This window comes from Rossellomorea yichunensis (assembly GCF_032337515.1).
Lineage (GTDB): Bacteria > Bacillota > Bacilli > Bacillales > Bacillaceae_B > Rossellomorea > Rossellomorea yichunensis.
Genome location: NZ_JAVYAD010000001.1, coordinates 845,792 through 896,165, shown reverse-complemented (window position 1 = coordinate 896,165; position 50,374 = coordinate 845,792). Strand labels below are relative to the sequence as shown.

Below are 50,374 nucleotides of genomic sequence, written 5' to 3'. Positions count from 1 at the left end.
CAACTCATATTTGATGACTTTATTATAGAACATTCGTTCGTCATACGCAATTATCAACAACATACTTTAACAGAGCCTTTTTTTAAAAAAAATTGAATCTCTTTTCAATTACGGCTTCCCTAAAAAAGAGAGAAATCGCATCCATTCTACGTACCTTCCATCCTCGATTACTATTTCAAATATATCAGCACATTTTACCAATTAGGTTTCTATGAGTGAATGGGGAAAAGAAGTGAATAATAAAAGGCGAAAGCAAAATGAATGGAGGAGTATTAGTGAAAAAGATTGGAATTCTTGTGGTGGGGTTTATGATAACACTTTCTTTCTTACCTGCACTCAGTACTTCAGCAGAAGCTAAGCAGGCTGAATGTGTAAGCGAAGCCAACGTGAAAGCAAAAGAAGACATGAGAATCTTATGGAACGAGCATGTCATCTATACCCGTAATTATATTATAAGTGCCGTTGATGGATTAGAGGATCAGGATGTGGTCCTTGCAAGATTACTTCAAAATCAAAAAGACATCGGGAATGCAATAAAACCTTTTTACGGCGAAGAGGCTGGTAATAAGCTGGCTGATTTGTTGACTGAGCATATTGTATTGGCAGGAAAAATCGTTGATGCCGCAAAAAATGGAAAGCAAGCAGCGGTGGAGAAATTAAACAAAGAATGGTATCGAAATGCAGATGACATTGCAGGATTTTTAGCAAAAGCAAATCCTTACTGGTCTGAAAATGCGCTAAAAGACCTGTTATATATGCACTTGCAATTCGTCAGCGATGAAGCAGTCGCACGTATCAAGAAAGACTGGAAAGGAAACATTACAAGCTTCGATAAAGGGAGAGCCCATATTCTTCACCTGTCTGATGCCCTAACAGCTGGAATTGTAAAGCAGTTTCCGGAGAAGTTTTAATTGTTTCAGAGCTAGGATGATCGAGCCATCCTGGCTTTTAATAATCTTCATTACCAACTCTGTCACTTCTTCTTTCAAGCAGCACCACATCCCGCCAGGCTCCATCCAGTCTTCCAATTCTTTCTCTTATGCCTACCTCACGAAAACCATATTTTTTATGAAGGTGAATACTCGAAAGGTTCTCTGGAAAAACCCCTGACTGTAAGGTCCAAATTCCTTGTTCCTCACTTTGTTCAATTAATGATTTCATGAGGGCGCTCCCAATACCTTTTCTATTATATTTCATACTGACATACACACTGACTTCAGTGACGCCTGCATATACGCATCTACTTGAGATGGGACTCAGGGCGGCCCAACCAACTATTTGCCCATCGATGATTGCTACAATCCGACAATCCTTAAGATGTGTTTCGTCTCAATCTTCCCAAGAAGGTACTACGTTTTGAAAATTCGCGTTTCCTGTATTGATCCCCTCTAAATAAATGTTACTAACTTGTTCCCAAACTGACGGGAGCATGGCTTGTATTTTCATCATTTCACCCTTTTCAAGAAGAAAGTTGACCAATTTTATTTTGAATAGAAGCAAGTAATGCCTCTCAGGTCCAATGAATTACGTAGTTCGTTAAACTGCAACCTTTAAGAAACAACCTTTTGAAAAAGATTACCTCTTATCTTCCAAGTCAATCTCCTTGATGATACGGGCAGGATTTCCACCCACCACTACATTAGACGGGACATTCTTTGTCACAACTGCACCAGAAGCAATAACCACATTATCACCTATCGTCACTCCGGGATTGATAATTGCGCCTCCACCGATCCAGCAGTTGTCTCCGATTTTGACAGGCTTCCCGAATTCCGGTCCTTTGTTTCGTTCAATAGGATTCACTGGGTGAGTCGCTGTGTAAATATGTACTCCAGGTGCGAGCATACAATTTTCACCGAAGCGGACTTCACACACATCCAAAATCACACAGTTAAAATTAGCGAAGAAATGATTGCCGACGTGAATGTTATATCCATAATCACATCTGAAGTCAGGCTCTAAATATACGTTTTCCCCTGTAGATCCGAACAACCTTTTTATGGCATCCACTCTCTTCTCATCATCTTCTTCTGTGGTTTGATTTAGCATACGAGTTAAAAAACGGGCTTGTTTTCTCTCACTCATTAATTGCGGGTCCCATGGTTCGTAAAGATCACCGTCCAGCATTTTCTGTTTTTCAGTTTTCATTTAAGTGCCTCCTTAATATGTAGTAAGTTTACTATTTTTAAATTGAATATACCAGAAGAGTGTCTCTTCTGGCTCGGTTGGGAGTCTGCCAAGGTGATTTAAACTGACAAATATGAATTGATCAGTATTCTGTATGTGGTAAATGGTATTAGGAGTCCAGTAAATTCTTCATGATCAGTTCATTCTTAGAATCTGATGCTCTTCAATGCAGCCCCATTTTCTGACAGATAATGAAGGATCTTATGATGATAATGTTGTTTAATAATGGATACCTCCTTCTTCAATTTGTCAGAATGTTTACTCGTTCCCGACTCAGGGTGTGATCTATACTTCAATAAAACCTCATCTAAATAATATATGACATACCCATTGATTAACATCCTGTTCCACATCTCAAAATCTTGCGTGAATTTAAATTCTGTACTGAAATATCCTATATCCCTGAACACATCTTTATGCACCATGATGGAACACCCATTGACAGGATTGATAGACAAAAAGGTATGATATATTTCTTCTGCATTGGTAAATCTCTTTCCAATGCAGGGGAGCAACACTTCATTTGTTTGGTTAATAACATCATAATTATGGAAGCTTGCCTTAGCCCTCCTTCGTAACATATAATCCAATTGCTTCTCTATTTTCAGATGATCGAAATAGTCATCTGAACTCAACCAAGCGATATAATCTCCACTTGCTCTCTTTATTCCTTCATTTACAGCCGATGCCGTTCCTCCATTTTCTTTTCTGAAGTAGTTAATTTGATTTAAAAAGGGTGTTAGCCTCTCAAGTTCTTTTGTTGATCCATCATCAATTACAACTACTTCAACGTTCGAGTAAGATTGATTCAATGCACTACGAATCGCCTGATCGACATATGAACAATTATAAAAAGGTATAACAATAGACACAGTAGGTTTCAAGAAAACTCCTCCAATGTTGCCTTGAACAAAGACGTAATTACTATAGACTATTCACTCCATTGTTTTATGCTTAGACGAATGAGCTATAAAGTGGCTATCATATTCAAAAAAGAACTAAACCAAAGGCGGTTTAGTTCTTTTTTTTATCATTGATCTATTCTTTAATCAACTCATTCTCAACAAGCCAGTCATGAGCCACAACGGATACACTATTCCCTTCAATATCCACTTTGTAATTTAGCTCCCTCATAATATCACTGTTAAGTTTATCGGCTAATTTAGCGGTGATGTCTTTGATTTCCGGGTATTTTTCATAAACGTTTTTATTTATGCTTACGGCGGCCCGGTACGGTGGAAAGAATTTCTTATCGTCCTTCAACGTCACCAGGTCATAATCTACAATCGTTGCATCTGTCTCAAAGGCAACCGAAACATCGACTTGGCGGTTATTCAGTGCTCTTTGGGTCAGGCCGAGATCCATCTGTTTGATCTGTCCCGAACCGAATTTGAAACCGTACAATTCCTCTACTCCTGGAAGACCGTCCGGACGATTCGCAAATTCTGCATCAGACGCCATTGTTAATTCGCCAGGATTGTTATTGACATAATCAGCCAGATCACTGATTGATACAATATCCAATTCCTTTGCCTGATCCTTATTCATGACTAGTGCGTATGTGTTATTCACATTGGACATATTCATCCAATGAATGTTCCTTTTCGCATCAAGCTCTTTCACTTTTTGAAAGGTCTTTTCGGGGTCTGACATCGGTTCTTGTCCCATATATGTGATAAGGGCCGTTCCCGTGTATTCCCACATCATATCCACCTGCTCGTTTTCCAATGCTTTACGAACAACCGTACTTCCCAGGTTGTTCATTTGCTTTACTTTGAAACCTTCTTCCTTTAATAGAAAAGCGGTCATCTCTGAAAGAAGATATTGCTCCGTAAAGTTCTTTCCACCTACAGAAATTTGTTTACCTCCTATCCCTACGTTCGAACAGGCGCTTAGCATAAGAGTCAGGATGAGAATCCCTATCCACTTTGAATTCCGTATCATGATCGTCACCTCCTGCTTTATGAATTACATTTCTAATGTTTGTTTCGTACCTTTTGGAACGACGATTCTCTCCACCAATCGCAGTAGTAAATCTACCAGTATCGCTAGTATCGTTACAGGTATGGCGCCTGATATTAAGTATCCATTATCGAACAATTGAATACCTGTAAAAATCCATACACCTAATCCTCCACCACCGACGACATAAGCCAGGGCAGCTGTACCGATATTCAATACGACCGCTGTTCGGATTCCAGCCAGGATTGAATATGCTGCATTGGGTAATTCAATACGTAAGAGGATTTGATACGGCTTCATCCCCATTCCTCTGGCAGCATCGATAAGATTTTCATCAATTGAGTCAATTCCAGCAACCGTATTTCTGTAAATCGGTAAAAGGGAATAAATAAACAGTGCAAAAATGGCTGTTTTAAAACCGATTCCTAATATACTGATCATAAGTGCAAGAACCGCTAAGCTAGGAATCGTTTGGCCAAAATTGACTGTATTAGACACGATCCACTCTGCTCGTCTGAACTGCTTTCGTGTAATCAAGATTCCAGCCGGGATCGCGATTATAAGAGCTAATATGGAAGAAACAACTACCAGCTGTAAATGCTGCTTCAATAAAAGGAGAAACGTTTTCGATTGACTGAACATATAATCGAAGTATTGATTTTTAATAGCCCAGGCAAAGAAAAGGATGACCAGTGCATATACGAAATACCGAACGACATTACTGACAACCTTTTTTGTATTCACAGAATCATCCTTTCTGAACCAGGTTCGTTTTTCCTTTGATCTCATAGTGTAGATATTTTTGTACAAGATCAATCGTAATGGCCCCTTGTTTAATACCTGCATCATCCGTCACGATGACCTGGTCAGCTTCCTGATTTAAAAGCATTGACAAGGTATTTCGAAGATCATGACGAATATTGATCGTTTTGGTATCAGGAATGGATTCATCAAAGTCAGCTAAGCCAATGATGTTCTTCAAGTTTTCAATCGTATGTAAACTTAAACTTTTGATGGCACGATCTTTACCAAAGAACTCATATACAAAATCACTTTTTGGACGGACGAGCATTTCTGATGGAGTGTCGTACTGCATGATTTCTCCTCCACGCAATAGAACAATCTTATCTGCCATTTTAATCGCTTCATCGATATCATGACTCACAAAAAGAATCGTTTTCTTCACTTCACGCTGTATCTGCAGAAATTCATCCTGTATTTTTTCACGAATGATTGGATCAAGTGCCCCAAACGGTTCGTCCATCAACATTACTGGAGGATCTGCTGCCAGCGCCCGAATAACACCAATTCTTTGCTGCTGACCTCCGGATAACTCATGTGGATATCTCCTACTGAACTTATCTCCGTTAAGGCCGATCATATCCATCAGCTTATTGAACCGCTCTTTCTTTTTCTTTTTGCTCCAGCCTAGCATGTCAGGAACAATCATAACGTTTTCCTCGATCGTCATATTAGGGAACAGTCCGTTACTTTGAATGACGTACCCGATTTTTCTACGCAATTCAATTTGATTTAAATCCATTGAGTCCTGCCCGTCGATGATGATTTTTCCGTCTGTAATCGATTCCAGCCTGTTCACCATTCGCAATAAGGTGGTTTTCCCACACCCTGATGGACCTAATAATACGACTATGTGACCTTTCTCAACGGTAAAGTCGACACCTTTAACCGCTGTCACATCGCCTTCGTAAGTTTTCGTTGTATGATCAAATGTAATCATCTCTTCACCTCTTCCACTTTATGCAATGCTTTTTGGTGTGTATCGCTTTTGAATCCATAATAGGATTGCATCTGCAATCATAGCCAATATCGCCACTGCTACAGATCCACTAATAATTAAATAATTGTCTCCTCTGGAAATCCCTTGAGTAATAAGGACTCCGAGGCCACCAGCTCCGATATAAGCTGCAATTACACCGATTCCTATGTTTAAGACGACGGCTGTTCTGATCCCCGCCATGATTACAGGGAATGCATTTGGGATCTCTACCCGCAGCAGACGTTGATGAGTCTTCATCCCGACCCCCTTCGCCGCATCACGCATCTCAGGACTTACGTTTCGAATCGCTGTATATGTATTCCGTATAATAGGTAGCTGAGAATAAAGAACCAATGCCACAAAGGCCGGAACAAATCCTATTCCCTGGTTGATGATTGAAAAAATCGGAATCATCACCCCAAACAAGGCAATGCTGGGAATAGTCAGCATAACCGAGGCAATCTGCAGCACGGTCTCCGCCAAATAATCATTGGTTGTTAAATATATCCCTAAAGGTATCCCGATTAAAAGGGCAACGAAAATCGCAAGTCCGACGAGCACTGCATGCTCAATCGTCAAGTCAAGAATTCGAGGTGCATTAACCTCCAGAAACTTCATCCATTTCTCCACAGTTTACACCCTCCTTTATTTTTGTATTTTGGGCAAAACAAAAGCCGTCCAGGATCTAATCTAGTCCTGACGACCCACGGATTTAGTATAACCGTATAATTGCGCCAACATTCTTTTACCCCATTTGTGGAATTTTGAAACATTATGTCGGAAAATAGTGGTGGAAAAGGTTAAGTTTTGGCTGTGAATTTTTGTTGGATCAAGAGGTGTAATGAGAGGTGTGGAGGGTATGCGATACCTATCATTGTTTAGTCTTTTTTGGTTTTTTGGGAATTATATAATAATTTTTTAAAAATTAGAATTTTTTAGTGAAAGAGTTATGAAACGGTCGGTTGGGTCCATTAGGGTTTAATTTTCATGATGATGCATGTGCTGAAAAAGGAGATAACGGCGATATTTTCGTTTTAACGGCGAATCGGTCTCAAACCCATGATTGCAAGCGTACCAACCTTTTCTGCATAATTAATAACACCAAATCCCCCTCTCCCCTCACGTCCAAACAAAAAAACCGACTCTACTATCAGAGTCAGTCATCCAATCACTTCGATTCAACTGTATCCAACAATTCCACTTCTACCTGTTCACCACTATCAAAACGATGAAATTTCTCTAAGTGCCATAAATCTCTACGTCTTGCATATCCATTTATCCCTGCCCATTCATGCATGTCACGATATGCATCTCTAATTCCATGATTCGTCCCTTGATAAAAGGTACTTACATAGGTTTGTGGCGGAATCGTTAAAGACACCATGCCAGGGGGAATAACTTCAATCTTCTCCACTTCCATCCCTACCCAGTATCCATCCAAGTCGCCAGTAGTGTCCTCTGCAATGAACGCACCAAGTTGAATCTGCTTATTTATAAGATGCTGAATCTCATGGACCCTTTCTTTCAATTTAGAAGCAGCTTTTGGAATCTCTATTATGTACTGGTCACCGGGGCATACGACTCGAAAACCTATTAAGTTCAATTCACCATTTTTCTTCACTTTTATGTTACGCGTTATCATAATTATACCTCCTCAATTGATGATTTCTAACACATTTCCATCTGGATCAACAACATAGCCAATAGTATTCACTGATTTTCTCGAGGCACTGTAATACTTGGTTTCTAGTAGTCGATAATATTGAAATAATCGTAATGTATTTGATTCCTTGATAGAGTTTGTTATTTCAAAAAGGAGTTGTTTATCAGAATTTGCATATGGAGCACCCTTCATCAGTCTATTTCTGGCACGGTGAAGAGCGGTCTTGACCGATGTATCGCTGATTCGAAGCATTGAGGCGATTTCTTTAGATGAGTAGCCATACACGTCTTTCAATATGAGAAGCATAGCTTGCTTAAGGGGTAACACTGTAAATAGACATTCCAACAGAGAGTCATATTCGGTAAAGTCATGCGATTCGAAATGATACTCTTCATGAAAATAAACCATATCTTTTCTTCTTCTTCTCCCATCGATAAAAAGGTTTTTGGCGATGGTATAGAGAAAGGACATGGATAAGTTTCGTTCGGGATCTGACTTCATCAATCTGTAAGTTTTCAAAAGGGTATCCTGAACAAGGTCTTCTGCTTCTGGAATAGAACCAGATAGCTTCATACAATACTTATAAAGTTTTAGAATCGTAGTTTCCAGTTCCTCAAAAATCAACATTTTCGTCCTTTCAAAAAAAATTTAAAAACATTTGTAACTTTTATTCTAGTATAATCGTTATACCAATGAATTCCAAATAGAAGGAGTGAGTTTTTTGTTTAAAGTCGGTAGTGTATTTATCCCGGTGACGGACATGGAGAAATCGATGAAATGGTATGAAAAGCATTTAGGTGTGAGAAAGATTGATACCTGGGATGGTGGTGCAGGTTTTTATTTCCCTAATAGTGACACTCAAATAGGATTGGTTCAGGTGGAATCCCCTCAGCCTACTGAATTTGTCATCAGTGGGAAGAGGAAAAATGTGTACTTTAATTTTTTAGTAGACAATATTGAGGCTGTGCATGAGAAGTTAAAGAGTGCAGGTGTTGTCACTACCCCTATTGAGGACTTTGGTGGTATGAAAGGGTTTGATTTCTTTGATCTAGACAACAATCCCTTTAGTGTCGTAAATGAACAAGAAGATTCTCCCTTCCATCGAAAAAACATTAGAAAATCTCAAGAAACAAAAAAAGGAAGTTCAAGTTACTGATTCATCTTTAATCATTCCCCATAAAAAAGAGGTGCTCTCCACTGAAGGGCACCTCTTTTTATTATTAACACATATCCTTTTCTTCTTCTTCCACACGCTTGACATTGGTCCTTGGTGTACAGAAAGTTCCTAAAACTTCAAGAACGACTGGATGAAGTATTTCTATTTCCAGGCATGCGATGAGTTGAAGTTTCACTTGTTCACGAGTGAGGCTTCCCTCTTTCTCACGACACTTGATATCCATAAGAGAGCAGTTCACATTGCTTGCATCCATTCCTTCTGGTAAGCATACGGCTAGTTTTTTATCAAAGAAGATTGGTACTTCCATGGTGCAGAAATCTTCTTCATTAAATAAGGATTGGATGGTCACAAGCAAAAACGCTTGCCCCCGTATCACTACATAACCCGGTGTTCCAGTTTCGAACGAAAGGAGCAAGCATCTCGTCTCGGTATTTGGATTGAGCTGACACTCTACATGTATTCCATCTCCTCTTGCCACGAGTTCATCTACAAACTCCCTGCAATCAGGTGAGAGACTGACGGATTGAGTGGTGTTATGGGTTGCGATGACCCAGTCATACACTTTTTCTACAGAGATGCATTCAGGTCTTATACTTCCTGGTGGCGGAGGTGGGGCTTCTTCTCCTAATTGAACGTTTAACTGTAGGTTTTCGCCTTCTCCAAGTACAATGGAAATCTCTTTGACCGGGTAGCCTGCTGCAGTGAATCGAATCACGTAGGTTCCTGCAGGTAATCCCGTTAGGATATAGAATCCATTTGGATCTGTTAAGGTAGAACGAATCGGAACAATGGAACCTATCGGGAAGATTTGAACAAGAACTTGGGAAATGGGTTCGCCTGTTCGAATGTCAGTGACAATCCCACTTATGCTTGACGGATTATCCTCTAATAAGAAGTTGACTGTCGTCGTGTTACCTCTTGTCACGGTGACATTTTGCATTTGACTTTGATATCCTTGTGCACGCACGACCAGTACGACTGTTCCCCCAGGCAAACCAGAAATGATGTAACTACCATTCATATCTGTAAGGGTAACTCCCAGTAATATTCCATCGAGTGTGAATACTTGGATGATTGCGTTCCCGATCGGATCGAGCGTATTCACGTCACGTACATTTCCCGTAATGGTAGCGGGATTTGGTTCTAAAGCGGCATTGAGGATGGCTGTTTCATTCGGGCTTAATGTGATCTTGAACGTCGACCTGACGTATCCATCAGCTGAGAAGATCACGTTGTAATCACCAGGTGCCAGACCAGTTAATATATAATTTCCTTCTTGGTCCGTCAAGGTGGACGCTACTACGATTCCACTTCCACTGATCACCGTAATGACGCCGGCACTTTGGATAGGCAGTCCTGTTGTCGCATCGGTTACATTACCTGCAATGGTTGCTGGCTGGCGCAGGAGATTCACATTAAGTGTCCGGTCTTCACCATTGGTAAGGAAAATCCTGAAGACTTCACTTGTGTATCCATCAGCTGAAAAGACGACTCGATATTCTCTGGGATCTAACCCCTCAATCACATACTCACCAGAGCCATTGGTAAGGACAGAGGCAATCGGGATCGTTGTACCTATTCTGAAAACTTGTACTAGAGCGGATTGAAGCGGTTGATTGTTCACGTTATCCCGTACAATTCCTCTAAGAGTTGCGGTTTGGTTTGATAAGCTGAAATTCAGTGATTCGGTTTCACCCGGTGATAGCGTAACGATATTAATGCCATCTGCGAAACCGGGTGCACTCGCTATAACAGTGTATTGACCTGCTCCCAAACCGGAAATTGTGTAGAAACCATTATCATCGGTTAAAATGCTTGTAATAAACACGCCGTCAGAGTTAAAAACTCTCACTAACGCACCTTGTATTCCGGCAGCCGATTGAGCATTTAATACCTCGCCGGAAATGGTTGCTGGATTCGGGTCAAGATTCGCATTCACCGTTTCTGTCCCATTTGGAGCAAGGATGACCGGTACAACCTCAGTGGCATAGCCGTCTGCTGATATGACTACATTATAGCTTCCCTGTGGTAAATTACCGATGGAATACGTACCGTCACTGGATGTAATGATGCTCCCAACAACGATGTCGGTATTTGGTATAACCACCTGTACAAGTGCACCGCTAAGTAGATCAAATGTGTCTGCATCTCTAATCGTTCCTTGAACCGTTGCAGGGAATGGAACAAGTTCAACATTCAGCACTTCACTATCACCAGGTGATATAAATACGGTATTCACATTTATGGCGTAATCTTGAAGCTGAGCTTTCACCTCAAAGGTTCCTTGCGGCAGTCCTTCGATTAAATAGTTTCCGTTTTCGTCAGTAAGGACACGTCTCACCAGAATGTCGGTTCCACTTAAATAAACTTCAACAATTACACCGGTTAAAGGGGACTGATCGAATGCATCAACGATGTTCCCACTAAGAGTCGCGGGATTGCCCTGAAGATTAAAGTCTAATAATGTCGTAGAATCAGGCTGAATGTTTGTTTGAACAATTTCGGATTGATAGTCAGGGTTAATGGCGGCTACAGAATAGCTTCCTTGAGCAAGACCTTCGATAAGATATGTTCCGTCAACAGACGTTTGTACGGTCGCTACTACTGTTCCCTGGTTGTCGATGACCCTGATTAATGTGTCTGTCAATGGTTGTAATGTCGCAGCATCTCTAGCAGTTCCGACAAGGGACCCCGGATTTGGCGTAAGAAGAAGCTCAATTTCAGTAACACCTCCACTCATCACTTCTGCCGATACAGCGCTTGTGCCAAAACCAGGACTGCTTCCGACTAATACATATACCCTTGGGGAGAGGGTCGTCGTCTGGAAGAACCCATTCGAATCCGTAATCGTGGTAAAAATGATTGGACCCGATCCTGAAAGCTCCCTGACTTCGACGTTTGCACCTGGAATCGGATTAAGCGTGAGCGAGTCCCGGACAAATCCTTGTACGATACCCGGATTTGCACTTAATGCAAAGCTTAGTAAACTGGTTTGATTTGATTCTACGATGGCACCAGCCGTCTCCGGCCCAAAATCTGTTGCATTGGCAATGACCGTGTACACTCCAGGACTTACTCCCGAGAAGGTATATTCTCCGTTTTGATTAGATAACGTGGTTTGGACGAGAACATTCGTGAAATCGTATAGTTGAATGACGGCGTTAGGGATTGCATTTCCGTTAGTAAGATTTGAAATAAACCCTTGGAGTTGACCAGGATTTTGCGCCAGATTCAGGGATGCAAATAGAATATCCCCCGGGCCACCGATAACAGACTTCGTATCCGTTCCAAACGAAGAAGCATCAGCTGTGATATTCAATGTTCCTGTGGGTAAAGAGAAAAACGTGACAAATCCACTTTCATCTGTGATTCCTGTTGCAATAGGGATGTTATTGGCGTGCCTCACCGTGACCGTTGCTCCTTGGATTGGATTCGCAGTGTTTTCAATCAGGACTTGAACGGTTAACATTACTGGAATTGCAGCTAATACGTTTGTTACAGTACTAGTTTGATTGGATTCTACGATTGCTGAAACGGTTGAGGAAGAAAAGTTCGGTACCGTAGCTGTAATGAAGTACGTACCCGGCGCGAGAGATGGAACAGTGTATGTGCCGTCTGAATTTGCAAAAAATGCAACTACCAGAACATTGTTTTCATTGTACACTGAAATCTGAATATCATTTCCTGTTATTGGATTTCCATTGGTGTCTTCAACATTTCCTTCTAATGCACCTGGATTTTCTCCTAGTGACAAATCGGCTCTCGTATCTGTATCACTAATGACAATGGCTCCAATCTGCTCTGTGGTAAAATTCATTTTAGTTGCTGAGACAATATATGAGCCCGGTGATAAGCCACTAACTGAATAGTTTCCAAATACTGAAGTTGTTGTTGTTGCGACTGGAATTTGAGAACTTCCATCAATGATGATTACAGTTACGCCTGAAATCGGTTCTCCTGTGGTTCGATTAGTGATCTGACCGTTGATGGAGCCCGGGTTCGGTATCAAGGAAATATTTACATCGCTTAAATCTTGACCCACCTCTACGAAAATCCCTGTAATGACCTGCCCGAACCCAGGTGAATTGACAACCACATTGAATGATCCGCTTGGAAGATTTCCGACAATATATTGTCCAGATGAGTCAGTGAATCCTGAACCGATTAAACTATTATTTTGATCAAGGATTTGTACAATGGCGTTTACAAGTGGATTTCCAAGATTATCCGTCACGATCCCTGACACTGTGCCTGGGTTTGGGGTAAGAGTCAGATCCACGGTTGAAGTTTGATTCGCCAGGACGAAAGCTCCAGCCTGGGCAGTTGAATAGTTAGGAGCCGATCCTAAAACGGTGTAGTTTCCCGGCGTTAAATTATTGAATGAAAATGTCCCATCCTGATTTGGCACGACTGAATCGATTAATACGTTGTTAACATTCCGAAGTTGAATAGTTGTATTCGTTAAAAGGGGGCTGATGGTCCCCGTTATCGCTCCTGGATTAGGTTCCAGTGAAACCGAAACCGGCGTTGTCTGCCCTGAATTTACTAGGGCTCCCACTGTCCCGTTTTGGAAGTCGTTTGCAAATACATTCACTGTATAGTTATCAGGTGCGAGTCCTTCAACCATGAATATTCCGTTTGGATCCGTTAATACCGTTGTAATCAGTGTTCCTGAGCTATTCACGATGCTGACACTTGCTCCAGGGATAGGGTTACTCCCAACACTGTCTAAGACTGTCCCCGTTATCTGACCGGGATCAGGTTCAAGTGCGATGCTTCCATCCACTGTTTGATTTGAGGTGACTTGTACAGTAGCGGCATTGGTTTGAAAATCTGATGCTGAAACCAGGACCGTGTAAATACTTGGAGCCAATCCATTTACAACATATTCTCCATTATTATCTGTCAAAACGGTCGCGATGACTGCTCCACTTGAATCAACAATTCTTACCTCCACATTTGCACCAACTATTGGCGTGCCTGTTTGGGCATTTGATACGATTCCAGATATTGAACCTGGATCAGCTGCCAAGTTAAAGTTCACGATAGAGGTCATATTCGAAACAACAGTCACCCCTTGAGTGGCAGCCTGAAAATTTGATGCTGCTGCGACAACGGTGTAATTCCCGGGGGCAAGGCTCTGAACCGTGTAGGATCCGTCAGGTGACGTGACAGTGGTAGCAACAATGATTCCTGCCCCGGTACTGATTTGAACCGTAATACTTCCTCCGGCAATCGGGGCATTATTCGTGTCTCTAACAAACCCCGTCAATGTACCTGGATCTTCGTTTAACGTAATATTTAACGAGGTGGATTGACCATTTACAATCATTGCTGCAACGGTTTCAGTGGTGTAATTGGGTGCACTAGCAACAACCGTATAGCTTCCAGGAGGAAGTCCGGAGACCATGTAGTTACCATTTGAGTCAGTTACTACAGAATTAATCTGAATATTATTTTGGAATATGGTAACCGTTGCACTTGGTATCCCGGCGGCATTGGGATCCAGTATTGTTCCTTGAAGTGCTCCAGCAAGCTTGGATAAAAACGCATTCACAGTTGTAGAAGTGTTTGATGTAACAACCGCACCGAGGTTTATGGTCGCAAACCCGTCAGCTGTAAAGATAAGAGAATACGATCCAGGTAGAAGACTATCAAATGAATATTGTCCACTTCCGTTTGTTGTTGCAGAGGCTACGATGACATTTTGACCGTTCACTGCCTGTACTGAGGCTCCTGAAATGGCCGTCAAGGTATCGCCGTCTACTACCGTGCCTTGAATAGAGCCGGGATTGGGCTCAAGGAAAATGTTGGTTACTGTGGTATTGCCAGCTGTAACCGTTGAAGATACTGTCGTTGTACTATAGTTTGTAGCGAAAGACCTGACTTGATAATTCCCTGGAGCGAAATTATTAAAGGAATATTGACCGCTTCCATCTGCCGTCGTGGTGGCAATGAGTACTCCGTTTGAATCAATCAACTCTAAATTTGCCAGTGGGATGGCTGTATTATTGGAGGAATCACGGACCGTACCTGAAATAGCTCCCGGATTTGCAAAGAGGGTAAAATTGACGACCGCTGCCTGGTTGGGCGCTGTCATGACGGATTTAACTTGAGATTGAAAACCGGCTGCGATAACAGAAACATTATAAATACCCGGAGTTACATTTACGAAAGAATAGTTTCCTGCTCCGTTAGTGGATGTGGTGTCTATTACGGTTCCTGAATTATTGAGAAGCTGGACGGCTGCATTGTTAATGGGACCGCCATTTGATACATTTCCGGAAATCGTACTCGGCTGAGGTACAAGTGCAATATCCGCCGTTGTTGATGTACCACCTACTGCCGTTACGTTAGCTGATCCTGTTACATAGTTCGTTAAAGCAGCCTGTACTGTATAGTTTCCAGGTACTACATTCGTAAATGTATAAAATCCACTTGCGTTTGATTGAGTTGTAGCAATCGTGCTCATTCCTTGAAGAAGAGACACTGTTGTATTCGGGAGTGCCAATCCTGTTGATTGATCGGTAATTATCCCATTGATTGTGGCGGTCTGCTGGACAGTGATATTGACGACAGATGTGTTTGATTGTATTGCATTCCCTGATGAAGTATCAAAACCTGAAGCTTGTACCCTATCTAAATTCCGTGAACCACTAGTCGTGAATGCACCATTTAATGTAAATGTTAATGTTGCAGTGGCACCGGGATTCAGATTCCCCACATTCCAGGTAAGCAATTTAGTCACTGAATTGTACGTTGTTAATCCTTGTGAAGTGGAATTCACGACAAAAGAGTTAACGACATCAGGCCCGATAATATCATCCAGAAAGACAGATGTTGCTTGAGAACGCCCGGAATTGGTGACTGTAATGGAGCCGCTCCAATTTGCTTGCTGGCCAAGAACAACTGTTTGTGGCCCGGTGTTCAATACCTTATTCGTTGTTAATTTTGCTCTTATATCAGCTTGTTCTGGAGTGATGGGGTCTGTCAATGCATTTGCAAATGAAAAACCCTCGCTCGTTCTTAAGGAATCTTTATTAAAGTTATTAGCGTTTGCAGAGGTAAAATACACGGCACGAATAGCTGATGAAGCATTTATGCCTAAGAAAGAGAAGACGGTGCTTGCCGGGAGAAACCAATCAAGAAAGAAATCCTGCTCCCCACCAATGCTGGAATCAGCAGGCGATACCCTGGCAAAATCAAAATTGGTAATCTTCTGGGCGAAATTAGGATTCCCCCCTCCAGTTCCTTCAGCTGGATCATTCCACGAATTCACTAATTTCACTGTATTTTTAATCAAACTCACACGATTATTCAACCCATCTACGTTAAAGAGCCAATCGTACGTCCCTGCCACACCAGTAGTGTTGATCAAAACACCCCATGAGAAATTCCTGAAGCCTGTTAACTGATTGTTACGGGGGTCCCCATTCAGCCTTAACCGGAAATAGACATTGGTACCATCGTACGCGAAGAATCCTGCAGGGAATGTTGAATTTCCTACAATATCCGTCGATACGGGACTCTCGTCTCCCAAAACGTCAAACAATGGTGTTCCCCCTACTAAAACCGGGGTGTATTGTGCATTACTGGGAAATGCCATAAAAAACCCTCCTTTAAATGATTTGGTCTTTATTATGGTATTGAAACAATAGGAGTTTTGCCTTACCAAATGACTAGAAAACTTGTGAAGTGGTGCGATTTTTGGTTCTAATGTAATTCTTTTGCTCATTCTTGATGATATTAAATTTCTAATTCTATCTATTTCTACTATTCAACAAAAAGACTCCTCCCTATTTATCAGGAAGGAGCTGCATCTCTAACTCTTCAGCTTCTATTTTCAATTCCTCTACATCCATCAACAATCGAAATAACCCTTTGATGATCAACTCGTCCGGCTCCGCTTGGCGGCATTCCTCTGAAATCCGATTGGCGATATTCATGTAATACTTGACTTTTTCTACACTCAACCCGCTTATTTTCTCATACAATCCCTTCCAGGCATTCTCCCTTTTTTCAAATGAAATGAAGGCCCCTTCCCGATCCATGCTTACAGAAAATGATTTCATCATCTTATCATTTAATAACGGCTTGCTCTTACCTTCGAGAAAATCTTCAGCAAGAAGGGAAATCTGTCTCACTAAATGTTTCCCGAGAACAGAAGGATCCAAGGTATCGTCGGTAGAAATCAAAAGCATCATATACGATGAATAGATGGATTGGGTCATCCACATGAGGTCCCATATGTAAGGTTTGATCTTACCACCAAATACTTCTAATAGATTATGCTCGAGCCAGCTAAATAACCGTCCTCTCATACGGTGTTCCATTGCAGCCAATTTCTCACTATTCTTCGAGGAATCTCCACGCATGTGCATCTTCATATATGACTTATATTCAAGTATCCCTTCAAATTGTACTTGAAACTGCTTTGCGAACCGTTCAAGAGGTGGTAAGTTACCTTCTAGTCCGACGACAAAAGCCCGTTCGAAGACAAGTTGCTGATAATGTTCATAAATCGATATGATTAAATCTTCTTTTGATTGAAAAAATGAGTATAGGGAGCCCTTTGAAATGCCGACACTTTCGGCGATTTGCTGCATGGATGTTTGATTATATCCGTGTTCTGCAAAGAGCTCTACGGCTGATTCGAGTATTGATTTACGTTTATCCAATTTCTACACCTCTAAATCCAGAGAAAATTCACTCTATCATTTTAACCATACTCTCCCAAAAATAGAAGAGCATTATTTCTTGACTAGAGAAAAAATACATGTAAAATGACTAGTGAGTCAACCGATTAATGACTGTTATATCAGTAAATATTCAAGTTATAAAAAAACATTTGACCCATGAGTCAAAACATTATCAAAGGAGGATAACATTCATGTTGAAAGCTATTTTAAACCGTTCCAAAATCACACTGATTTTTGTCTTGTTGTTTGTGATAATCGGTATTTTTACTTTTTTACAATTACCACAGCGGGAAATACCTGAAACAAGCGTGAACATTGGAACGGTCAGCACCGTTTATCCAGGTGCAACCGTTGACTCTGTTGAGAGGACGGTAACCAATCCCATCGAATCTTCTCTGCAGTCCATCGATGGAATTAAAGAAATCAGCTCCTCCTCTTCAGCCGGTTTCTCTACTATTATTGTAGAGGTTGAAGATGGAGAAAACAAAAAAGAAGTGTTTGGAGATGTGCGACAAGCAGTTTCAGATGCTTCCACCTCTTTTCCTGACGAGGTATTCGATCCGGAAATTAACGAATCCACGGTGAAAATGCCGATTGTTTCCTTCCACCTCACAAGTGATAATAAGGAATCCCTCCTTACTCTTCGTGAAGAAATGAACCGTTGGCAGGAAGAAGTCGAGGAAATCTCGGGTGTTTCCAGTATAACGGTAAAAGGATTACCTGAAGAAGAAATTGTCATAGAATTAAAACAGGATGAACTAAAAGAATCCGGACTCAATCCTTCTACTGTCATGAGTGCGATTAATGATGAATACTATCCTACTCCTCTAGGAAAACAAGAAGTCGATAAGGAAGTCGTTCAATTAACGGTTGATCATTACTCAACTCTTAATGAAATGAACGAGCTTTTTGTTGGCAAGAATCCTGATGGAGAATCGGTCTTTTTACAAGATATAGCAAACGTTGAAATTGCTCCTAAAGAGGTTAAAGATATTGTCACATTTGAAGGCAAGCCTTCCCTCTCCTTTACAGCATTTGTTCAGGCAGGGGAAGATATCCCCTCTGTGGATGAGAAAGTAAGCGACAAAGTGGATGAACTGGCAAAATCTCTTCCTTCTGATGTGAATCTTGAACCTTATTACTCTCAGGCCTCGATTGTAACAGACATCTTTGATGGATTATTTATGTCCCTTGCTATTTCCGTTGTAGCTGTTATCTTGACAACGGCATTGGGACTTACCGTTTCTGGAGCGTTCGTGGTTGCATTAGCCGTTCCGATTTCCGTCCTGATGGGGTTGATTCCACTGCCATTTTCCGGTGTGGATCTTAATCAGATCTCCGTCATCGGTGCCATCATTGCTCTCGGTATCCTTGTGGATGACTCAATTGTTGTGAATGACAATATTCAACGTCGCTACAAGCTTGGTGATCGTGCGCTTATGGGAGCCGTAAATGGTGTCAAAGAGATCTGGGTTTCGATTGTGACCTCTTCTCTTGCCATTGTATTCACGTTCCTTCCTCTTATATTTTTATCAGGCGGAAACGGAGCGTTCATAAGAGCATTGCCGACTGTTCTGATAACGACGATCATCGCATCAACACTTGTTGCACTGATCTTTGTTCCGATCATGAGATACCTGCTTTATAGTAGAACAACGAAAAAAGTACCAGATGCACCCGGTTTACTAGGAAAACCATTGAATAGGCTGGCTGACTTTTATGCTGATACTATTCTAAAGAAGTTTTCAAAACGACCTGTCTTGGTATCTGCCATCGGTCTCATCTTCACAACCGCCATCTTCGGTCTGATTGCTCTTACACCATTTGAATTCTTCCCGTCAGCTGACCGCGAAGAAGTAACGATTGATGTAACGTTACCAATCGGTACCATGATTGATGAAACAGCGAGCACTTTAGAAGACATGGAACAACTATTAAAAACGGATGAGGGTGTCTATGAAACCTCGGCTTTTGCTGGTTCAGGACTACCTAACTTATTTAACAGCTCTCTTTCAAATTCCGGTCAAAATACAGGTCAATTGGTTGCGAGAGTCGATCGTGAAAACCAAACGGCTCAAGGTCTGATTGACGAATGGACTGACAAACTTAGAGAAGAATATCCTGATGCGTTGATCTTCATGGAAACGATCCAGCAAGGTCCTCCGGCAGGGGCTCCTGTCACAGTAACGGTTTCTGGTCCTGAGATGGATCGATTGATTGAACTTCGTGATACGATTTCAACTGAAATTGAAAAACTCGATACTGATCTAGTCGTTGATAATGTTGGGGAAATGGAGCCCACAATTGAATATGTTCCAAACCGTGAGCTTCTCGAGGAAAATGGTATTACAATCAATCAGATCAGCCAACAACTCCGATTGGCTACAGAAGGCATTCCGATGAAAGCCTTTGATAATGGTGTCACGAAACGTGCTATGACACTGGTATTAGAAGGAAATGATGCTGGAATGAATCTGTCTTCTCTAGAGGTTCCCGCTGAAACAGCTAACCCTGCTGGACCACCGAAGCTGATTTCCCTTGGTGAGCTGGTGACTCCTGAAAAGAAAGAAGAACTTCAACTCATCCCTCATAAAGACGGGGAACGTGCAATTACGATTCGTGCTTTTCCTGAGAATGAGGAAAACTATAAAGAAAATGTCCAGGATATAGTGAAAGATGTACGAGAAAACCTAGACGACAACAATTATTCCATTACTTTAGGCGGGGAAAATGAAGCTCAGAATGACTTCTTCGCGGAGATCACAGTACTATTTACAATAGTCATTTTCCTAGTGTATTTAGTCATTGCTCTTCAATTTAATTCATTATCACTTCCGTTCTTAGTTCTTGTCGCTGTTTATCTTGCCATTGCAGGTGCGATTCTCGGGTTATTCGTTACTCAAACCCCGATCAGCTTCCTGGCTGTCATGGGGATGGTGTCTTTAACCGGTATCGTTGTGAGGAACTCTGTCGTGTTAATTGAGTTTATTGAACAGGGATTGAAGAGTGGTATGAGCGTGAAGGAAGCAGTTGTAGAATCAGGGCGTACCCGTATTCGTCCAATTTTACTGACAGCTCTCACGTCGATTGTGGCACTTATTCCTGTTGCAGTCAGCGGCGATGCCCTTTTCACACCACTTGCTGTTACCATTATTTCGGGTATCCTGTTCTCTGCTGTATTAACGTTGATCATAGTTCCGATGATGTATCTTGTCTTCCACCGATTTAGAAGAAATAAGCGCGAAGCATAAGAATATTTTAGAGGTGTGTCCATGTGACACCCCTCTTTTTCTTGATTTAAGGAACAATCCCCTTGAGAAATCATTCAAAATCAAGCATTATAGATAGGTATTTTATTTTTATCTTTAATGGAGGAACAAATATGTCATCAAAAATCAATACAAAAGCGATCCTCATTACTTTTATGATCGGTGCTTTTTTTGCCATATTAAATGAAACGTTGTTAAATATTGCCCTAACTGAGTTAATGGCTGTATTTAACGTCGATGCTCCCACGGTTCAGTGGTTAGCAACAGGATTCATGCTCGTCATGGGTGTGCTGATGCCTATCTCCGCCCTGCTTATCCAATGGTTCACGACTCGTCAAATGTTTATCGGTGTGATGAGTGTGTTTCTTCTCGGCACGGTGATTGCTGCATGTGCCATGAATTTCCCTATGTTGCTTGCTGGTCGGATGATTCAGGCGGTTGGGACCGGTCTACTCATTCCGGTCATCATGAATGCCTTATTATTAATTTACCGGCCGGAAGTCCGTGGTAAAATCATGGGTACGTTCGGACTGGTCATTATGTTTGCACCAGCGATCGGCCCGACACTTTCTGGTGTGATTGTCGACTTGTTAGGGTGGAGATGGTTATTCATTACGGTCATTCCCTTCGCCGTGTTCTCAATTCTATTCGCATTAAAATATTTACAAAATGTCGGCGAAATCACTCGTCCCAGCGTGGATATCTTGTCCATTATCCTTTCTTCAATTGGTATTGGAGGAATTGTTTACGGATTTAGTTCGGCGGGAGAAGAATCTGCCGGGTTTACGTCTCTGAAAATTATCGTGATTATTTCAATTGCGGTTATAAGCTTAGTACTATTCGTCTTACGTCAGTTAAAGCTTGATGAACCACTTCTCGATGTTCGTGTTTTCCGATATAAAAGCTATGCGAGAGGAGTATCGATCTTCGTCATTGTCATCATGGCTATGTTTGCATCCGAAATCGTCATGCCCATGTACTTACAAGGACCTCTCGGATATTCTGCAAAAGCAGCCGGATTATTATTACTTCCTGGGGCTCTCTTGAATGGTCTGATGTCTCCTACGATGGGGTCGCTATTCGATAAGTACGGACCAAGAAAACTGATCATCCCAGGAACCTTAACCTTAGTAGGAGTAATGATTTTCTTTAGCACGATTAATCCATCTACACCGATCTGGTTATTCGTTCTTGTCTATATGCTTCTGATGCTATCCATTTCAGCCATCATGATGCCTGCACAAACGAATGGTTTAAATGAACTGCCAAAGCATCTATATCCACATGGGACCGCCATAGCAAACACACTGCAGCCAGTCGCAGGAGCTCTTGGTGTTTCAATATTTGTCAGCATTATGACACAAAGTCAGGCCGGGTATATTGAAGGGCAATCGGGTGAATTAACAGAAGGACTCTTAAACAATGCCATGACCTACGGTGTACATCATGCTTATTGGTTTGCTCTTGCTTTGGCTGCTGTCGCTTTCCTCATTTCGTTGTTCATCCGGAAAGCTGTTGCTCCTGATTTTGACGGAGAAGTAGAACACGCTGGAAGTGAAAGTTAAGTATATAAATTCCGTAATACCTGAAAAGCTCAGATTCCTGAGCTTTTTTTTTCAAAAGTGCTATTACTGTACGTCCATCTTCCTAAAAGAGTAAAATGGATGTTGAAACCACCCATGAGGAGGAATTTATATGGACAAAGAGATGAAACTAATTGAGGACATCCGTTCTGACCTATTAAATAGTGTGAGTGATTTAACCAATGAGGATTTAAACAGAAGAATTGTAGAAGACCGATGGACAATCATTCAAGTGCTGGACCATCTGTATCTAATGGAAAGATCGTTGACTGAAGCGATTCAAACAACGTTAGCTAAAGGTGAAGAACAGGCAGTGCCATCGAAGCCGATCCACTATACGGTAGATCGAAGGACAAAAGTAGATGCACCTCCATTTGTCGTTCCTACTGAAGAAAATCTTACCATTCAAGAAATGAAGGACAAACTGAAAGCTTCTCGTCAAGATCTTCTCACCTTTCTCCATACAACAAGCAAAGAAGAATTACAGAAAAAAGCGTATCCTCACCCTATATTCGGACTTATCCGATTAGATGAATGGGTACCTTTTATCGGGTATCATGAGAAGAGGCATTTAGAGCAGATTGAAGAACTAAAAGCAAAATTATAAACCTATCAATTTAGGAGCTACTCCTTAGTGGAGAAGCTCCTTTTATCTTTGCAACTATTATTTATCACTAGATTCTTTACTTCTATACATTTAAATCCCGCTTTTCATAAAGAACAAAGGTAGCTACCGCCAGAACCCCTATCAAAACAGCTGAAATCCCAACAAATACAAATTCCAATCCAGCATCCATCACATTCTTCGCTTCAAAATACTTGAATGGTGTGAGGTATTTCAAGCCTTCGATTTTTCCGCTCAGGTCGATGGCAAAGGAAAGGATAAAGGTGACTAAAAGAACGAATGTTGCTAACGTAGCGGCTTTTCCAGGCTTTTTGGTCGAAGCAGCAATCGCTGTACCGATTACTAAAAATAATACTTGTAAAATTAACATTCCAATCATCGAAATCCCGATATCGCTGGTAATGGATTCTCCATCACTATACCTTCCTACCATAAGTATAGAAACTGACCATGTGATGATCGACAGAATCCCAACTTGCGTGAGGGCTGCCAACAATTTAATCCCTATGATTCTCTTCCTTGGCATGGGTTTTACGAACAGAAACTCAACGGTTTTATCCCTTTCTTCCTTTGAGATGATTGTTGCACCAATCATTGCTGCATGAATCGTTGAGAGCAACACTATATACAGAAAGAGCACTCCATAATATCCGCTGGCCGTGGACATATCGAGACTGCCTATCCCTAGAAATGCTTGGAGTGATTTTGGCATTTGAGCCATTAGCTCATTCATGGATTGACCTGAAGCAGTGAATCCTGCAAACTTTCCCATTCCCGAACCAATCAAGGCGATCATCCCTATACACCAAATGATGAGGGATTTGCGGTGAGCCTTCATTTCTCTTATATATACGTTCATCTTGAACACCTCCCCTTATACCGTATGAATATCTTTTTTGTTGTAAATAACGAAGCTTCCAAGCAATGAAAGGACAATCAGGAACATCCCCAAGATCAGGAATGACCATTCATATCCCTCTTGGTTCATGATATAGCTATAGTCAAAGTACTTAAACGGAGATAAATAGCGAGTAGCCTTCTCAGCAGCTGCAACCATACCTACTAGAAAAAAGCCAAACACGACTCCTAGTGATAAGCTGATTACCGATTTCACCTTCGGAAATACAACAGCAATGATGATTCCAACAGCAAACATAATCAATTGAGTGAATAAGAGAGTTAGAGAAATCAGCAAGAATACATACAGGTTGAAATCCTCCACTTTTACCATATTAGCCACAGTGATCGCTGCAATCACATATACGATATTTGTAAACAGCAGCGATGTTAAAGCTGCAAGTATTTTAGAAGAAAGGATCTTTGTACGGGTAACTGGTTTAGTCAACAGAAAATCAGCTGTCTTTTCACGAATTTCTTTCGAGCTAATGGAGATTCCCAGATTCACGGATTGAATCGCACCGCATAATGTGATGTACAAAAATATATACGAATAAAAACCATTTAGAGAGCCTATAGTGTCCACCTGAATACCTAACGCTTTTCTTACTCCCTCTGGGAATCCTTCCAGGAGCTTCTTAAATTCATTAATCTCTTTATAAATGGAAGGAAACATCGACATAAACAGGATCACTAATACAACGAGTGCACCGGTCCACATAATCGTTGACTTTCGATAAGCCTTTAACTCATATAAAAAGATATTCATAGAGGATCAAGCCTCCTTTTCGTAATAGTGCATGAAGATTTCTTCTAAATCCGGTTCCTCGATCCAAAGATTAGCTATTTGGACATCGGCAATCTTCTTCATCACCGTGTTGATATTCCCCCTGAACAGGAAGCTGACATGATTTTGATTCATTTCAAGATTGCTCACGCCATCAAGCTCGAAATATGATTGATCTACACCACTTTTCAATTCAAGTTTGAATTTTTTGTGATTGTTTTCTTTTAATGTACTGATTTTTTCCACTTGAACGATTTTTCCTTCTTTAATGATCGCTACTCGATCACATAGTCGCTGAACTTCACTTAATATATGAGAAGAAAATAGAATGGTGGCTCCCTTCTTATTTTCAGCTTGAAGCAGTTCGAAGAATTTTTGCTGCATTAAAGGATCCAAACCTGATGTTGGTTCATCCAGGATAATGAGCTTCGGTTCATGGAGCAATCCTTGAACGATTCCCACCTTCTTTTTATTTCCAAGTGAGAGATCATCAATTTTCTTCGTTAAATCTAAGTTCAGCACTTCGGCTAATTCTTTAATCCTCTTTGTGCAGTCTTTCTTATAGAAACTGGCAGAATACTTGAGAAGATCCATCACCTTCATATTGTCGTAATAGAACACTTCAGATGGTAGATATCCTACTTCCTTCGCAATCTCTGGAGCGAACTCAACACAATCTTTTCCAAATATTTTCGCATTGCCGCTAGTCGGATGAATCAGCGAGAGGAGAGTTCTAATCGTCGTTGATTTTCCTGCCCCGTTAGGCCCGATAAAGCCAAAGATCTCCCCTTCTTTCACTTGGAAACTGATGTCGATAACCCCTCTGGACTTTCCGTACGTTTTTGTCAGTTCATTAATTTCTATCACATTCATGGATCTCTTCCTCCCTTTTCCTATTTCTTATTTATAAAATGATGCCTTTAATAATTCGATGTAGGAATCAATTTCAGCCAGCACTTCTTCTTGGTTAATTTCTTCTACGGAAAGTGTCTTAGCTTTTTGCTGCTGTTGATTGGCAATTCCTTCAAAGGTCCAATAAATAATTTGAATCGATTTTTTCACATCGACTCCTTCTTTGAATTTTGATGTATCCATATTGGTGAATAATTTTGCAAAGCTGTTCTCCACCATTTTGGCTTTAATCTGTTGGATATCATCTTTTACTTCCGGTGCTTCTTCGATAAATGCACTAGTAAGAAAATTTATCAGATGTGGATAAACGGCAAAAAGCTCAAACTTTATCAATGTTACTGCACGAATCGTAACGAAAATATCACGCTGGTTCCAGTCAATACGCTCATAAATCTTCTCAGTGAATAAGTCGGATAGATGTTCATACAGTGAAACATACAAATCCTTTTTGCTTTTAAAATAATGAAATAAAATTCCCTTTGAGATTTTTGCTTCCTTCACGATCGCGTTTGTTGAGGCATTTTGGTAACCATTCTTCGCAAAAACATGAGTTGCTGCATTTATGATCCTTTCTTCTTTCTCAGGATCTATGTTTAATGTTTTAAACAATATTTTCTCATCCTCCTTCTTAGGGACAGGCGTTTGACCGAGTTGGTCAATTTCATTATAACCACTTTTGACCAGCGTGGTCAATAATATTCTAAAATAATACACGCGTGCCCAGCTTAAGAAAATATGAGAGGTCCCAAAATTTTTGCTGATGAGTTTGTTATAAAGATTTATTCTGTAACTTCCAGTCTTAACTTTATAGAATGTAAATAAATGACCCACACTTGATAAAAAACCTTGCTGATTGAAAATATAAAAGGTGGGGCTTCATTATAGAAGGCCCCACCTTTACAACCCTAAATCTTAAATTGATAATATATTTCTAATCTCATCTTCCGTGATGGAAGAAACGATTTTCTCGTCAGGATCGATCACCTCTTGAATGAGGTGTCTCTTTTTTTCTTGAAGCTCATTCATTTTTTCTTCAATGGTTCCGGGGGAAATGAGCTTGATGACTTGTACTTCATTTTTTTGCCCCATGCGGTGGGCTCGATCCGCTGCTTGCTCTTCGACAGCAGGATTCCACCATGTATCATAGAGGATGACGGTATCAGCGCTTGTTAAGTTGAGTCCCGTACCTCCCGCTTTTAATGAAATAAGAAACAGGTCGCGTTCGCCTTCATTAAATCTGTTGCACATGCCTACCCGCTCTTCAGAAGGTGTTGAGCCATTGAGGTAAAAGAAGGTCTTTCCCTTTGCCGAAAGCTCACTTCCAATGAGCTCAAGCATTTTAGTAAACTGTGAAAAAATCAACACCCTTCTGCCTGAAAGCCTTGATTCTTCCAAAATCTCCATGAGCTGAATGAATTTTGCCGATGTTCCCTGGTAGCCCTCTATAAATAATCCTGGATGACAGCATATTTGTCGAAGTCTGGTTAAACCAGCCAGAATTTTGATTCTGTTTTTCCTCAAAGTATTTTTATCCAGGTGCTTAAGCGTATCGTGACGCAGCTTCGCTAAATAAGCAGCGTACAATTCCTTTTGAGCCGGCAGTAATTCCGCCGATTCCATGATCTCCCGCTTTTCCGGAAGTTCTGATAAAACATCTTCCTTCATCCTGCGCAGGACAAACGGGCGGATTCGTTTAGCGATATCTTTTTTTGTAAGACCACTGTAATCCTTAAGCCCTCGAAATAAACCCGGAAATACGACGTGAAAGATGGACCACAGCTCTTCGAGTGAGTTCTCAACCGGAGTACCGGTTAATGCGAAACGGTGATTGGCTTCGATTTTCTTTACGCTTCTTGCCGTTTGCGTTATTGGATTTTTGAACGCCTGAGCCTCATCATAAAACACCGTGTGAAATTTCTGCTGCTCGTACCACTTGATGTCACTTCGAAGTAAAGGATAGGAAATGATGATCACATCGATATCCTTTAATCCATTCTGCTTCTTCATTCGTTCTGATTTATTTCCATCCAGTATCACTGCTTGAATTTCAGGCGCAAACTTCGTAAATTCACTCTGCCAGTTATACATGAGGGACGAAGGACAAACAATCAGAGCCGGAAGTTTCTGCTTCCGAATCTCATCTAACTCAGAAAAAATAAAAGAAATGCTTTGGATGGTTTTCCCTAATCCCATATCGTCGGCTAAGATCCCGCCCAGACCATAAAAGGCCAGAGTTTTCATCCATCGATAGCCTTCTTTTTGATATTCTCTCAACAGTGTGTTCAAGGTTGGTGATATGGAAAACTCCATACTGCCAGGGTTCATGATATGTTGCAGGAACTCTTTATACGATTTCCCTAATTTGAACGTGTTGCTCGCATCAACTGAATCAAGGAGTTGGAGACTTTGATGCAACGGCAGCTCGAGTCCCTTGATTAAATCATTTTTCTCCGCTTGTGATGTATGAAGAAATCGCTGAATGTCTTGAAATTCATTGGTTTCAAGGGACAGAAGTGATCCGTTTCGCATACGGTAATATTTACGTTTTTCATCCAATGCCTCAAGGATTTCCATGATCTGTCGGTCAGGTATCCCATCCATTTCAAACTTGAATTCCAGCCAGTTCATTCGTTCTTTCTTCACCTTGACCCGGATTCTCGGACCATTATTCCCTTTAAAGACACGGTTTCGCACTGCTGTAGTTGCATAAATTTGGACGAGCTTCTGAATTTTCGTCACACCATAGGTTAAAAACTCATACTCTAAATCCTCATTATGCAAAAAATAACCGCCTTCTGTTTTTCCAAAAGAGAACTCTTCCATTAATTCAAGGATGACATCTTCTTTCTCCACCTCTCTAATTAGTAAGGAACCCGAAGGTGGTTCGCGATTTTCTAATGGGTGAATCACTACATTTTCGTAATGAAATTCAATACCCGCCAGCAAGCGATTCTTCACCCGGTCAAGATACAGCTTTGCAACAAGCGGCGCCATTTCCAGCCTTTTGGAAATTCCGTCCGAGATTGTGACCTTCCCCAATTTCTTTAAACCAATCGCTACTTTCTCTAGAAAGAAGCCTATTTGCGCTTGAGGAATGGGAATCGAGTCTGTACCTGATTTGGTGAGAAGTCGCTTTAATTCAGAAAGACGCTTGCAATCCCTGGTGTTCAATTGGGTCAATGTTCCTTTATGAAGAACGACTTCATATTCATCCAGGACGACCATATTGTTTAACCCGGTTATGTGTAATCGATAGCTTCCGTCCTCATTTTGGCCGAAGTGGAACTTCAATGGAAGCGGGGTCTTCAATAGCTTGATCCCCTCTACGGTGTGCTGACTTTGCTCCACTTTAACCCTTGGGGCTTTTATAAAAAGTGGTAAAAGCCCCTCCCATGGAGAAGGTTGAATGAGCAATTGTTCATTATTGTTCACTTCAGTTGAAGAATATATCTTCTCTTCCTGGGCCACCTTTATAAGCTTTTGGATTACAGTATCGGTATCGATTTCAAAGCAATGAAGTTGTTGATTGAAAATGAATGAATCTGAAAGTTGGAAGGGAACTCCTTCTTTGATGCTCTGGAGAAACTCTCTAACCTGTTGAACCTTGATGGAGTGAATCGTTAATTCAATCCCGATCAATGCTCCACCTGTTTTTACGGGGACAGGCTTAATCAATATTTCACATGGCAGAACTTGTCTGTTTTCAAAATGCCTCTGGTGACCAGTGGAGCGTATGGATTCATCTTGAAACAAGGTGAAAAATTCTTCTGTTACTTCCCTTCCTTGACTATTTTCATTACGCTGCTCATAATGAATGGCGATTAGGACAGCAGCGATATGTTGACAATCTTTATCAAACGATGCTAGTTTGGGACAACTGCAATTTGCATGGAGTTCTCCATTGGCTTCCCCTGTAACGGTTACGTAGAAATCTTCCTCCCCCATAACCGTCGCTTCACAATAATTTGAATAGAACTCGTCCATTTTCACTTTATTGGAACGATAATAGACCTCTCCCCTTTTGAAAGAAACGGTACCGCATCGTTCTTTTATAAGTTTTTGATGTATGACCTTCAAGTGTCTGATTCCTTCCTGGAAATGTTTGTATGTATGTTTCCTAATTGGATTTCTTCAATATTCTTATGATAACAACAATAGGCAAATTTAGAAACAGTACGGCATCTATTACTATATTAATAGAAACGTATATTCACGAGATGATCTACATAGACTATAAGGGAAGCGATCCGGCAGAAAAAAACCGAACTATGAGGCCAGTCATAGTCCGGAAAAAACCTTTAAGGAGCCCTCTACTTTTCAATATGATTCAACAACGAAATGATGAAACTTCCTGCTTGAAACATCAGCATGAAAATAAAGTAGTTCTCCACCACCATCACCTCCTTCTAGAGGATCGCTCGAGTAAAATATTTGTCCCCTGTTGATATGTATGTAGGATAGACTCAATTCATGCGTTTTTTTGTTGTGTGTTGGGTGTAAGGACAGAATAAAGGACTCCCGGTTTATCTTTTATTAAGATATTCCGGGAGTTTCTTCATTAGATAGAGGGTATTTTGATGAATTATCATTTGATGAGTCGTAATCTTGCTGAAATCGACTTCTTTGAAGAGGTTTTGAGAGCAGGATTGGCGTATGAGATAATTTTATCAGCGAAAATTTAAATTTATCAGCGAAATTCAGATTATATAAGCGAAATATTAAATTTATCATCGAAATTTCGATTTTATCAGCGATATACACTTTCCCACCTTAGCTGCATCTAAAATACCACCTATATTTATGAAAGTTATGCTTACATAATATTTTCTATTGCATACTGACACTTTTTTATGTAAATTAGTCAAGTATGTTTAATAGGAGGTATCATCATGAATCAAACACAAAACACTCAGCGTGTTCAAATCGCTACAGCGGATCCATCTGCGCTCGGACTTTTTGGATTAGCTATGGTTACCCTTGTCGCTTCTTCAGCGAAACTTGGATGGACGGATGGAGTTTCTTTTGTATTGCCATGGGCAATTTTCCTTGGAGGAATTGCACAGCTGATTGCATGCTTTGGAGATGCAAAACATAATAATACATTCGGATCCACTGCATTTGGGGCATTCGGTTTATTTTGGCTTGGTGTCGGGACATCCTGGTTAATTTCATTCGGTGTGTTTGGAGAAGCAGCGGCAGCGGCAGTTGATCCACACCAACTAGGGATTGCGTATATCGGCTATCTGATTTTCAGTATTTTCATGACCGTTGGCGCCATGGAAACACATAAGGTCTTATTCATTATTTTTGTACTGATTGATTTCTTATTTATCGGACTTTCCCTGTCTACACTTGGGATCGCTCCTGAAGCTATGCATAAATTAGCGGCCATTTCTGAGTTGTTTATTGCATTATTCAGCTTCTACGGCTCTGCGGCAAGTGTGTTGAACATTCACTTTGGGAAAGAAACACTTCCTGTAGGCAAGCCATTCGGGATATTTAAGTAAGCGAAGAAAGAGATAGATGAAATGCTCATCTATCTCTTTTTTTCATACGGGAATCAAGATGTCAAAATGAGGATCCTTTTAATCACGGTCACTCGGGTATCTCTCACGCTTGATGGGAAGATATCTCGTTATAAGATACTTCTCACTTTAATCCGACTGCTTTGTATGAAGGTATCTCAACAATTTCAAAATCAAATTTCTCCATTTCCTTCTCCTTTCTTAAAGAATTTTTGTCTTTGATGAATATTATTCGATGTTGATTCACCTGAATCTTCTCACAAAGAGCATTTTGCGACTAGGATGCTATGTATACGCCTTTTTCAGAGACACTGCACTATTTTGAGAACCTTGAATTTAACTGCGATTTAATAAAATCAAAATCAAACGGTTTTAGCCGTGCTATCAACACCTCCCTTACCCCATTCCCAACCTTAAACCCACCTCATAAAAAAACCACCCATAAAGGTGGTCACATCATCTAGCTAACCCTCTCTCAAAAGCAGCTAAATGATTCTGTGAAGCATTTCTCAATTGTGTAAAAACAATTCTTACATCTTGAGGAAGATTGTAAGTCAGAAATTTATTATACATAGCTATATTGTCAATTTCACCTTGAACTCCTGCTGCGTATGCACTTTTAATCGAATCCGGAGTTGAAGTATAGGCTTGAGAATTATCTTCAGGTAAGGGCACACCATAGCGTTGAAAAAGGGTTTGCAAAGCTGTAATATGACGTAGCTCGGCTTCTTTTATTCTCGTAAAGGTTTGGACACTTCCGAAATTCTGAATGATTCGATCATATCTGGCTTGAGCCAAGTATTCGTCCTGCATGGCATAAACGAGCATTTGAGGTACAGTGAGTGAAGTTGCATCAAGTGCCCCTTTTGCGCCGTAATTCATTTGCCTCTCCTGTCTCCTGTTTCCACGGTTCTGGATAAAGAAAAACAAAAACCAAACGGCATGATTTTGTTCATCTGCAGCAGCCCGACGGAATGATTCCTTTATATAGGTATCTTGGGCTCTATCTGCAATTTCTAAATAGAAATCAACCGATTCTTGCTCGTCTTTTATGGCAATTTCCAGACCTCTTTTGTATGCATCTGGACAACCTTCTTGCAATTGAGGGGTGGGCGGGACTCCTGTTATATTCGTATAGATATCACTGAAAGCTTTGAAATGGCGCATTTCATCTTTTCGAATTTCTCGAATGTGATTTTTATCTTCTTCGGTTGGGGCCAATTTTGCAAGTTTTTTATAACAAGCGATCGCACTATATTCTCCGTTAATTGCCTTTTGTATATCTTTTATCAGTGATTGATTCTCCTGAACCCGCGAGTAACCATCTAAGTGAAAAGGTTTGAATTGACGATAAAATTGATAAGGATTCATATAGGAAGACACCTCTCTTTTCTTTCTGTCATTAAGTATCTTATGACTTCAGCCTAAAGTGGGTGTCTGAAGATTTGCTCTTTACCTTTTCTTATGTATTATTTCATACGCATCCAAAAGATCCTTCACCAAAATATTATTGATCCTCATTCCCTCCGTCTCACAATCTATTAACCTAACATCATTCAGATTGGAACTTTTAAATTGGCACCCTTTAAGATCACAGCGCTCAAAAATTATAGGTTCACCCTCTTCTCCAAGAGTTGTGTCATGAAAATAAGTGCCCCCGAAAGTCACATGGGCGAATTCACTATGTGAAAGATTCAAATCAGCAATCAGGGATTTTTTGAGATTAATATTCTGAAAGCGGGATTCACTTAGATTGCAATTACTAAATCGAGCTCCTTTTAGGTTACTGTTGCTAAATGTGGAATGACTCCCGTTAATACCATAGAAATCCGTTTCCGTCATGTTGCTCTGCTCCACTTGAAGCCGGGAAAGGTCAAATTGTCTCAAGGTATCACCTTGAATGTGAATCTCCTTCGTCTCAACCTCTTCTGTCGCACCAGGTTGTAACCTTTTCTCATAACAGAATTCATCTTCTGATTCAAAGACTTTCTTGTACCCCAATTTCTCGTAAAAGGCATGATTATTCAGCTGCCTGCTGGATGTCTCAAGCTCCCACGATTTCACCTGAGGAAACTTCTCTTCTACTAATCTTATGGCAGCAGAACCAATTCCTTTTCCCTGGTAATCTGAATCAACAAAGATACGGTCGACTCTTCCATGGCGCTTTCCCTCTAACGTGACAATAACACCTCCAACAAGCACTTCTTGATAAAGGATTTTGAAATAATTCAATTCATGGATCATATACTTCCCCATCTCAATGGAGTCGTAGCCTGGTGGCTGGATATTGTAATCGACTACATCCTCTGCATATGAGAGCCATTTCTCTTTTTCAGCATCAAACACTTTCCTTTTTATATCGGTAAGAGCTTCTGCATCTTGTATTGTTGCTTTTTCTATTGTGATTCTACTCATTTTTGATCTCCTCTTAATCTCTTATTATTTGCTTAGTAGACAACTCATCTGCATTGAAATATTATCAAATAACTGATTGCACACTCCATTTCCTCTCTTCGGATTTCACTATATGGAAAATTATAGCTTAAATAAGTATTTTTTCAAAAAGTTCTCTTGTTAGACATTCATCCCCATTATCTATATAGTTACATTAACTGCATTTTTTTGATTGCTTACATAGTTCTTAGATTTCTAGTTTAGAGGAGGAGGAAAGATTCGTGTCTAATGAGTATAATTTAGCGTCATCCGAATACCATTCATTATTAGCCACCTCTAAAAAGTTGTTCCACAGCATAAGCAAACATTTAAATGTTCAAACGGCTTATGTAACAAGACGAGGCGATGATGCCATGACTGTTTTAAGTTCTTATAACGAAAAAGAAGAGATCATTCCAGAGGGTTACTCTGTAAAATATGGAGATACATATTGTAGGTTGATTATAATGAATGAAAACAATGAGATGCATAAGTTAAACCTTGCAGAGGATGCCATCACCAAAGAGTTGGAAGTTACTTCTCAATTAAAGGTGAAAGGATTTCTCGGGGTTACGCTAAGAGATTTACAAGGGGATGTATTTGGTACATTATGTGTCATGGATAAAGAAGAGAAAAATTTCTGTCAGTCGGATATTGAATACCTTCAATCAATGGCAGATATCCTGTCTTATATCCTGGATTTGGATCAAACCAAATTTAATATGAATTACTTGAGTGTTCCGATTATCCCGATTACAGAAGGAATTGCCTGTCTTAGTATTCAGGGAGTCATCGATGAAATAAGGGCAGATAAAATAATAAACAAAGTTCTCGAATATGGCTCAAGTCACGATACAGAGTACTTTATTATCGACTTATCCGGACTGCTTATTTTAGATGGAATATTTCCATCGGTATTTATTAACTTAGTAAAATCACTGAAGGTAATGGGTATTGAAAGCATCCTCACAGGAATCACACCTGAAATTGCGATTCACGAAAAGGATAACGGACAATTATCTCGACTACCTATTGTTAAGGTACGCAATTTAGAATCTGCGTTAAAGTATATTGGCTTTAATTTAACCGAAGCACCTACCCATTGATTTGAATGAGGATAGTCGCAAACTCACATCCCCTCAAAAAAAAGATGAAGCCCTACGTTAGTAAACGAGGGCTTCATTTTTCATTTTTGACAACATTCTTTTTAGCATTTTCATCTTTAACTTCAACCAACTTCACTTTACAGCAATCCCTCTGTTCTTTCTGACCTATCACACTCTTTAACCATTTCATTTTCTTCACCTCCTTATACAAAGTAAAATAAGAATCCTGACATAGTAGACATAATGAGGACAGAGCCAATAAATGCGAGTACAAGCTTCTTCTTAAAAATGCTATGGAGTAACGTCACCTCAGGGAGACTTGCTCCTGCTGATGCAATCATAAGAGCCATTACTGGTCCCAGTGCCATTCCTTTAGCAACGAGAATTTGGGAAATGGGAATCATTGTAGAAAGTCGGATGTATAATGGAATTCCGATAATCGCAGCTATCGGAACCAGCCACCAATTCTCTCCTCCTAAATAGGTTGTAATCCATTCAGTTGGAACAGAACCATGAATAACCGAACCAATCCCTGCCCCGATAATAAGAAATGGATAGACATTTCTCATAAGTGTAAGTGTTTCTCTTATCGCTTTCTTAATGTCGATTCCATTCTCAGGGACTGAGAAATTTTCTACCATGACATTTTTTAGTTGTCTTTCAAATCCAAATGCACTCAACGCAAATCCTATGATTATAGAAAAAGAAGTGGTTAAAATCGTGTATGCAATGGCTACTTTCCATCCGAGTAAATAGGTCATCAAGGACAAAATCGTTAAATCCAGTACAGGTGAGGCAAAAAGGAAAATCATCACAATGGGAAAACGAACTTTGTTTCGCAATAGATTTACGACAATAGGGATGGTTGAACAAGAGCAAAATGGTGTGACGAATGCAAAACCAACAGCAATCAGAGCACTCAACAGAGGATGGCTTCTATCCATCAGCTCCTCCATCCTTTTATAAGGAATAACTCCTTCAAGTAGATGAATCACAAAGGATATTCCAACAAACAGCACAGTTAGTTCAAGGGCGATACTGATAAAATCTTTAAACATAGTCATTTTGACTGCCTCCATTTTGATTAATCAAATTTATTTGATTAATTATTGAAAATTATACATCAATTTTTTTTGATTAATAAATCATAAGATGTCACCATGCAAATTAATCACTTTATTCACGCCTAAACCAGCAGCAAAGTTGTTCTGATAACAAATGATTCAATTCAGTATGATTTAATGTATAGTAACTCCATGTGCCCCGCGTTTCTTTCAAGATCAACTCAGCGTCCATTAAAATCTTCAGATGGTAGGAAAGTTTAGATTGGGGTAAGTCTAATTTATCCGATAAGTCACATACACACACTTCTCCCATTTCAGTAATTTGGTGCAGGATAAATAACCTTTTTTGATCTGCTAGTGCCTTGAATTTTTTTTCATATTTACTGAAGGTTGAATCCAGTGATATAACTATTAATGGAATTTGTTTATTCATGCTATCAGCTCCTCTTAAATCAAATTTATTTGATATAGCCTCATTATATGCAAGATCTTCCATTGAGGCAACAAAAATACATCAAAAATAATTGATTTAATAAAAAATAAGAAAGTCATCTTATTCATACTGATTAGACGACTTTCTTACGGAGTTACCTTATTCTCAGCTTTTTATACTTCCTCTTCCCTACCTGCACAATCAGTCCATCTTCAATCTCTACTTCCAATTGCATATCCAGAACCTTTTCTGAATTGATTCTGATTCCTCCATTTTGAATCATCCGCCGCGCTTCACTCTTTGAACCATGCAAATTTATCTCAACAAGTAAGTCGATAATGGAGATTCTGCTTTCACCTGTCCACTGTATTTCTGGAATATCATCAGGCAGTGCGCCTTTTTGAAATACTTCTTTAAAATTGTTCTCTGCTTGTACGGCTGCTTCTTTTCCATGGTACATAGACACGATGGTTTTTCCTAAACGTATTTTGGCGTCTCTGGGGTGGAGTGTCCCTTGAATTAATTCCTTCTCCATTTTCGTTTTCTCATCTAAAGATAAGTCCGTTATCAGGTTGAAGTACTTGATGATCAATTCATCCGGAATCGACATCGTCTTCCCAAACATTTGGTTAGGATCTTCATCAATTCCAATATAATTATGTTTTGATTTTGACATTTTATCCACGCCGTCAAGACCTTCAAGTAAAGGAAGTAATATGACCACTTGTTTCTCCTGTTTGTAATGCTCCTGAAGATGCCTTCCCATCAACACATTGAATTGCTGATCCGTCCCGCCAAGCTCCACATCACTTTCTAATGCGACGGAATCGTATCCTTGCATTAACGGGTAGAAAAACTCATGAAGCGAGACTGGCTTCCCTGTTGACAACCGGTTAGAAAAATCGTTTCTTTCAATTAATCGAGCAACCGTGATCTTCGATGATAAATGAATCACATCTTCAAGATTCAACGATGACAGCCATTTGGAATTGTAATGAAGCTCCACCTTCTCTTTGTCGATGACTTTCCCAAATTGCTCAAAGTAAGTTTGGGCATTTCTCTTCACCTCTTCATCAGTCAACTGCTTCCTGGCAACGGACTTACCAGTCGGATCACCGATTTTACCTGTGAAATCCCCGATAATAAGCTGAATGATATGACCGTTCTCTTGGAACTGCCTTAATTTGTTCAGGACAACCGTATGACCCAGGTGAACATCGGGAGCGGTTGGGTCTAGACCTAGCTTGATTTTCAAAGGTACTTCTGTGGCAATTGACTTGACGAGTTTTTGCCTTAATTCTGCTTCTGGGATGATTTCTTGAACTCCATTTTTGTATACGGTTAACTGCCTTTCCACTTCTGCCTGTTGTTCTTGTGAAAGTGATTCCCATTTGGGTTGCATGGTGATTCCTCCTTGATTGATATGTTCGTTTAAATATTCGTCAGGTTGAATGTGTTCTTTGAGATCATTTTAATATCGCTGATAAATATTGGATTTCGCTGATAAAACGAAAATTCCGCTGATATATTCTGGATTCCGCTGATATATACTGATTAGAGACGACGAATTTGTGATTTCGCCTATATATTCGGAAATTCGCCGTTAAAACGAACATTCCGCCGTTATCCACTCTCCCAACAAAAATCAAACCAAAAAACCACGCCCCTAAAAAGGGACGTGGTTAACGCGGTACCACCCTCATTGAAGATTTCTCTTCCACTTCATACGGATAACGGATCGGCCGTTCTCTGCTACTAAGAAGGGTTCACAGAGAATGTTTAAGGAGGTAATTCGCGCTTATCTTTGTACTGATTCCCACCAGCCATCAGCTCTCTTCACCAGGGAGATAAGTCACTACTCATTCCTATCATGACATATATGATTATGAATTTTCATTTATTTTACAGAAAAATGCCATAAAATACAATAATATTTTTTTACCCCTTCACAATCCCCATTACAAACCCGTCGTAACCTTTAGACCCGACAGTTTGAACAGCCGTTGAATCAATACGGGGCTCTTTAGACAACATATCAACAAAATGGCGAACACCTTGAACGCTTTCATCTCCGCTGTTTTCATCGATTACTCTTCCACCACGTACCACATTATCAGTAATGATGACAGCTCCAGGTTGAGAAAGCTCGAGTGCCCATTTTAAATAATTTGCATTGTTTTGTTTGTCTGCATCGATAAAAATGAAATCAAATTCACCTTCAATAGTCGGCAGCGTATCCAGGGCAGCACCTACCATAATTTCCACCTTTCGATCCATTCCAGCGTTTTGAATGTTCTTTGCCGCGACTTTTGCATGTTTTTCACTATATTCCAAGGTTACAAGGTGGCCGTCCTCAGGCAGTGCACGGGCAAGCCAGATTGTGCTATAGCCTCCAAGTGTCCCGATTTCCAATATTCGTTTCGCTCCTTTAAGCTGTGCAAGCAATGAGAGAAACTTCCCTTGATTCGGAGATACATCGATTGCAGGCAGTTCTGCTTCTCTATTTGCTTTCAATACAGAATCCATAAGTGGATCTGATACTTGAAGTTTACTCGTAAAATATTGATCTACTTCTGGCCATGCATTTGTTGATGTCATCTTCATCACTCCTTAGTATGTATCATTCATAAACAATAGTAACATAATTTACCATATAGAAATTTATTTTCCGTAACTTTTTATCTCTCAAAACAAAGTTTATCTTAATGAAATCAACCTATTCGGGCATAATAACCAAAACAATTTGTCTTGGAGGGTTCATTCTTGCATACCAATGAACAGGCATTATCCATTTTTGCACTTGGCGGGATCAATGAAATAGGAAAAAATATGTATGTCATTCAACATCGTGATGATATTGTCATCATCGATTGTGGAGGTAAGTTTCCTGATGAAAGTCTTTTGGGAATCGACTTAATCATTCCCGATGTTACTTATCTTGAAAAAAACAAAGATAAAATACGGGGATTAATCGTCACTCATGGCCACGAGGACCACATAGGTGGCATTCCTTATCTTCTAAAAAAAATTAACATGCCCATTTATGCTACACATTTCACCCTGGGACTGATCGAACTTAAATTAGAAGAGCACAGGCTAATAAGAGATACAAAACTTGTAACCATCGACTCAAATTCCAATCTGAATTTAGGAACGATCGATGTTTCGTTCTTCAAGGTCAGTCACAGCATTCCGGATTGTTTAGGCATCGTATTTCATACGCCGGAAGGAAATGTCGTACATACTGGAGACTTTAAGTTCGATTTAACCCCTGCCAATCATCAATACTCAGACATACATAGAATGGCCAGGATCGGTGATGAAGGGGTATTGGTCTTACTTTCTGAAAGCACCAATGCGGAGCGGGGCGGCTTGACCCCTTCTGAACAAATGGTGGGTAATCATATGGATGAAGCGTTCTTGAAAGCCACTGGAAAGATATTTGTCTCAACCTTTGCTTCCAATGTCAACCGGGTCCAACAGGTAGTCGATGCTTCCATCAAGACAAACAGGAGGCTGGCATTATTAGGAAGGAGCATGATCAATGTAGTTTCAGTCGCCATTGAACGGGGATATTTAACCGTGCCTGACGGGATGCTGATCGATGCTCGTGAAATTGATGCATTACCTCCCGAAAAGGTTGCGATTTTATGTACGGGAAGTCAAGGGGAACCCAGGGCTGCACTGGGTCGCCTATCGACTGGAAGCTTCCGGGACGTATACGTTTATCCAGGTGATACTGTCATTCTGGCTGCTTCACCTATACCAGGAAACGAAAAGGACGTATCACGTATTCTTGATAATTTATTTCAACTTGGTGCCCACGTGATATACGGAAGTGGAAGTACAACAGGTATGCATGTATCTGGACACGGGTATCAAGAAGACTTAAAACTCATGCTAACATTAATGAAGCCGACTTATTTTATTCCTATACATGGTGAATACCGAATGTTGCATCATCACCGGATCCTGGCTGAATCGGTAGGAGTAGAAACAGGAAATACTTTTATTATAAAAAACGGTGAAGTCGTCGATTTCGAGAATTCCGTTGCCCGGCAAACGCGAACCATTCCTGCAGGAGACACCTTTGTAGATGGTTTGAGCGTCGGAGATATCGGATCGATTGTGTTACGTGATCGAAAACAGCTTTCTGAAGATGGAATGCTTATCATTGTCATTACCCTTAGTAAGTCGGAGCATTCGATTATTTCTGGGCCTGATACCATATCACGGGGATTTGTTTTTGTACGAAACTCAGAAGACCTATTAAAGGACGTAAACCATCTCGTTAAAAAAGTTGTAGATGAATTGTCTGCAGAAAATATTCGCGACTGGAAAGAAATGAAACAGGCGATCAAAAAAGACGTAGGTCAATACCTATTCAAGCATTTGAAGAGGAAACCTATGATATTACCGATTATAATTGAAGTGTAGTTGGAAATGCCGGGTGCTTATGCGCCTGGCATTTTTTTATATAAAAAAAGCACCCAACCAAATGTCAGATGCCCATAAAATTAATTATTTCTCTATCTTATTTCCTTCATAAATCTTCACATCTAAAGGAGCCGCTAAATACTCAGGCGCTCTCCCAACAAATGAAGTAAAATGCTCACTCGCATTGTGAATCTCAACGGCAGCAGTATCCCTCCACACTTCTACCATAGTATAGACACTTTCTCTTTCAGTATCTTTCAATAAGTCATATGAGATGTTTCCCTCTTCTGCTCTGGATGCTGCTACAAGTGGGCGAATCTCTTCTAAGAATGCTTGTTCTTTGGTTGGATTAATATGAAATTCTGCATGAATAATAATCATATACTTTCTCCTCTTTTCTTATTTTTTATTTCCATACTGTGATGGACTCTATTGGCAGGCGAACAGATTTGTAGCCTGCATCTGCCGCTTTTCCGATTGAAATCAGCATGACTGGATAGTAACGGTCTTTGTCCATACCGTATGCTTCAGCAATTTGATCTTTTTCATATCCACCAATCGGATTCGTATCAAATCCGTGAGCACGTGCAGAAAGCATGAGTTGCATGGATACTAACCCTGCGTCGATGAGGTTCATTTCCCTGAACTGTTCAGTTGTCATCATTTGTAGTAATCCTTTAATAGATGGGAGCTGTCTGTCTCTTACTTCTGCAGGCATATACCCTTCTTCTACTGCTTTATTGTAAATCTCATCCGCATATTCAAGGCTGTTCATATCTACAAATACCGCAATCACTGCAGATGAAGTTTTGACTTGCGCCTGATTGAATTTCGCAAGTGGTGCAAGTTTTTCTTTCCCTTCTGGACTATCGATGACCACAAAACGCCATGGCTGCAAGTTTACAGATGATGGTGCAAGAGTGGCTTCGGTTAGTATCTCTGTCATTATTTCTTTGCTGATTTTCACAGACGGGTCATAATTACGGATGGAACGACGACCTGTGATGATTTGGTTAAAGTCATTGATTTTTGTTTGATTCATGATGCATTCTCCTTTATGAGTAAAATTTAGTATTCAATGTCCTGTACATTATCCTGAATACGATTAAGCATGTCGGATAAAACCGAACGTTCTTCTTTTGTAAAGCTTTTAAAGACTTTAGAGATAAAGATCTCTTTCTCTTCACGAAAAGCTTCTATTTTTTGACGGCCTTCCTCTGTCAACCGGACAAATGTAAACCTGTTATCATCAGGATTTTTACGGCGGGAGACCATCCCTTTTCCTTCAAGCTGCTTTAAGTGTCTCGTCACGGCTGCACTATCAATATTGACTTCTCTTTGTAAAGCCGTTTGACTAATTTCTTCCACTTCGAACAACTTGTGCAAAAGATCCAACCGAGACTGACTAATTCCGGTACAGCGCTCAAACTTAGGACTCATTTGCTTATATATATCATTTAGTTGAACGATTATCTTCTCTTCTTCACGACAAGAGATGGACAAAGCATCCTCCTCCTTCAATTTAATTGAGGGGTCAATCATTGACCTGTCAATTAATATAATACATATGGTTTTATTAGTCAAACATATAGATCTTGGGAGAAAACCCTAAGGATTTTGAAGGGAACCTTCTTACAAATGTGGAAAGTCTGAAATGAGTAAAAACAGGAGATTTATTCTGAATGAAAAATGAAAAGGCAAGATAATGAGGGAATGTCCTCTCTTACCTTGCCGTCTATATGCACTATAAAAACGCTGATTTTTTCATTTATATGAATGTACTATACGGAATTTCACAGAAAAAAGATTTACTCCTTTGCTTGGTCTAACGCTTGATAGGCAGCATGATATTTTCCGCCTTCTGCTACTTCTGAATGATACAATGCTTTAAGAGCAAACGTACGCTCTAAATTCATCTCATCCATCAATACTTTCAGGCGGGCTTGCAATTCTTTATTATCTTTGATTAACAGTTTCATTTGTGATTTCATATATTTCATAAGGCTTTAACTCCCCTTTTCTAGTTGAACAATTCATCAAGTATAACATTGCTTGTCACAGTACTAAAGGGATTTCTTAAGGAAGACCCTGTTCACATCCCTCACTTCACACCCATTGGCAAGAAATGTTCGGATCATCGGAGCGTTTTTTTTACTCGTCCCCCCAATATATTTTTTTGCATGAAACACACTGGCTAACAGACTAAGTGCCAGTTTATGTAGATTCTTGCTCTTCCCCTTGCTTCTTTCATCAGGAATCAATCCGAAATAAAACAACCTTCCTTCATCTATCGTGCCCGGTTCTATATGTGGCATTATGACGCCAATTGCCTGATCTCCTTCATAAATCGCAATACAGGAATCCTTATAGCTGTCACCCAGTTCGACCGTGACGCTTTTCATATGTTCTTCCATGGTTAGGGAAGAAGGGAGATTAAGGGAGCCCTCCATCGATTGCATCCAGATATGTGCAAACTCATTTACTGAAATCTTATGTAAATTCTTCAAAGTATAAGAGTGTACCATTTCCGACTTCTCAAGCTTTTTATACACAGTAACAAATTCATCAACCATTTCATATCCTTTTTCCACTAAATATTCATCTACTTCCCGAGAGAATATTTGATTCACAAGTATCTTTAAGGTAGACAAGGAATAATAGGCTGGATTCTGTTCCAGAAATCTGACGAGCTCTTTCATTTCTTCTGTCGATAATTCCTTCGTATCCTCAATGGTTGCATAATTGTCACCATGAATGATTTTCACTTTTTCGATCAGTGAATTCCGTTGATTTACCACTGTATATCCTCCTCTTTCCTATATGTAAATTCTTTGGAAAGCAAGTTTAACTCTTTTTTTCAGCAGTGATTGCTACAGCAATACTTACAGATAATACTGTGAAAATAGCAACCCATGACCCAAAACTCATAAGCCAACCTCTCCCTCGGAATCACTTATTCATCTAAAAATCAAATCACTCGACACCGGTTTCTTACCTATCTCCCTTGCCCACACGGATAATTGACCAATATGATGGATCTCATGGGTCACTACATGCTGCATAACTTTTTGGTATGTAAAAAGGTATGTTTTACCTGACCTTGATGTCATATTGAGTTCTTTCTTTCCATAGGCAGGAGTCCATAATGACAGAAAGTTTTCCGTTTGCTGCCTGGTCATTCCTGAAAACTCAATGACTTCGTCAAGTGTCGAAATAGTATGTAAATCCTTTTTTATCACGGGTTTCCCTTGTAATTGATTCATCCAAATTTGCTCACAGTCCGCTACATGAAAGAGATTCTTCAAAATGCTCCCCATCCCGCCTGCACGCTCTTTCGTCAGTTCATCCGGATCAATTTCCCTGCACCAATTAAACCATTCTTCCCGTATTTCCCAATTATAAGAAAAAAGTTCTAACATGCTCTCATCCTCTCCTTTGTATTGTAAAAATTCTTAAAGCCCCACTTCCTTATTCAGTGAACCATCCAACCACAATGATTCCTATGGCATTCAATGCGAAAAAAGTTCCATATATCATCATGACCATACCTGTTCCAAACCCAGAAGGATCAAATGGACTTACGGATAAACCAGTCAAGATAAAAACCACAGGTGTAAGGAGTAAACATATGACTCCCGCCTAAATTCTCTTCTTCTTATCCTGTCCGGTAACTTTCAAAATCGTAAAATCAGTTAAAGCGAGGACTGTCAGTATGATCATGAATAATAGAATCAAGACACCCCAATCAGACAAAAAACATTCCTCCTCATTCAATTAACTGTAAGCCATCCAAAATGAAATTCCCCAACTCATAACGAGAAAAAGCAGACTCGCAATAAAATATGGACTCTTATTAGAAGAACTCGCTGATTCATATTCATATTTAAAGTGATTATTTGTGATGAACTTAGCGGCCGTTGATGCCTGATTAATTCCAGCTCGTTTTGAAATATTGGTGAGCCATCCCAGTGCAAAAAAGCAAAGGCTGGAAATGAAAGCCGTATCCATTATGCTCCACCCTACCAATGAGCTGGTCATTACCGTTGCGCCAGTCATTAGTGTGAAGAGGATCACGATGATCGTAAAGGATAAGTACCTTGAAGAAATGAATTTTTCTAATTGTTTGCTGAATTGGTCAATGAAGAATGCCGTACCGGTTCCAATAATTAGGATGATTATCGTTATTAATAGGTTGACATAGTAATTCAATTTGAGCTGCCCCCGTTCATTAGAAAATGATTATATTTATGAATAAAAAATTTATAATGAAAGGAAAAAAAAGAGACCATCGATTATTCCGAGACATAACAGAGAGATCAATAAAAAAGTTTTCCCCCACATTTTTTTAAAATAAAAATATAGCAACCCAAAATATATAAATCCAACAGTGATCAGACATAGAAAGAATTCTATCGTTTTTTGCCTATCTACATGAATGCCCTTCACTTGAACCCATTCGAATTTATGGTTCAGATCCAGGGGGACTGTGAAGAATATGGCTCCCCACCCAACGAAAATAAAAATACCCAATAAACGTAGGAGCGAGTACATACTCATCTCCTTTTTTGGATGATCATCTACATTCGTTTCATATTCCAAAACGTTTTTTTCTACTCGTAACCCCATAAAAAAACCCTTTCTGCCTGTTCTTTTCTACTAATACGAAAAAACAAACAGAAAGGTTTCAAATTATTCCAAATTTATTATTAACTGGTAAAAATCCTATCTCCCCAGATGTTTCCCCAAATAAATACCACTTGCAGCTGCCTGCGATAAGGAATGGGTTTCCCCCGAGCAGTCACCAATGAGATACAGATTTGACACATCTGTTTCAAAGTTCTTATCCGTCGGTAATTTCGGTTCATAATACTTCGCATCTAACCCGTAAAGAAGCGTATCATGGTGTATCGGTTCCCCAATAAGTCTTTCCAAAGAAGCAAAAAATTCCTTAAGCGCAATACTATATAATTCCGGAACCTCTTCCCGAAGATTCCCACATTCCGCTTTGAGGGACGGACCTATCAGATTCCCCTCTAGCGATTCTGTATTCCTATGTAATTTGAAATCTTCCAATCTCTGAACGACAATCCGCTCTCTTCCTTGATTAATCCCTCCTATAGTGCTCACTGCATAGTCCATTGCCTCACCATGGGAATGAAAATAACGTGGAACGAACAAACTGAAGTTCAAATTTGCACCTGGTATATCATTTTCACGGGCATTTTGTCCGTCTGGCATCACGAGTCCATGTTGGTGTTTCCGTATGATCCTCCCTCGCGGATTCATACAATAGGTCGTCGCGCTGAATGAATCCCTTTCGATTTTCAGCTTCGTTTCAAACGTATCTTCTAATATCGATTGAAGCTGATCCCCTTTCATTTCCACCCGAACCCCCATATCCAGACGTGTCTTTCCTGGAAAAAGTCCAAGTGATGCTGCTTGTTTTTTCAGCCACGTGCTGCCGCTCATTCCTGTACCGATCACTAATTTCTCCGTTGTAAAGTCACCGCTATTAGATTTCAAGTGAAAGCCCGGATCATGTTTTGAAATTGTATCAATATGAGTTTCGAAACTAAACGTAATGCGATTTTTGAGCACTTCATACATTCTTTGAAAAATATCACTCGCTAAACGTGTTCCTAAATGACGGACCTCAGTTGAAAGAACCTTCACATCCACCATTCTGGCTCGCTTTGATACTGTTTCATTTTTCGTGCTATAGGACGGGATGATGTCACCGCCAAACTCACAGAGAATATCGTCTACTTCCTTCATCAAATCAAGTGTGGTTTGATTTCCAATTTTCCTGCCAAGCTCTCCTCCGAAATCATTCGTGTAATTAAATTTCCCCTCTGATTTTCCAAGACCCGCAAATCCGATGTATTTACTGCACACTCCTTCACACGTACACCCGCGCCCCTCATCTAAACCGCATGTACGTTCACTCAGCTTTTTGCCGAGATCAATCATGTGGATGGAGATATGTTCATTGTGCTTCATCAAGGTGTAAGCGAGAAACACACTGCTCACTCCTGCTCCGATGATCGTGATGTCATAATGATTCGATTGCATCCTCTGCTCCCCTTTCTTAGTTGTAATGGTGCTTATGCCACTTTATATTAAAACGGATAAAAACGATCTTTTTTAATTTCTCTTTCAATTGTCTTTCAGTGATCATATCTGCATTCGCCTCACCAATTTAGTTTCCATTTCCATCCTACCATAAAACAGAGTTGTGGGAGGTCCGTCCCTCTATTTATCTTTCAAACTGTGATGGAGATAAGGGATGGAGGCCAGTGTAGAGATGGCTCCAGCGAGCATGATGGTTAGGTCTGTACCTATGGAATCAGCCAATATTCCTGCAAGAAATGCGGCCAGGGGCATGGATACCCATGTCATGAGGCGGCTAGTGGCCTGGACCCTTCCTAATAAGTGATCGGGTGTCAGCGTTTGCCGGATCGTAATGATGCACGGGCTCATCATCGAAGCACAGAAGGTCCCGGTTGCATTCATGATCACAAGCCAAAAGTAGGTTTCTACCCAGCCGAAACACAAGATCGATAGCCCTCCAATGACAGAGGCTGTAAATAAAATGCTCCGATACGAAAACCGCTTCCGAAAAAGGTTTGACGTAACAGCGCCGAGAATCGCACCCACTCCACCCATTGATAATAGCCAGCCAATCATGACCGTATTTACATTGAGGAAATCTTTCAGGTGAAACACCAATAATGTGAGAAATAATGTAGTTCCGAACACAGAAGATATCATGGCAAGATTGGTATACAAGATCGGCTTGGTCTTTGCGACGAATACGAATCCCTCCCTTATATCTCCCCATATGGAAATGCTAGATGAAACCCTCTCCTTCATCTTCATGCGAAGACCCGCAATGGCAAGAAAAGATACCAGGAAGCTTCCGCTGTTCACCAACAGGGCATATCCGGGATTAAAAAAGGAAATGAGCAACCCTCCTAAACCTGGTGCTAAAAAAACCGCTAAATTAAATATACCGGTATTCAGTGAATTTACAGCCTGTAGGTCTTCTCTTCTCACCAGGCTTGGTACTGAAGCAAATTGAGATGTATTGTAGATTTGGCTTAATAAGCCAATACCGAATACTACCGGATATACCATCCACATCTCAAGTATCTCCATGATATATAGAACTCCAATAACACCAACAAGTAAGCATCGTCCTAAATCGCACAAAAGGAGCAGGAGCTTCCGGTTGAATTTATCGGACATGATACCCGCGAAGGGCTGCAATAGAATCGGCAGCCGTTCAAGAGCCGCTACAATTCCCATACTCACAGGTGATCCAGTAATAGCTAATACCATAAGAGGAATCGCGATTAAATATATTTGATCCCCGAAAAATGAAATAAGGTTCCCACCCATAAATCTGAAAACAGAATAGTTTTTCTTTAAGGGTGGGAAATCCTTCAATTGATTCACCTTGACCACACGCTCTCCCATATCAAATTCCCCTTTTAATAATCATTTAAATACTGCATCAATTCATTTGATAAAGCTTGAACAGCATTCTCTTTCAGGCGATACCTCCCATTCTGCGTTTCTACGAGTCTTGCTGACCTGAGAATTTTCAAATGGTGATGGACCGTCGACTTCCCCATGTTCAGTTCATTCGTGATTTCCTGGAGAGTACGGTTTGAACCTTTCAGCAATTTCACCATTCGGAGGCGCGCCTCATCACCAAGTGCTTTATGTTTTTGAACCAGAAAATAACTTGGCATATCCTTATCATCAGGATAGATGCTTTCATTGGCTACGGGGTAATAAAACACCTTTACTCCTTCAACATCCCCTTCTACGTTCCAAGGGCGATAAATCGACTGGGGGATCAACAATACTGTATGCACACTTGGCTCAGGCAAATAAGTGATACCGCCCGTTGCCCATTCTACCAACGCCTCGGACTTTAGGTTTCCACACATCTTCTCCTTGGATTGTTTATCTCTTGACAATATTTGAGATAGTGTTTCTTTTTGAGGAATAATCACTTCTTCATACCATCGGGTCATGACACTCGTCAGATGTTTCCTAAGGTCATGAATATTGGTCGTGCAGATGAAATCAATATAATCTGGAAAAAACGGGTTATTCTCTGTCTGTTTTTTCAAACTGTTTCTTGATGACTCATCTCCTTCTGAAGCATGCGTTCGAAGTTCTTGATATTTCATCCCTATGTATGGAATGCAGATAAATCTTAGTTTTTCATCGCCCAATGCATCTATAAACAGAATGAATTCAGATAGATCCCTAAACTCACTTTGATGAAGCAAAAGGAGTAGAGATTTCCAGGTATTGTTCTCTTCAACCATTTTCAAATCCTCAATCAAAGGTTCAGATAAAGATTTTTTCAAATGGTCCCATGACTCTTTTGGTTTCTCTAATGTATCAATAAGCTTTGTATTTGTGATTGCAGCAATCCCCAAAGCGCATTCCCATAGAAGAGAAGCCTCGATTCTTACCTCATACGTCTCTCTTTTCCGACTGGTCAAATGGAGCACATCCATATAGAAACACCTCATTTCCAAAATTTGTACCTTGTAAATAATTCTATATTTATAGAATTATTAATTCAACAACTTTCGAATGTAGTAAACAAAAAAAGCACACAAATTCCACTTAGGAATCTATGTGCTCCATATAAAAAGTATTAAGATTTAACCTTATCCTTCTTGATCTGCTTACTTCTTAACTGACCGCAAGCTGCATCAATGTCCGTCCCTTGTTCCACACGGACTCCACAATTGATTCCATGTTCAAGTAATGTACCGTAGAATTCGACAATCGCTTCTTTCGTACTTCTTTGATATTGGTTGTGTTCGTCAACCGGGTTATAAGGTATCAAGTTCACATAAGAAAGGTGACGCTTGTTTTTCAGCAGTTTGGCCAGCTGAATGGCTTCTTCTTTATGATCATTCACATCACTTAACAAGATATACTCAAAGGTAATGCGTCGATTTGTTTTTTCTAAATAGTAATCAATTGCTGGCATTAATTTCTCTAACGGGTACGCACGGTTGATTTTCATAATCTTCGTACGCAATTCATTGTTTGGTGCGTGCAAGGAAACGGCCAGGTTGATTTGAATGTTTTCGTCGGCAAATTTATAAATCTTATCTGCCAGACCACTTGTTGAAACGGTGATGTGACGAGCTCCGATGGAAAGACCTTTTTGGTCATTCACTACTCGGAAGAAGTCCATCATGTTATCGTAGTTATCGAATGGTTCACCGATCCCCATTACGACGATATGACTGACACGTTCCCCATTTCCTGCTTCGTCCAAGTGATGTTGAACGTTCATGATCTGTTCTACGATTTCTCCGCTTGAAAGATCACGGTTCTTCTTCAGCAGTCCACTTGCACAGAATGTACAACCGATGTTGCACCCGACCTGCGTCGTCACACAAACACTTAGTCCATAATTGAATCGCATTAGAACCGTTTCAATTAAGTTACCATCTTCAAGCTTGAACAGGAATTTAATGGTGCCGTCCTTGGATTCCTGTTTAACCTCTTGAGTGAGTGTATGAAGATAGAAGTGTTCGTCAAGCAATTGTACACAGTCCGCGTTCAGATTCTTCATATCCGCGAAGTTTGTCACTCTCTTTTTATATAACCAATCCCACACCTGGGCGGCACGGAATTTCTTTTGACCGTGCTCGACCAACCATGTTGTCAGTTGATCTAATGTTAATCCGTATATGGATTTCTTTTCCATTTAAAACCCTCATTTCGAAACTCTACAATTTTCTACTTATCTATACTACTTAAAGTATGGTAATGTTTCAAGGGATTTATA

Annotated in this window: 42 protein-coding genes and 1 other annotated feature; of the genes, 8 read left to right on the top strand and 34 right to left on the bottom strand. The window is 40.3% G+C overall.

Annotation, left to right across the window (positions count from 1 at the left end):
* Positions 1 to 275: 275 nt before the first annotated feature.
* On the top strand, positions 276 to 911 hold the full coding sequence (locus tag RSX31_RS04360) for a glycosyltransferase (protein WP_315633494.1): 636 nt from the start codon (positions 276 to 278) through the stop codon (positions 909 to 911).
* 37 nt (positions 912 to 948) lie between these two features.
* Here RSX31_RS04360 and RSX31_RS04355 read toward each other — a convergent pair whose 3' ends face one another.
* From RSX31_RS04355 to RSX31_RS04315, 9 genes are all read right to left on the bottom strand, one after another.
* Positions 949 to 1,302, bottom strand: coding sequence for a GNAT family N-acetyltransferase (locus RSX31_RS04355; RefSeq protein ID WP_315633536.1), 354 nt, complete (start codon positions 1,300 to 1,302; stop codon positions 949 to 951).
* A gap of 273 nt (positions 1,303 to 1,575) precedes the next feature.
* Entirely contained in the window at positions 1,576 to 2,148 is a 573-nt protein-coding gene (locus RSX31_RS04350; RefSeq protein ID WP_148993785.1) for a sugar O-acetyltransferase, read from the bottom strand.
* A gap of 185 nt (positions 2,149 to 2,333) precedes the next feature.
* On the bottom strand, positions 2,334 to 3,071 hold the full coding sequence (locus RSX31_RS04345; RefSeq protein ID WP_315633493.1) for a glycosyltransferase: 738 nt from the start codon (positions 3,069 to 3,071) through the stop codon (positions 2,334 to 2,336).
* Between the two features lie 154 nt (positions 3,072 to 3,225).
* Positions 3,226 to 4,131, bottom strand: a complete 906-nt coding sequence (locus RSX31_RS04340) for a glycine betaine ABC transporter substrate-binding protein (protein ID WP_315633492.1) — start codon at positions 4,129 to 4,131, stop codon at positions 3,226 to 3,228.
* Between the two features lie 24 nt (positions 4,132 to 4,155).
* Positions 4,156 to 4,893 carry an ABC transporter permease gene (locus RSX31_RS04335; protein WP_315633490.1) on the bottom strand — a complete coding sequence of 246 codons (738 nt, stop codon included), beginning with the start codon at positions 4,891 to 4,893 and terminating at the stop codon, positions 4,156 to 4,158.
* Positions 4,894 to 4,897: 4 nt separating this feature from the next.
* Positions 4,898 to 5,890: an ABC transporter ATP-binding protein gene (locus tag RSX31_RS04330; protein WP_315633488.1), complete on the bottom strand. Its 993-nt coding sequence runs from the start codon at positions 5,888 to 5,890 to the stop codon at positions 4,898 to 4,900.
* A gap of 18 nt (positions 5,891 to 5,908) precedes the next feature.
* A complete protein-coding gene (locus tag RSX31_RS04325) occupies positions 5,909 to 6,559 on the bottom strand; it encodes an ABC transporter permease (protein ID WP_148993781.1) in 651 nt (216 codons plus the stop codon).
* Positions 6,560 to 7,097: 538 nt separating this feature from the next.
* Positions 7,098 to 7,571 (bottom strand): GyrI-like domain-containing protein, encoded by a 474-nt coding sequence (locus RSX31_RS04320; protein WP_315633485.1) that lies wholly within the window; start codon positions 7,569 to 7,571, stop codon positions 7,098 to 7,100.
* 12 nt (positions 7,572 to 7,583) lie between these two features.
* A complete protein-coding gene (locus RSX31_RS04315) occupies positions 7,584 to 8,219 on the bottom strand; it encodes an RNA polymerase sigma factor (RefSeq protein ID WP_315633483.1) in 636 nt (211 codons plus the stop codon).
* Positions 8,220 to 8,313: 94 nt separating this feature from the next.
* Between RSX31_RS04315 and RSX31_RS04310 the strand changes: the two genes are divergently transcribed.
* Positions 8,314 to 8,748 (top strand): VOC family protein, encoded by a 435-nt coding sequence (locus RSX31_RS04310; protein ID WP_315633481.1) that lies wholly within the window; start codon positions 8,314 to 8,316, stop codon positions 8,746 to 8,748.
* Between the two features lie 64 nt (positions 8,749 to 8,812).
* Here RSX31_RS04310 and RSX31_RS04305 read toward each other — a convergent pair whose 3' ends face one another.
* Entirely contained in the window at positions 8,813 to 16,375 is a 7,563-nt protein-coding gene (locus tag RSX31_RS04305; RefSeq protein WP_315633479.1) for a carboxypeptidase regulatory-like domain-containing protein, read from the bottom strand.
* Positions 16,376 to 16,565: 190 nt separating this feature from the next.
* Positions 16,566 to 17,447, bottom strand: coding sequence for a TetR/AcrR family transcriptional regulator (locus RSX31_RS04300; protein WP_282137852.1), 882 nt, complete (start codon positions 17,445 to 17,447; stop codon positions 16,566 to 16,568).
* A 212-nt stretch (positions 17,448 to 17,659) separates the two neighbouring features.
* Here RSX31_RS04300 and RSX31_RS04295 point away from each other — a divergent pair, with 212 nt between their 5' ends.
* From RSX31_RS04295 to RSX31_RS04285, 3 genes are all read left to right on the top strand, one after another.
* The gene (locus RSX31_RS04295) at positions 17,660 to 20,719 is read left to right on the top strand and encodes an efflux RND transporter permease subunit (protein WP_315633477.1); all 3,060 of its coding nucleotides are present in this window, start codon (positions 17,660 to 17,662) and stop codon (positions 20,717 to 20,719) included.
* A 131-nt stretch (positions 20,720 to 20,850) separates the two neighbouring features.
* Entirely contained in the window at positions 20,851 to 22,302 is a 1,452-nt protein-coding gene (locus RSX31_RS04290) for an MDR family MFS transporter (protein WP_315633475.1), read from the top strand.
* A gap of 130 nt (positions 22,303 to 22,432) precedes the next feature.
* Positions 22,433 to 22,927 (top strand): DinB family protein, encoded by a 495-nt coding sequence (locus RSX31_RS04285; RefSeq protein ID WP_282137855.1) that lies wholly within the window; start codon positions 22,433 to 22,435, stop codon positions 22,925 to 22,927.
* 82 nt (positions 22,928 to 23,009) lie between these two features.
* Here RSX31_RS04285 and RSX31_RS04280 read toward each other — a convergent pair whose 3' ends face one another.
* The 6 genes from RSX31_RS04280 to RSX31_RS23320 form a co-directional block, all read right to left on the bottom strand.
* Positions 23,010 to 23,804, bottom strand: coding sequence for an ABC transporter permease subunit (locus tag RSX31_RS04280; protein ID WP_315633472.1), 795 nt, complete (start codon positions 23,802 to 23,804; stop codon positions 23,010 to 23,012).
* Between the two features lie 15 nt (positions 23,805 to 23,819).
* The gene (locus RSX31_RS04275; RefSeq protein WP_315633470.1) at positions 23,820 to 24,611 is read right to left on the bottom strand and encodes an ABC transporter permease subunit; all 792 of its coding nucleotides are present in this window, start codon (positions 24,609 to 24,611) and stop codon (positions 23,820 to 23,822) included.
* 6 nt (positions 24,612 to 24,617) lie between these two features.
* The gene (locus tag RSX31_RS04270) at positions 24,618 to 25,502 is read right to left on the bottom strand and encodes an ABC transporter ATP-binding protein (RefSeq protein ID WP_315633468.1); all 885 of its coding nucleotides are present in this window, start codon (positions 25,500 to 25,502) and stop codon (positions 24,618 to 24,620) included.
* Between the two features lie 27 nt (positions 25,503 to 25,529).
* On the bottom strand, positions 25,530 to 26,150 hold the full coding sequence (locus RSX31_RS04265) for a TetR/AcrR family transcriptional regulator (RefSeq protein WP_282137859.1): 621 nt from the start codon (positions 26,148 to 26,150) through the stop codon (positions 25,530 to 25,532).
* A 303-nt stretch (positions 26,151 to 26,453) separates the two neighbouring features.
* Positions 26,454 to 29,618, bottom strand: coding sequence for an SNF2 helicase associated domain-containing protein (locus RSX31_RS04260; RefSeq protein ID WP_315633465.1), 3,165 nt, complete (start codon positions 29,616 to 29,618; stop codon positions 26,454 to 26,456).
* Positions 29,619 to 29,851: 233 nt separating this feature from the next.
* Positions 29,852 to 29,938 carry a putative holin-like toxin gene (locus RSX31_RS23320; RefSeq protein WP_397541018.1) on the bottom strand — a complete coding sequence of 29 codons (87 nt, stop codon included), beginning with the start codon at positions 29,936 to 29,938 and terminating at the stop codon, positions 29,852 to 29,854.
* A gap of 492 nt (positions 29,939 to 30,430) precedes the next feature.
* On the opposite strand from RSX31_RS23320, the gene RSX31_RS04255 reads away from it, so the two are divergent.
* Positions 30,431 to 31,048: an acetate uptake transporter gene (locus RSX31_RS04255; RefSeq protein ID WP_397541012.1), complete on the top strand. Its 618-nt coding sequence runs from the start codon at positions 30,431 to 30,433 to the stop codon at positions 31,046 to 31,048.
* Positions 31,049 to 31,522: 474 nt separating this feature from the next.
* On the opposite strand, the gene RSX31_RS04250 is transcribed toward RSX31_RS04255, so the two are convergent.
* Complete coding sequence (locus RSX31_RS04250) at positions 31,523 to 32,437, bottom strand: ferritin family protein (RefSeq protein ID WP_315633463.1); 915 nt, start codon at positions 32,435 to 32,437, stop codon at positions 31,523 to 31,525.
* 81 nt (positions 32,438 to 32,518) lie between these two features.
* A complete protein-coding gene (locus tag RSX31_RS04245) occupies positions 32,519 to 33,481 on the bottom strand; it encodes a GNAT family N-acetyltransferase (protein ID WP_282137862.1) in 963 nt (320 codons plus the stop codon).
* Positions 33,482 to 33,741: 260 nt separating this feature from the next.
* On the opposite strand from RSX31_RS04245, the gene RSX31_RS04240 reads away from it, so the two are divergent.
* Positions 33,742 to 34,605, top strand: a complete 864-nt coding sequence (locus RSX31_RS04240; protein ID WP_315633461.1) for an STAS domain-containing protein — start codon at positions 33,742 to 33,744, stop codon at positions 34,603 to 34,605.
* A 203-nt stretch (positions 34,606 to 34,808) separates the two neighbouring features.
* Here the strand turns inward: RSX31_RS04240 and RSX31_RS04235 are convergent, their stop codons facing one another.
* From RSX31_RS04235 to RSX31_RS04220, 4 genes are all read right to left on the bottom strand, one after another.
* On the bottom strand, positions 34,809 to 35,669 hold the full coding sequence (locus RSX31_RS04235) for a permease (RefSeq protein WP_397548069.1): 861 nt from the start codon (positions 35,667 to 35,669) through the stop codon (positions 34,809 to 34,811).
* 112 nt (positions 35,670 to 35,781) lie between these two features.
* A complete protein-coding gene (locus RSX31_RS04230) occupies positions 35,782 to 36,102 on the bottom strand; it encodes an ArsR/SmtB family transcription factor (RefSeq protein ID WP_315633459.1) in 321 nt (106 codons plus the stop codon).
* 154 nt (positions 36,103 to 36,256) lie between these two features.
* Positions 36,257 to 37,504, bottom strand: coding sequence for a tyrosine--tRNA ligase (gene tyrS, locus RSX31_RS04225; protein ID WP_315633458.1), 1,248 nt, complete (start codon positions 37,502 to 37,504; stop codon positions 36,257 to 36,259).
* A gap of 267 nt (positions 37,505 to 37,771) precedes the next feature.
* Positions 37,772 to 37,983: a binding site (T-box leader), on the bottom strand.
* A gap of 57 nt (positions 37,984 to 38,040) precedes the next feature.
* The gene (locus RSX31_RS04220) at positions 38,041 to 38,700 is read right to left on the bottom strand and encodes an O-methyltransferase (RefSeq protein WP_315633457.1); all 660 of its coding nucleotides are present in this window, start codon (positions 38,698 to 38,700) and stop codon (positions 38,041 to 38,043) included.
* 165 nt (positions 38,701 to 38,865) lie between these two features.
* Here RSX31_RS04220 and RSX31_RS04215 point away from each other — a divergent pair, with 165 nt between their 5' ends.
* Positions 38,866 to 40,539, top strand: a complete 1,674-nt coding sequence (locus RSX31_RS04215; RefSeq protein ID WP_315633456.1) for a ribonuclease J — start codon at positions 38,866 to 38,868, stop codon at positions 40,537 to 40,539.
* 84 nt (positions 40,540 to 40,623) lie between these two features.
* On the opposite strand, the gene RSX31_RS04210 is transcribed toward RSX31_RS04215, so the two are convergent.
* From RSX31_RS04210 to rlmN, 11 genes are all read right to left on the bottom strand, one after another.
* Positions 40,624 to 40,920 (bottom strand): putative quinol monooxygenase, encoded by a 297-nt coding sequence (locus RSX31_RS04210; RefSeq protein WP_315633454.1) that lies wholly within the window; start codon positions 40,918 to 40,920, stop codon positions 40,624 to 40,626.
* A 25-nt stretch (positions 40,921 to 40,945) separates the two neighbouring features.
* Positions 40,946 to 41,581, bottom strand: coding sequence for a nitroreductase family protein (locus RSX31_RS04205; protein ID WP_315633453.1), 636 nt, complete (start codon positions 41,579 to 41,581; stop codon positions 40,946 to 40,948).
* Positions 41,582 to 41,607: 26 nt separating this feature from the next.
* A complete protein-coding gene (locus tag RSX31_RS04200) occupies positions 41,608 to 42,042 on the bottom strand; it encodes a MarR family winged helix-turn-helix transcriptional regulator (RefSeq protein WP_187443368.1) in 435 nt (144 codons plus the stop codon).
* Positions 42,043 to 42,347: 305 nt separating this feature from the next.
* Positions 42,348 to 42,539, bottom strand: coding sequence for a hypothetical protein (locus RSX31_RS04195; protein WP_315633450.1), 192 nt, complete (start codon positions 42,537 to 42,539; stop codon positions 42,348 to 42,350).
* 63 nt (positions 42,540 to 42,602) lie between these two features.
* Entirely contained in the window at positions 42,603 to 43,337 is a 735-nt protein-coding gene (locus tag RSX31_RS04190; protein WP_315633448.1) for a hypothetical protein, read from the bottom strand.
* Between the two features lie 159 nt (positions 43,338 to 43,496).
* Positions 43,497 to 43,958, bottom strand: coding sequence for a DinB family protein (locus RSX31_RS04185; protein ID WP_148969153.1), 462 nt, complete (start codon positions 43,956 to 43,958; stop codon positions 43,497 to 43,499).
* Between the two features lie 355 nt (positions 43,959 to 44,313).
* Positions 44,314 to 44,748 (bottom strand): hypothetical protein, encoded by a 435-nt coding sequence (locus tag RSX31_RS04180; RefSeq protein WP_148969154.1) that lies wholly within the window; start codon positions 44,746 to 44,748, stop codon positions 44,314 to 44,316.
* A 513-nt stretch (positions 44,749 to 45,261) separates the two neighbouring features.
* Entirely contained in the window at positions 45,262 to 46,611 is a 1,350-nt protein-coding gene (locus RSX31_RS04175; protein ID WP_282137873.1) for an NAD(FAD)-utilizing dehydrogenase, read from the bottom strand.
* A gap of 180 nt (positions 46,612 to 46,791) precedes the next feature.
* Entirely contained in the window at positions 46,792 to 48,018 is a 1,227-nt protein-coding gene (locus RSX31_RS04170) for an MFS transporter (RefSeq protein WP_148993754.1), read from the bottom strand.
* A gap of 14 nt (positions 48,019 to 48,032) precedes the next feature.
* Positions 48,033 to 49,079, bottom strand: a complete 1,047-nt coding sequence (locus RSX31_RS04165; RefSeq protein ID WP_315633445.1) for an ArsR/SmtB family transcription factor — start codon at positions 49,077 to 49,079, stop codon at positions 48,033 to 48,035.
* Positions 49,080 to 49,222: 143 nt separating this feature from the next.
* On the bottom strand, positions 49,223 to 50,293 hold the full coding sequence (gene rlmN, locus RSX31_RS04160; protein ID WP_148969157.1) for a 23S rRNA (adenine(2503)-C(2))-methyltransferase RlmN: 1,071 nt from the start codon (positions 50,291 to 50,293) through the stop codon (positions 49,223 to 49,225).
* Between the last annotated feature and the right edge of the window lie 81 nt (positions 50,294 to 50,374).

Bases quoted from the DNA above. Each gene is read 5' to 3' on its own strand.
- RSX31_RS04350 (WP_148993785.1), bottom strand. From the start codon at position 2,148: ATGAAAACTGAAAAACAGAAAATGCTGGACGGTGATCTTTACGAACCA.
- RSX31_RS04340 (WP_315633492.1), bottom strand. From the start codon at position 4,131: ATGATACGGAATTCAAAGTGGATAGGGATTCTCATCCTGACTCTTATG.
- RSX31_RS04330 (WP_315633488.1), bottom strand. From the start codon at position 5,890: ATGATTACATTTGATCATACAACGAAAACTTACGAAGGCGATGTGACA.
- RSX31_RS04320 (WP_315633485.1), bottom strand. From the start codon at position 7,571: ATGATAACGCGTAACATAAAAGTGAAGAAAAATGGTGAATTGAACTTA.
- RSX31_RS04315 (WP_315633483.1), bottom strand. From the start codon at position 8,219: ATGTTGATTTTTGAGGAACTGGAAACTACGATTCTAAAACTTTATAAG.
- RSX31_RS04305 (WP_315633479.1), bottom strand. From the start codon at position 16,375: ATGGCATTTCCCAGTAATGCACAATACACCCCGGTTTTAGTAGGGGGA.
- RSX31_RS04295 (WP_315633477.1), top strand. From the start codon at position 17,660: ATGTTGAAAGCTATTTTAAACCGTTCCAAAATCACACTGATTTTTGTC.
- RSX31_RS04290 (WP_315633475.1), top strand. From the start codon at position 20,851: ATGTCATCAAAAATCAATACAAAAGCGATCCTCATTACTTTTATGATC.
- RSX31_RS04285 (WP_282137855.1), top strand. From the start codon at position 22,433: ATGGACAAAGAGATGAAACTAATTGAGGACATCCGTTCTGACCTATTA.
- RSX31_RS04280 (WP_315633472.1), bottom strand. From the start codon at position 23,804: ATGAACGTATATATAAGAGAAATGAAGGCTCACCGCAAATCCCTCATC.
- RSX31_RS04275 (WP_315633470.1), bottom strand. From the start codon at position 24,611: ATGAATATCTTTTTATATGAGTTAAAGGCTTATCGAAAGTCAACGATT.
- RSX31_RS04270 (WP_315633468.1), bottom strand. From the start codon at position 25,502: ATGAATGTGATAGAAATTAATGAACTGACAAAAACGTACGGAAAGTCC.
- RSX31_RS23320 (WP_397541018.1), bottom strand. From the start codon at position 29,938: ATGGTGGTGGAGAACTACTTTATTTTCATGCTGATGTTTCAAGCAGGA.
- RSX31_RS04255 (WP_397541012.1), top strand. From the start codon at position 30,431: ATGAATCAAACACAAAACACTCAGCGTGTTCAAATCGCTACAGCGGAT.
- RSX31_RS04250 (WP_315633463.1), bottom strand. From the start codon at position 32,437: ATGAATCCTTATCAATTTTATCGTCAATTCAAACCTTTTCACTTAGAT.
- RSX31_RS04245 (WP_282137862.1), bottom strand. From the start codon at position 33,481: ATGAGTAGAATCACAATAGAAAAAGCAACAATACAAGATGCAGAAGCT.
- RSX31_RS04235 (WP_397548069.1), bottom strand. From the start codon at position 35,669: ATGACTATGTTTAAAGATTTTATCAGTATCGCCCTTGAACTAACTGTG.
- RSX31_RS04230 (WP_315633459.1), bottom strand. From the start codon at position 36,102: ATGAATAAACAAATTCCATTAATAGTTATATCACTGGATTCAACCTTC.
- tyrS (WP_315633458.1), bottom strand. From the start codon at position 37,504: ATGCAACCCAAATGGGAATCACTTTCACAAGAACAACAGGCAGAAGTG.
- RSX31_RS04220 (WP_315633457.1), bottom strand. From the start codon at position 38,700: ATGACATCAACAAATGCATGGCCAGAAGTAGATCAATATTTTACGAGT.
- RSX31_RS04210 (WP_315633454.1), bottom strand. From the start codon at position 40,920: ATGATTATTATTCATGCAGAATTTCATATTAATCCAACCAAAGAACAA.
- RSX31_RS04205 (WP_315633453.1), bottom strand. From the start codon at position 41,581: ATGAATCAAACAAAAATCAATGACTTTAACCAAATCATCACAGGTCGT.
- RSX31_RS04195 (WP_315633450.1), bottom strand. From the start codon at position 42,539: ATGAAATATATGAAATCACAAATGAAACTGTTAATCAAAGATAATAAA.
- RSX31_RS04185 (WP_148969153.1), bottom strand. From the start codon at position 43,958: ATGTTAGAACTTTTTTCTTATAATTGGGAAATACGGGAAGAATGGTTT.
- RSX31_RS04175 (WP_282137873.1), bottom strand. From the start codon at position 46,611: ATGCAATCGAATCATTATGACATCACGATCATCGGAGCAGGAGTGAGC.
- RSX31_RS04170 (WP_148993754.1), bottom strand. From the start codon at position 48,018: ATGGGAGAGCGTGTGGTCAAGGTGAATCAATTGAAGGATTTCCCACCC.
- RSX31_RS04165 (WP_315633445.1), bottom strand. From the start codon at position 49,079: ATGGATGTGCTCCATTTGACCAGTCGGAAAAGAGAGACGTATGAGGTA.
- rlmN (WP_148969157.1), bottom strand. From the start codon at position 50,293: ATGGAAAAGAAATCCATATACGGATTAACATTAGATCAACTGACAACA.